Source organism: Gordonia sp. GONU, from assembly GCF_024733855.1.
Lineage (GTDB): Bacteria > Actinomycetota > Actinomycetes > Mycobacteriales > Mycobacteriaceae > Gordonia > Gordonia amicalis.
In genome coordinates, this window is the sequence record NZ_JANRHB010000026.1 from 1 (window position 1) to 55967 (window position 55967).

Consider the following 55967-nt stretch of genomic DNA (forward strand, 5'->3'; position numbering starts at 1 on the left):
GTCATCGCCTGGGCCCTCAGTTCCGGGTCGACACGACGAACACAGGGTGGGGACTTTTATCTGGCCACCAGCGGGGACCTCGACCTGGCCACCAGTGGGGACTTTCTCATGGCCATGGACAACCGGTCCCGATGGCGAAACCGATACTGACGATGATGCCGGCGACAAGGGCTGCAAGGGTGCGTGTGACGCGCATGGTGTTCCTTTCGTGGGCCGATCGTCTCCGTCGAGTCCCGATGGGCTGTCTGAAGAGTGTTCGGACCGCACACGGTCACGGATGGGTCATGGGCACCCGGCCGGCCGTGTCGGCCGGCATCATCAATGGTGGAACGAAAGATCACATGTTGTAAACGTTGTTCGGGTTCCAGGTGGAGACCGCCCAGATGACGATGAGGTCGAGGACGATGATCAGGATCGCCCAGGCCGGGTAGTAGGGCAGCCACAGGAACTGCGCGATGATCGACAGTGACGCGATGACGATGGCCGCGATGCGCGCCCAGTCCGCACCGACCGCGAGTCCGCCGGCGACGAGGATGCCGACGATGCCGAGGATCAGGTGAATCCAGCCCCACGCGGTGAGGTCGAATTCGAAGACGTAGTCGCGGCCGACGACGAAGAGTTCGTCGTTGGCGATCGCCGAGATGCCCTGGAAGACCGAGACCAAACCTGCGACGAAGAGCAGGGCGGCGGCGACGATCGAGATCCCGAAGGCGAAGCCCTGTTTGGCGGACGAGTTCGCCTGCTGGTCGGGGGTGGCGCTCATGGTGGCGTCCTTTCATGGTGGGGAACGCCGGCGTCCAGAGATCCTGGGGCGACGGCGCGGTGGCGTTGTTGCGGGTGGACCTTGACCAAGGATGGGACGTCCGACCCGTGTCCCACAGCGTTTCGCTCAGTTCCGGCACATCTTTGACCAGGCGATTTAGTACTCGGCGGGGGTCGGGTATAAGCTATCGCAGGCTACACACGGGGTGTGGCGCAGCTTGGTAGCGCGCTTCGTTCGGGACGAAGAGGTCGTGGGTTCGAATCCCGCCACCCCGACAGAGATCGGCCACGGTCGATCACAGAGATGTGTTGGTTGAGACACAGCAGTGAAACCCCGGTCAGCAGAGATGCGGCCGGGGTTTCCTCGTCTTCGCAGGTGACCTCGCAGTGGAGAGCGCGGGGCTCAGATCTTCTGCTCGGAAGAGACACGATCGCCGAGGTGAGCGAGGATCTCGGGGTCGGCGCTGACGAACCGGTCGACCTCTTCGCCGCCGTCGCAGCGCAACAGACTCACGGTGACACCCTCTGGGCCGCGGCGGACGACCCGCCAGCCCGCCCCGGAGTCCTCCCAGCGCCGCAGATCGTCGAGGGTCATGACGCAACGGGCTCCTTCGCTCAGCAACCCAGCTGCCGGGCCAGGTCGAGCAGATCGGTGGCGTGGAAATCGTTGTGCGGCGAACCGGAGTCGTCCTTGGGTTCGCCACCCCATTCGGCCGGTCGCTCGATGAACGCGGTACGCAGGCCGAAGGAGCGGGCGGCGTCGAGGTCCGACTGATGCGTCGCGACCATCATCACCTCGTCCGGCCGGACCTCGAGGAGTTCGGCGAGGCCGCAGTACGTCTCGCGCGCGGGTTTGTAGTGACGCCAGAGGTCGGAACCCCCGATGACGTCCCACCCGAAGCCGTTGTGTCGTGCCATGTCGGTCAGCAACGCCACGGTCCCGTTGCTGAGAGCGCACACGATGCGGTCCCGCTTGAGGCGCCGGATGCCTTCGGCGGCGTCGGGCCAGCCGGGGATGGTCCGCCACGCGCGCACCAGCGCGCGGCTCTGTTCGGCGTCGAGAGTCACGCCGAAGGACCCTGCGACCTCCCGGAGGGTCTCGGTCTGCAGGTCGTCGAGACGACGCCAGGGGAGCTCTCCGGCCTCGACACGCGCGAGGATCGGCGAGTAGCGGCGACGCCACTCACGTGCGAAGTCGGCGGAGTCGACCTCGGGGACGATCAGCGCCACGGCACCGGAGATCCCGGTGTACCAATCGGTGACCGTACCGAAGGTGTCGAACGCCAGGACCTTCACGCCGAGCGCGTTCACGAGTCGATCGACCCCCGATGTGTTCGGGGGACGCTCACAGGGACTCGCGTGCCAGCTGCGGCAGCGACTGGTCGGCGTCGTAATCGGCGTCGCCGTGCGAGACCGGCGTCAGGGTGATCAGGCTGGCCTCCGGGCGGCAGCAGAAGCGGGCGGGCGCGTACGGGGATGTGCCGAGGCCGGCGCTCACGTGCAGCTTCATCGACGACCCCCAGTTCGACGGTCCCTTCACCCGGGAACGGTCGATGTGGCAGTTGGTGACGAGCGCCCCGAAGAACGGCAGGCACAGTTGCCCGCCGTGGGTGTGGCCGGCCATCACGAGGTCGTAGCCGTCGGCGGCGAAGCGGTCGAGGACCCGCGGCTCGGGCGAATGCGTGAGGCCGAGGCGCAGGTGCGCCAGCGGGTTGGGGCGCCCGGCAATGGTCTCGTAACGGTCCCGCTCGATGTGCGGATCGTCGACACCGGCCGCGACCACCCGCACCCCGCTGACCTCGAGCTCACGCACGGTGTGTGTGGCGTCGAGCCAGCCGCGTTCGGTGAACGCCGCCCGCAGGTCCTGCCACGGAAGCGGTTCACCATACGTGCGCTGGTGATCCTTCTTGAAGTACTTGAACGGGTTCTTCGCCTTGGGGCCGAAGTAGTCGTTGGAACCGAAGACGAACAGACCCGGACGCGACAGGAGGCCGCCGAGGGACTGGATCACCGCGGGCACCGCCTGCGGGTGCGCGAGATTGTCGCCGGTGTTGACCACCAGATCTGGTTCCAGCGCCTCGAGCTCGGAGATCCACGCCTGCTTGAGCCGCTGGTTGGGCATCATGTGCAGGTCGCTGATGTGCAAGACCCGCAGGGGAGAGGCGCCGGGCTCGAGGACCGACAGCGTCGTGTGCCGCAGGGCGAAGGCGTTGCGCTCGATGACGGTCGAGTAGACGAGGCCGGCCGCTGCGAGTCCCGCTGCACCTACGAGCGCGCGCGAACCGACCCCGGAACCGGGTGAACCGAGGCGTGAACGGCCGAGGCGTGCGAAGTCGAGTTCGGAGTGTTGCATCTGTTCAGAATACGCATCACCGAGCGCATGCCCACCCGTTCCCGGCCCCGGGCTCAGCCGGGTAGCTGGATCACGACCGGGCCGACACCGGGAACCACCACGGTGGTCTCAGTGGGACCGTTGCCGCTGTCACCGCCGCCGGCGCGACGACCGTTGCTGACGTAGATGGTGACCGTGCTGCCTGGCATCGCGGAATCCGAGGGCGCGGTGAACACGACCGTGCCCTTGGGGCGGCCGCTGTCGACCTCGAGCTCGTTGACCTTGAACCCGGCCCGTTGCAGGCGTGAGGTCGCCTCACTGGCGGTCAGTCCGCTGACCTGCGGGATTCGTCCGCGGTCACTGCCGTTCCAGTATTCGCGGTCGATCGGAGGGAGCCGGACCGGACCGTACTTGGTCGCGACCGGCTTCATGGCCTGGAACCAGGTGCGTGCCGGTTCCATACCGCCGTACAGATCCCCGTCGTAGCAGGACCGGAGCGGGCTGCTGCAGACACCCTGGGGGTTCGGGCCATCGCTGTAGACGTATGCGGCACCGGCGATCTGGTTGGTGAAACCGACGAACGCAGAGCTGCGGTGCGCCTCGGTGGTACCGGTCTTGCCCGACATCGGGAGGGTCCAACCGGCCGAACCGGCCGCGCCGGCAGCGGTGCCGCCGCCCTGATCGTCCTTGCTCAACGCGTTCGCCAAGGTGTCGGCGAGGCCCTTGTCGACGACCTGTTCACACCCCGGTGCATTGAACGGCACCGAGGTGAGGGCGCGCTGTCCGTCCGGTCCGATCACCGGGTTGCCGTACTGATCGCGCTTGACCCGGCTGATCGCCTTGATCGGGTTCGGCGGGCACCACACGCCACCGGACGCGAGCGTCGCGGCGACGTTGGCGAGTTCGAGTCCGTTGAGCGGCAGCGGGCCGAGGGTGAACGAGCCGAAGTTCCCGTCCTTCACGTACTGGGCCATGCTCTTCTCGCCGTAACCCGACGAGCCGGGCACCGTGTACGAACGGAGACCGAGGCGAACGGCCATGTCGACGGCCGGTTTCACGCCGACCTGCTGCAGCAGCTTGACGAAAGCGGTGTTGGGGGACTGTGCGAGGGCATTGGTCACCGACAGCGATGCCGGGTAATTGCCGTCGTTCTTGACGCAGTACGAGTTCACCGGGCAGCCGTTGGCACCGGCGCTGTTGCCCATGCCCTCCACTGCGACGAAACCGGGAACCGGGATGTTCGAACCCGCGCCCAGCCCCTTCTCCAGCGCCGCCGCCACCGTGAAGATCTTGAACACCGAGCCCGCGCCGTCACCGACCATCGAGAACGGCTGCGGCTGCATGGTCTCGCCCGCGGCCAGGTTCAGGCCGTAGTTGCGACTCGACGCCATCGACAGCACGTCGTGGGACTTGTCGCCGGGGCGGATCGTGCTCATGACGTCGGCCACGCCGTCAGCGGTGGGACTCGCCTGCGCCTTGACCGCGCGATCCGTCGACCGCTGGACGTCGGGATCGAGGGTGGTCTGGATGATGTACCCGCCGCGGAGCACCGAGTTGCGCGACATTCCGTTCTCGGCGAGGAACTGGAGCGCGTAGTCGCAGAAGAATCCCTCGGTGTCGGCGGCGATGCAGCCCTGGGTGGGTGTCCGCGGACGCGGGAGAACGCCCAGCGGCTTCTCCTTGGCCGCCATCAGCTCGGCGCGTCGTTCGGGGAAGTTGTCGATCATCGTGTCGAGTACGAGGTTCCGTCGGGTGAGCGTGCCCTCGGCATTGCTGTAGGGATTGAGCGCCGAACTCGACTGCACCATGCCCGCGAGCATGGCCGCCTGCTCTACCCGCAGGTCCTTGGCCGGGATCCCGAAGTAGGTCTGCGCGGCCGCCTCGATGCCGTAGGCGTTGTTGCCGAACGGGACGACGTTCAGATAGCGGGTGACGATCTGCTTCTTCGCCTCCTGCTTGGCGGCGGCGTCGTCGAGACCCTTGTCGCGCTTGGCCTGGTCGATCAGGGTCTGCTCGAGCGTGAGGGCCATGCGCACCTCGCGCAGCTTGCGCGCCGGGGTCGTCTCGACCGCGGCCTGGCGGTCGGCCTCGGTGCGGGCGAGCACCAGCAGTTGATAGTTCTTGATGTACTGCTGATCGAGCGTCGACGCACCCTGCTGGACCTCGCCCGACGACGAGTTCTTCAGCGCGGCGCGGATGGTGCCCTTCCAGTCGACGCCGTCGTGCTCGAGGAAGCGCCGGTCCTCGACGGAGATGATCGCGCGGATCATGTCGGGCGAGATGTCGTTGTATCCGACCTGGTAGCGGTACTGGTCGAACAGCACCGCGATCGGCTTTCCGTTGACGTCGGTCATCGTGGTGACCTCCGGCAAGGTGCCGTTCAGGAGTTCGGAGGAGACGTTCTCGACTGCCGCGGCCGCCCGGTTGGAGACGACGCCGACCCCACTGGCCACCGGATACATGAGGCCCGCGACGAGAACCCCGGCCAGCAGGCTCGCCCAGGCCAGTGACCACAGTTTCTTCGACATCACCCCGACAGGATACGTGCGATCGGTCCGAACATCGCCCAGCCTCGCCCCCGGGATCCGACGGGACCGTTGTGCCTGGACACGATCCCGGCGTGCTCGAAGAACGGCTCGACCGCGCGTCTGCGCACCCCCGACAGCACGTCAGTGCAACCCTCCGATCGGATGAGTTTGCACGGTGGTCCCACTTTGTTGCGCTCCAGGGGTTGCGCACCCATGCACAGATCCCTAGATTGAGTGCAGAATGTGACTCACTTAACAGTTTGCTGTAAATGTGGTCTGAGCAGGAGTTGAGCCCCGGCTTCGGGGACATGCGGAACACGATGAGTAGGGGTGGCGGATGGCGACAGCGGCAGTTTCTACCGGAGAAGATCGCTTGGCCTGGGTGGCCAGAGCACGATGCCGAGGCGGAGACCCGGACGATCTGTTCGTGAGAGGAGCAGCCCAGCGCAAGGCCGCCACGATCTGCCGGCACTGCCCGGTACAGCTCGAATGCGGTGCCGATGCCCTCGACAATCGCGTCGAGTTCGGTGTGTGGGGTGGCCTGACCGAGCGTCAGCGTCGCGCACTCCTCCGCCAGCATCCCGAGGTCACCTCGTGGTCGGCGTTCTTCGAAGCCCAGCGCCGGCGTCAGCGCGCCGACGCGGTCTGACCCACCAAGACTCATCAGCAAACGCAATTCGGCTCGACCGACGGAAGCCGGCCGAGCCGATTGTCATCAGTCGGTGGTGTAAGCGCTCAGCCCCGTCCGGTGATCTGCTCCGCGACTGCGCGCAGTGCGGTCACGTCGGCGACCTCGAACGGCAACGCCGGGACCCCGACGATCGGGACCCGCGGATGGGCCGCCGTGAATCTCTGCAGCAGATGGAGTTCGCGCTTCGCGGTGGCGGCCCGGTCGGCGTGGATCTGTAGCACCCCGCGAGTCAGGTCGTCGGTGACCGACTCGAGTGCCACCAGCGCCGCCTCCTCGTGGATCGAGGTCAGGTTCGGGTGGGTCCGGTTGAGGATCAGACCCGCGAGCGGCATCGTCTCCTCCGACAACCGGTCGACGAAAAAGGCGGCCTCACGCAGCGCGTCGGCCTCGGCCGCGGCGACCACCGCGAACTGGGTGCCCGGCTGCTTCAGCAGTTCATAGGTCTTGAGCGCGCGGTCCTGGAAACCGCCGAACATCGAGTCCAGGGACTGCACGAACGTCGCGACGTCGCGCAGCATGTCGCCGCCGATGATGGTGGAGACACCCCGCATCGCCAGGCTCATCGCCCCGGTCACCATTCGGCCGACACCGCGTCCGCCGCCGACCAGCACCTTCATCAGCCGACCCGACAGGAACGAGCCGAGACGCTGCGGCGCGTCGAGGAAGTCGAGGGCGTTCCGGGACGGTGGCGTGTCCACGACGATGAGGTCCCAGTGCTCCTGCTCGAGCAGCTTGCCGAGCTTCTCCATCGCCATGTACTCCTGCGTGCCGGAGAACGACGACGCGACCGTCTGATAGAAGGCGTTCTCCATGATCGCCTCGGCGCGTTCGGGACTGGAGTACTCGAGCACCATCTCGTCGAAGGTGCGCCGCATGTCGAGCATCATCGCGTCGAGCGTGCCCTTGCCATCGATGGGAACCGGCTGCGGCTCGTTGGTGAGCTGCGACATCCCGAGTGACTGCGCGAGCCGCTTGGCCGGGTCGATGGTGAGGACCGCGACGGTGCGGCCCTGCTCGGCCGCGTACATCGCCATGGCGGCCGCGGTGGTGGTCTTGCCGACGCCGCCGGCACCACAACAGATGACGACGCGGGTCGCGGGGTCGGTCAGCACCGCCCCCATCTTGAGGTCGAGTGGCATCACGCACCCGCTTTCTGGAGAAGGTTGGCCAGCTCGTAGATGGAACCGAGGTCGATGCCGTCGCCGAGGGACGGCAGTTCGAGAGTCGGCAGTTCCACCTCGTCGAGCTGAGCCTTCGCGATCTGCTGTGCCTGCAGGCGGGTCGCATGTTCGATGGTCTCGGTGAGCAGGCCGGACAGATCACCGTCGGCGAGCTTCACGCCGGCGGCGCTCAGGTTCTCCTCGATGCGCGAGGCATCGATCTGTCCCTCGGCGATCTCGTCGATCGTGTCGGCGGGCAGGTGCGGTGCACTGACCCGGTTGATGATCAGGCTGCCGAGGTTGAGGTGCTTGCTGCGCAGCTCGTCGATCGCCTCGATGGTCTCCTGGATCGGCATCGCCTCGAGCAGTGTCACGAGGTGGACGACGGTCTCCTCGGAATGCAGCAGGCGGACGACGCCCTCGCTCTGATTCCGGATCGGACCGGTCTTGGCGAGGTCGGCCATCGCCTGGGTGACGTCGAGGAAGTTGCCGATCCGGCCGGTCGGCGGTGCATCGACGACCACCGCGTCGTAGACGCGTTCGCCCTGCTTGTCGGTGTGGATGATGCGTTCTTTGATCTTGCCGGTGAGCAGCACGTCGCGCAGACCCGGTGCCACCGTGGTCACGAAGTCGATGGCGCCGATGCGCTTCATCGCCCGGCCGGCGAAGCCGAGGTTGTAGAACATGTCGAGGTATTCGAGCAGTGCGTGCTCGATGTCGACGGCGAGCGCCGACACCTCGCCCCCGCCTTCGGCGGTCGCGATCCTGGTGTCGGTCGGCGGCAGCGGCGGGATGTCGAAGAGCTGCGCAATGCCCTGCCGGCCCTCGGTCTCCACCAGGAGAACCTTTTTGCCGTCGGCGGCGAGCGCGAGTGCGAGTGCCGCCGCGATGGTCGTCTTACCGGTCCCGCCCTTGCCCGAGACGAAGTGCAACCGGGCGCGCGATGCCGCGTCCGGCCACTCGTTCGCGCCCACAACGGAAGAGTTGTCTGTCACGCCGGAATCGAGACCTTCCCCCGCCCCGGAACGTGAGCCCTGTTCATTGGCCACCGCAACACCTTATCCATTGATCGTCGGCAGATAGGGTGAGTCCATGACTGAAGTGACCGCGTGGGAATACGTGACGGTGCCGCTGCTGACGCACGCAACCAAACAGATCCTCGATCAGTGGGGCGCCGACGGCTGGGAACTGGTGTCGGTGCTGCCCGGCCCGACCGGTGAGCAGCACGTGGCCTACATGAAGCGACCGAAGGGCTGAGCATGGCTGCAACCTGGACAGATCGACTCGCCGAGCTCGGCATCGCGCTGCCCGACGTGGTGCCTCCGGTGGCCAGCTACACCCCGGCCGTGCGGACCGGCAACCTGGTCTACACCTCCGGACAGCTCCCGATCATCAACGGCGAACTCTCGGTGCACGGCAAGGTGCACGACGGTGCCGAGGGCGTCGTGCGTCCGGATGAGGCCACCGATGCGGCGCGCGTCTGCGCGCTGAACGCGCTCGCCGCGGTGCACGCACTGGTCGGTATCGACTCGGTGGTGCGCATCGTCAAGGTGGTCGGTTTCGTCGCGTCGGCCCCTGGCTTCACCGGTCAGCCGAAGGTCATCAACGGTGCGTCGGATCTGCTGGGCGAGATATTCGGCGACGCGGGAGTTCACGCTCGTTCGGCCGTCGGTGTCGCCGAACTGCCACTCGGTGCACCCGTCGAGGTGGAACTGATCGTCGAAGTGGCCTGACGTCTCTTTGGACGTCGCGCTGCTGGTCGTCGCGGCCGCAGCCGCCGGGTGGGTCGACGCCGTGGTCGGCGGTGGGGGATTGGTGTTGATCCCCGCGATGCTGATCGCGCAGCCCGGCCTGCCGACGGCGACGGCACTCGGCACCAACAAACTCGCCGCGGTCTTCGGCACCGCATCGGCAGCCTGGCGCTATGTGCGGCACGTGCGCGTCGATCTACGACGGCTCGTCCCGGTGTTCCTCGCCGCGCTCGTGTTCTCGGCTCTCGGTGCGCTGGTGGCGATCTCGTTGCCGACGGAGATCTTCACGCCGATCGTGCTGGTGATGCTCGTCGGCGTGGGACTCTTCGTCGCGCTGAATCCCGGGTTCGGCGGCGACACGTCGTCGGGCCCGCGGTCTCGCCTGTCGACGATCGCCGGCCTGGTGATCGCCGGTGTCGTCGTCGCGTTCTACGACGGGGTGATGGGGCCCGGAACCGGGACCTTCCTCATCATCAGCCTCACCGCTCTCGTCGGGACGACGTTCCTGGAGAGTTCGGCGATGGCAAAGGTCATCAACACCGGTACCAACCTCGGGGCGCTGACCGTGTTCGGGCTCCAGGGGAATGTGTTGTGGCTCTTGGGTCTCGGACTCGCAGTCGCCAATATCGTCGGCGCCCAGATCGGCTCGCACATGGCCATCGGGCGCGGCAGCTCGTTCGTGCGGTGGGTGCTGCTGGCTGTCGTCGTGGTGATGGTCGGGAAGCTGGGATACGACCTCATCACGGACTGATCCGGGACCTATGCGCGAACGCCGGGCCGGGCAAGGCCGGTGCGGCGTACCTGAAGGTCACTGACGGGTCAGCTTCTTGAGCAGATCTTCACGAAATCAACGGTGGAGACGTCACCGACGCGGCGCACCGTGAAAGGCGGATCGTCACTCCGGCACGGTGTCACGTCGAGGCTCCAGATACCTGGCTTGCATAGAGTGGCGCCACGTCCGGTGAGGGGAGATGTTATCGATGATGATGTGGTACGGCGACGGCATGACCGGTTGGGGTTATGTGCTGATGACGATCGGCATGGTGGCGTTCTGGGCGCTGATCATCGTCGGTATCGTCCTGCTCGTGCGCGCTGCGAATCGGCCGGCGAATCCGCCGACGGTGCACCCGCCATCTGCTTCCGGGCCGACAGCGGAGGAAATCGTCGCGATGCGGTTTGCTCGAGGAGAGATCGACGAGGACGAGTACCGGCAACGCATCAGAGCGCTGAAATCGCATCAACCCGGATCGGACGCCTGAGACATTCGAGGGGCCGGACCTCAGGGCCGAGTAGGGGTCAGACGAGTCGCCTTATGCGCCTCGGGGGGAGACGGCAATTGCAACCGTCTGAGCATCAGCGCATTCACCGCGACGATCAGGCTGGATCCCGACATCGACAACGCGGCGATCTCCGGGCGTAACACAAACCCGAAGGCAGGCTCGAACACGCCGGCGGCGATCGGCAGGGCGATGGTGTTGTAGCCGACGGCCCACCCGAGGTTCTGCCGCATCTTCCGAAGTGTGCCCCGGCCGATGCGCAGCGCGATCGGCACGTCGAGAGGATCTGAGCGCATCAACACCACGTCGGCGGTTTCGATCGCGACGTCGGTGCCGGCGCCGATGGCGATGCCCAGCTCTGCCTGTGCCAGCGCGGGAGCATCGTTGACGCCGTCACCGACCATCGCGACCTGCTTGCCCGCACGCTGCAGTTCGGCGATCTTGTCGGCTTTGTCGCCGGGCAAGACCTCGGCGATGACCGTGTCGATGCCCAACTGTCCGGCGATGCGGCGCGCGGTGGCCTCGTTGTCGCCGGAGAGCATGACGACCTCGACGCCGAGTTCGTGCAGCGAGCTCACCGCGTCCGCGGAGGTCTCGCGCGCGGCGTCGGCCAGGGCGATGACTCCGACCCCGCGGCCGTCGACCGAGACCAGCACCGCGGTGCGCCCACTCGAGGCGAATTCCGTGCGCCGAGCCATCAAGGCACCGAACTCGACGTTCTCGGCGGCCATCAGCTTCCGATTGCCCACCGCCACACGGTGCCCGCCTACCTCGGCGACCGCGCCGTGCCCGGGGACGTTGCGGAAGTTCTCCAGCGGCACCTGCGGGACGCCACGAGCGGCGGCATGACGGACGATCGCGGCGGCGAGAGGATGCTCGGATTCACTCTCGACCGCCGCCACGAGGGCCAGCATCTCGTCCTCTCCGAGGCCGTCGGCCACGACATCGGTCACTTCGGGTTCACCCTTGGTCAGAGTGCCGGTCTTGTCCATCACGACGGTGTCGATCCTGGCGGAGGTCTCGAGCGCGCTGGCGTTCTTGAACAGCACCCCCCGTTTGGCGCCCAGTCCGGTGCCGACCATGATCGCCGTCGGGGTGGCCAGACCGAGCGCGTCCGGGCAGGTGATGACCACCACGGTGATCGCGAACAGCAAGGCCCGCTGCACATCGCCGTCGACCGTCCACCAGACGAGGAAGGTGCCCAGCCCGCCGAGCAGGGCGACGAGCACCAGCCAGAACGCGGCCCTGTCCGCCAGCCGCTGGCCGGGGGCCTTGGAGTTCTGGGCCTCCTGCACCAGGGCGACGATCTGCGCCAATGCGGTGTCGGAACCGACCCTCGACGCGCGCACCCGCAGCGTGCCGGTGGTGTTGATCGATGCCCCGATCACCTCCGAGCCCTCGGTCTTGGCCACGGGCAGGCTCTCCCCGGTGACCATCGATTCGTCGACCTCGGAGTTGCCGTCCTCGACGATCCCGTCGACCGGAATTTTGGCTCCGGGCCGGATCAGCAACAGATCTCCGACCACCACGTCTGCGGTGGGGATCTCCACCGGTTGACCGTCTCGCATCACCACCGCTTTCGGAGGGGCGAGTTCGAGGAGCGTGCGGATGGCGTCGTTGGCGCCGCCGCGGGCCCGCATCTCGAACCAGTGCCCGAGCAGCACGAACGTCGCGAGCATCGTCGCGGCTTCGTAGAAGACATCGCCGCCGCCGGTCAGGGTCACGCCGACGCTGTAGAGCCAGCCGGTGCCGATCGCGACGGCCACGAGCACCATCATGTCCAAGGTCCGGGCCCGAAGTGCCCGGTAGGCGCCAGCGAAGAAGATCCACGACGAGTAGAAGATCACCGGCAGACTCAGCAGGAGCGAGAACACGTCGTCACGAAGCCCGAACGGCGCGGACACCGTGAACCCGATCATCTCGCGCCCCATCGGCGACCACAGCATGATCGGGATCGACAGCACCAGAGCGACGAGGAAGCGCTCGCGCATGTCACGGACCATCGCGTCCATCGACATCTCCCCGTGGTCCCCGTGGCTCATCATCTCCTGCGGGGCGTGCTCGGCACGTGCCTCGGGAACGGGGCTGACGACGGCCGCGTGGTGTTCTGCGTGCCCCTGGGGTGCGAGATGACCGGCCGGGCGCGGTTCGGTCATCGGGTCGCACACATGGTCGGGTACCGAACGGCCCGCGCAGTGATAGCCGCAGTCCCGTACCCATTCCGCGAGTTGCGACACCGAGGTGCGGTCGGGGTCGTAAGTGACGGTAGCGGTCTGATTCATCGGGTTCGCGATCACCGAGAGCACCCCCGGGCGCCGGCCCAGCACCGATTCGATCGTGGACGCAGAGGTTGCCCAGTGCAGTCCCCCCACCTCGACCACGACGGTGTTGCCCATGTGTGCTCTCCCTCCTCATCAGCGCGGAGAAGCTTTGTCTCTCCGTGGTATTCGAAGTCAGCCGGTGCCCCGGTCGTGCTCGGCCTAATGGGTGTGGCGTGGCAACACCATCATCGCCAGCATGGCTACGCAGGGCACGATCAAGAGCAGGGCTCCGGTGGACACAGGAGCGCTCAGCACGAGCGCGGCGGCGACGAGCAGCACCGGTAGACAGCAGGCGATCATGACCTGCCGATGTCTTCTGCGGCTTGTGGTCTCGAGGCCGGTCCTCTCGTTGTCGCGACGATGCGAGCCGTTCTCACTGTTCATCTGGGCCACCGTCACTGTGGCGGTGCCGGAGCACCTGCCGGCGGGCCCGGTATTCCTCGGCGTCGATCTCGCCGAAGGCCAGGCGGTCCTCGAGAATCTGCAGCGGGTCATCCGACCTGTCCGCACCGGAATCTTCTCGGTGGCGACCGGTGCGAAACAGTGCAGCGATCCCGAATATCACCACCGCCCAGAAGATGACCATGACGACCGGCAGCATTACCCAGCCGCCCCCGGCCATGAGGCCTGATCCCCACGCCATGGCCACTCCTCTCCCCGAGATTCTGTGTTCAACACTGGAGGTGGGACCCGATGCCGGGATAGGCGTTCGATGAAGGTTCACTGAAGAATGTCGCCACGAGCCGCGTCGGTCGCCACGATGGAGGCATGGCATCCGATCCCGATCAGTTCTTCCCCGCTCCGGGTCCGGTTTCGGTGAACCCGCCCACCGGGTTGCGGGCCATGGTGGTCGAAGATGAGATACCGCTGGCGACGGTGGTGGGTACGTACCTCGAGCGAGGCGGGTTCGACGTCACGATCGTGCACGACGGAATCGATGCCATCGATGGCGCGCGACAGGTCGATCCTGACGTCGTGGTGTTGGATCTGGGCCTGCCCCGGCTGGACGGGGTGGAGGTGTGTCGCCGGTTGCGTACCTTCTCCGACGCCTACATAGTCATGCTCACCGCCCGCGCCGAGGAAGTCGACACCCTGGTCGGTCTGTCCGTCGGCGCCGACGACTACATGACCAAACCGTTCAGCCCACGCGAACTCATCGCCCGAATCCAAGCGATGCTGCGCCGTCCCCGGGCCGCGGTCGGGGTCGCCGCGCCGACGGACATGACCACGCCGCCGGAGCGTCGCAGGTTCGGGACGCTGACAATCGATCAAGGCGCCCGCGAAGTGGAGGTGGGTGAGACCCCGATCGCTTTGACTCGCACCGAATTCGACATCCTCGTCGCATTGTCCGAACGCCCGAACATGGTGTTCACCCGGGCTCAGTTGATCGCCTCGGTGTGGGGGCCGAGCTGGGTTGGCGACGAACACCTGGTCGACGTGCACATCGGACATCTGCGTCGCAAGCTCGGTGACGACGCCACCCGCGGAATGTTCGTACGCACAGTGCGCGGCGTCGGATATCGCATGGGGACAGGGCAATGACCGCCAGGTCCCGCGCGACGGCAGCGACACGCCGTGGATCGGGATTCGGCACCCGATTGCTGGCCGCGCAGGCAATGGTCATCGTGGGTGGCGCGGTCAGCGCCTGGCTGGTCGCCGCCGCTGTCGCTCCGCGGCTGTTCCACAATCACCTGCAGCAGGCCGGTTTCGAGCACCCCTCGACCGAGGCAACCCACGTGGAGGCTGCGTTCACGTCAGCGATGATCATCTCATTGGCGATTGCACTGGTCGTCTCTGCGTTGATGGCCCTGGCCGTGAGCTGGTACTTCACCCGCCGTGTGCAGCTGTCGATCATTGCGGTCGCCGCGTCGGCCACCGAGATCGCCGGCGGCCACTACGCAGTGAGACTCACCGGACCCGGGCTCGGCAGCGAATTCGACCAGCTTGCAGTGACATTCAACCAGCTCGCCGAACGGTTGGACTCGGTGGAGACCACGCGCCGCCGAATGCTGTCCGACCTCGCCCACGAATTGCGCACACCCCTGGCGACTCTCGACGCGCACCTCGAAGCGCTCGAGGACGGAATTCGGCTCCCCGACGCGGAGACACTCGGGATTCTGCGTGCGAGTACTGCACGCCTCGGTCGACTCGCCGAGGACATCACGGCCGTCTCCCGCGCAGAGGAAGGCCAGCTGGCGATAAACCCGGTGCGCACCGACACGCGCGCCCTGGTCGAAGCGGCGATCCGTGTCTGTGCCGCCCGATACGCCGCCGATGGCGTCGCACTGATTGGCGACATGGCCGAGACGGTCACCGTCACAGTCGATCCGGTGCGAATCGGACAGGTCCTCGGGAACCTGCTCGACAACGCTCTCCGACACACCCCTACCGGGGGTGCCGTCACTGTTGCCTCCACCGCTACGTCCGACGGGTGGGCTGAGATCACCGTCACCGACTCCGGCGAGGGCATACCCTCCGAGCACCTGGCGCATCTGTTCGATCGCTTCTATCGCGCGGATACCGCCCGCGGCCGCGTGGAAGGCGGCAGCGGGATCGGCCTGACCATCGCCCGCGCGCTCGTCGAAGCCCATGGCGGCACCGTCACCGCCCACAGCACTGGCCCAGGCGCAGGATCCCGCTTCAGAGTGAAACTTCCCGCCGACACCTGCGCCCGGTGAAGCGACACCGAACCATTCAGGAGATGTTCCATGACAACCTTCGGTAATACCGGTCGTCATTTCAGCCGGCGCGCATTCCTCGGTGCGGCAGCGGTAGGGCTCGGCGGCCTCGCGCTGACCGCCTGCGGTGCCGATACGACCTCGACAAGCACAACCACGTCACCCGGTGTTGATCGGAGCGCGGTCTCCGCAGCCGAGGCCAGACAGCCGCATACTGGGCGAACGGTGACTGCCGAAGTGACACCGCAGCTCGTCGACATCGACCTCGGCGGCCGGGACGTCCGTTCGTTCGCCTACGGGAACACCGTGCCGAGCCCGATCATCCGGGCGAGCATCGGCGATGAACTGGCCGTGACCGTGCACAACAAGATGCCCCATTCGACATCGCTGCACTGGCACGGGATCGCCCTGCGCAACGACATGGACGGCGCCGCCCCGGCAAGCAGGGATATCGGTGCCGGCGAGGTATACACGTACCAGTTCTCGGTCCCCCATGCCGGTACGTATTGGGCACATCCGCACACGGGAATGCAGACCGACTACGGACTCTACTTCCCCGTCATCGTCGATGACCCGAACGAGCCGCTGTCCTACGACGCCGAGTGGATTGTCGTACTCGACGACTGGACTGACGGTGTAGACCGCACCCCACAGCAGATCCTCGAGGACCTTCGACGCGGGGGCGTGGGGTCGATGGGACAATCCGGGATGAACATGCACGGCATGGGCGGGATGGGGCACTCCAGCACCTCGGGCGGTTCGCAATCCGGCAGCGATGGGATGTCCGGACGGGTCGGTACGAGCGCGCTGCTCGGTGGCGACTCGGGCGATGTCGCGTACCCCTACTACCTCATCAACGGGAGAATCCCCTCAGCGCCGGCATTGTTCGACGCCCGCCCCGGCCAGAGGGTTCGGATCCGGATCATCAACGCCGGCGCCGACACCGCGTTCCGTGTCGCTCTCGGGGGCCACCGAATGACCGTGACCCATACCGACGGCTTCCCGGTTGAGCGCACTACCGCCGACGCTCTGCTGGTGGGGATGGGGGAACGGTACGACGTCGTGGTTATTGCGGAAACGGGGGTTTTCCCGCTCGTCGCAGTCGCGGAAGGGAAGAATGCTCAGGCGTTCGCCGTGTTCCGCACGGGTATCGGGTCTGCGCCGGATCCGACCGCGCGTCCCCGCGAGTTGGACGGGCAGGTCGGAACCGTCGACAGCTTCGTCGCCACCCGCGAGGTGATGGTCCCGCAGGGGCCTCCGGACGTGGGTCTTGCGGTGGACCTCGCCGGCGACATGATGAGCTATCGGTGGACGATCAACGGCCGCACCTACGACCAGGCGGAGCCGCTGGCCATCGAGCAGGGCCAGCGTGCACGACTGACCTTCACGAACACGTCGATGATGTGGCATCCGATGCACCTGCACGGGCACACATTCCAGGTCGTCAGAGTCGACGGCACACCTGGCCCCCGGAAGGACACCGTGATCGTGCGGCCGATGGAACGTGTGGCCGTCGATCTTGTGGCTGACAATCCCGGCAGTTGGATGCTCCACTGCCATAACGGGTACCACCAAGAATCCGGAATGATGACCCGACTCGACTATCGACGTTGACGGACCCTAGGGGCGCCGTCCTGCAGGCGCGGTGTTGACGAAAACTTCACCCAATGCTCGGGTGGTCACCAGGTCGGACCGGCAAGCTCGGACGCAGACGAGCCGGCCGGCGGGAAGATGCGTTCGGAGGGCTCGGGTCGTTCGCCGCGTGGCGGACGAAGGAAGGAAGGTACTGGTGAGAAAGAAGTCCCTGGCCGCCGGGGTCGTGGCGGTCGCCGCGGCACTCACTCTGGCAGCTTGCAGCGATTCCGGCAGCGATCAGTCGACTCATACAGCTACGTCGCCGAAGGTGAGCACTGCTACTTCCGCCGTGGCCGCCGCCGACCACAATCAGGCTGATGTGAACTTCGCGGAGCAGATGATTCCGCACCACTCACAGGCCATCGAGATGAGCGACATCATCCTGGCCAAGCAGGGCATCGATCCTCGGGTGTCTGAGCTGGCGAAGCAGATCAAGGCTGCGCAGGGGCCTGAGATCGAACAGCTGCGGAGCTGGTTGGTACTTTGGGGCCGGACCACGGGTTCCACGACAACCAGCCCGAACATGCCGATGCCGTCACCCGGGATGGAAATGCCCGGGCACGGCATGCCGGGTTCCGCTTCGATGCCGGGTTCCGCCTCGATGCCCGGGCCCGCCTCGATGCCGGGGTCCGCCTCGATGCCGGGCGGTGGCGGTATGAGCGGGATGATGTCTGCCGAGGACATGACCGCATTGCGGAACGCTCAAGGCGTCGACGCCTCCCGCTTGTTCTTGACACACATGATCAGACATCACCGCGGCGCGATCGATATGGCGCGCACCGAGATCGACACCGGACAGAATCCCGAGGCTGTCGCCATGGCTCGCGGCATCGCTGATACCCAGCAGCGCGAGATCACCACTATGGAGAACATCGTCTCCTCCTTGTGACACCCGGCATCGACGCGCAACCCGTCCGGGTTTCGGCATCCAGTCGTGCCGGACCCGGACGGCTCGGGTATCACCGGCGGGTACCACGCCGATATTCGCACCCGCCGGTGTGCGGCTGGTCGAGCGGTGTGACCGGGGCCGTCGTCAGTCGATAGGCTCGGACACCATGAGCACCCCGAACGATGACGCCGCCGTCCACCCCGCCTACGGGGTGCTCCGAGAGATAACCCCCTTCGCGTCGGTCCTGTTGTGCGACAACTCCGGGATGATGGAGCTCGACGGGACCAACACCTACGTGTTGCGCGCACCGGGCAGTGACGAGTGCGTCGTCGTCGATCCCGGTCCACCGAAATACAAGCACCACGCCCGACGCCTTGCGGAGCTCCCCGTCGCGCTCACCCTGATCACGCACCGGCATTTCGACCACACCGGCGGTGTGGCCCGTCTGCACAAGCGCACGGGTGCACCCGTGCGCGCCCGTCTGGAGAAGTTCTGCCGGAATGCCGAGCCCCTGCGCGACCGCGAGGTCATCGAGGTCGCCGGCCTGCGGATCACGGTGCTGCACACGCCCGGACACACCGGGGACTCGGTGAGTTTCCTCGTCGAGCACGAGGACCGGCGTGCGGTGCTCACCGGCGACACCATCCTGGGCAGCGGCACGACCGTGCTCGACCCGAGCGACGGCGGGCTGCGGGACTATCTGAACTCGCTGAACCGGCTCATCGTCGAAGGTGAAGGCGCGGCGCTGCTCCCGGCACACGGCCCCGACCATCCGGATCTCGTGCCGGTCGCCCGCTTCTACAAGACCCATCGCGAGGAGCGGATCGATCAGATCGTCGCCGCACTCGACGCGATGGGCGTCTCTCCACACGAGGCGAAGCCGATGAAGGTCGTGCGCCGGGTGTACTCCGACGTCGACAAGAAGCTGTGGCCGGCGGCGCGGATGTCGGTGAAGGCGCAGCTGGAGTACCTGCGCGAGGCCTGAGGCCGAAAGCAAGAGCCGCTCGCTCCCGGAGGAACGAGCGGCTCTTGTGGTTCGTCAGCGTGCGCGACGCGCCAGGCGCTCCGAGTCGGCGATCAGGACGCTCTTGCCCTCCAGGCGCAGCCACCCGCGCTGGGCGAAGTCGGCGAGTGCCTTGTTCACGGTCTCGCGCGAGGCACCGACCAGCTGGGCGATCTCTTCCTGGGTCAGGTCATGGGTGACGCGCAGGGCGCCGCCCTCCTGGGTGCCGAATCGCTGCGCGAGCTGCAGGAGCTGCTTCGCGACGCGACCGGGCACGTCGGTGAAGATCAGGTCGGCGAGGTTGTTGTTGGTGCGGCGCAGACGGCGGGCCAGCACGCGGAGCAGCTGCTCGGCGATCTCGGGACGATCCTTGATCCACGCGCGCAGGGCGTCACGGTCCATCGACACCGCGCGGACCTCGGTCACCGTCGTCGCCGACGAGGTGCGGGGGCCCGGGTCGAAGATGGAGAGCTCGCCGAACATGTCCGACGGTCCCATGATCGTCAGCAGGTTCTCGCGGCCGTCGGGTGAACGTCGGCCGACCTTCACCTTGCCGGACATGATGATGTAGAGCCGGTCACCGGGCTCGCCTTCATGGAAGATCACGTGTCCACGAGGGAAATCCACGGGCTGAAGCTGCTTGGTCAGCGCCGCGACGGCAGAGGGCTCGACGCCCTGAAATATGCCTGCCCGCGCCAGTACTTCTTCCACCTAGGGAACCTTTCTCGAAATCTTTGCTACAGCCACGTGTGAGATCGCGCCCTTGGATACGCTACCCCGCGCACCAGCATATGTGTTGAATGGGTCACTGACGGTGCAATGAGTGTGTGTCTGACCGACGAGATGCCCGGGTTCGGCGATCAGCGGCCGCGATCGGCCGGAGAACACCGCAAAAGACGCGTCCGGGCGGACCGGACGGTGAGCAGGGAACCGGTGGATCAGCTGGCCCGCTGCGGCGAGGCGGCGTGATCGGCGGTCGCCGGTTCGTGGCCGGGGAAGCGGTGGGGCCGAAGTTCGTGGAGTGCGGCGGGTGCGGGATCGCGAGGCGGCTTACCGGCGTTCTGGGACCCCGTGCGGTCGATGAATTCGTCGACGTCGTCGTTGGAGACGGACACGCGGTCGATCCGGGCCTGCACCTTGTCCATGCCCATGGCGAAGAGCATGAGTACCGCCGGGAACAGCAGTGCTGCGAGACCATGCATGGGGACAAGTAAACACAATCGGCCGCGCAGAATCCTCATCGGACGGGACGACGTCACTGACTTGTTACCTGACCGTAGGTTGTGTCCCTCATCTCGGCCCGTCGAGCCACGTAGCTCACACCGCCGTCGTGATGAGGTCCTTGACCTGGGGTGATGCCGCCGACCCCACGGTTCGGCGCGACCGTCGTGGGCCGTGATGAGCGGAGTTCGCCCAGCACATCGCTAACCTGAATCACGTGAGCGCACGGAAGGCTGCGTCGGTGGGTCAGGCCCCGGCACGCAAGCAGGAGACCCCCCTCGGGTTGGTCCGACGCGCGCGACGGATGAACCGCACCCTCAAGATCGCGTTTCCGCACGTCTACTGCGAACTCGACTTCACCAACCCACTCGAGCTGTCGGTGGCCACGATCCTGTCGGCGCAGTGCACCGACGTGCGGGTCAACCAGACCACCCCGGCGCTGTTCGCGAAGTACCGCACCGCCCGCGACTACGCCGAGGCCGACCGCACCGAACTCGAGGAGATGATCCGCTCCACCGGCTTCTACCGGAACAAAGCGAACTCGATCATCGGACTGGGCCAGGCCCTCGTCGAGCGCTACGACGGCGAGGTCCCGAACAACCTGAAGGACCTGGTGTCGCTACCCGGCTTCGGCCGCAAGACGGCCAACGTCGTCCTGGGCAATGCCTTCGGGATCCCCGGCATCACCGTCGACACGCACTTCGGACGACTCGTCCGGCGCTGGCAGTGGACCGAGGAAGAGGACCCGGTGAAGGTCGAGCACGCCGTCGGCGAGCTGATCGAGCGCAAGGAGTGGACCGACCTGTCACACCGCGTGATCTTCCACGGCCGGCGTGTGTGCCATGCCCGCAAACCGGCCTGTGGCGTGTGCATCCTCGCCAAGGACTGCCCCGCGGTGGGCACGGGTCCGATGGACAAGGCCGAGGCCGCCGCACTGGTCAAGGGCCCGGAGACCGACCACCTGCTCCGACTGGCGGGACTCGCCGCGCCGTGAACGACACCACCAGCGAACCGGCGACTCCGCAGCCCGCCGATTCCCCCCGACCTCCCGCGCCCCCGGCCTCCCGCTTCCCGGCCGCTGCGCGCTGGACCCTCGTCTTCGTCATCGTGATGGTCGCGCTCATCGTCGCGATCTGGCCGCGTGGCGACGCCCCATCGCCGACCACGGGCGCACCGCCGTCGGCCAGCGGTCTCCGGCCCTTGGACGCGCCGGTCGACGAGGCGCGCGTGGCGAAGGCACGCACCGACGCGGCGCTCGCCGACTGCCCGGTCACCGGACTGCCGGAGAGCCCGGGTTCGGTCCTGGCCGGGATCGTCGAACCGTGTCTGGGGACCGGCGCGCCGTACGACATCGGCGCAGCCACCGCGGGCAAGCCGCTCGTCATCAACGTGTGGGCGCAATGGTGCGGACCCTGCAAGACCGAGTTGCCCTACTTCGAGGAATTCGCGGCTCGCGCCGGCGACCGCGTCACGGTGCTGGCACTCCATGCCAAGGAGGGCGGGACCAACCCGTTCTTCCCGCTGACACTGCTCACCGAGATCGGAGTTCGCTTGCCGTCCGTGCTCGATCCCGACGGCCGGGTGGCCGCCGCCATCACCGCGCCGCGCGTCTTCCCGTCGACCGTCTTCCTGCGTCCCGACGGCTCGATCGCCAAGGTGTATCCCGGGGTGTTCGACAGTCCGCAGGAGATCGCCGACGCGGTCGAGGAGTACCTGGACGTGACGGTATGAACGATCACCCGCACGTCGGTCCGCTCGTACATCACGACGAGATCCCGCCGTGGCTGCATCTGCTGACCAGCGACGTCGCCGCCGTTTCCGAGAGCGTCAACAATCGTGGGGGAGACCGCACGCGATGGGCACAGATGTTTCTGCGCGACCGTCGCGCGGCTGCGGTCCTCGTGCTGTTCTCCGGTTCCTGGGAGGCCGCCGACGATCATCCCGGCGGCGTTCCGGCCGATGCCGAGGTGCTGCTGACCGAACGTGCGTCGACGCTTCGTCAGCACAGCGGGCAGGTCGCATTCCCCGGTGGTGCCGCTGATCCGGGTGACGACTTCCCGGTCGGCACCGCACTGCGCGAGGCCCGGGAGGAGACGGGACTCGATGCATCGGGCGTGCACATCCTGGCCAGCCTGCCGACCTTTCCGGTCCCGCCGTCGGGCTTCGACGTGGTGCCGGTCATCGGCTGGTGGCACGAGCCGAGTGAGGTCCGCGTCGTCGACCCGGGCGAGACCGCCCGCGTCGACCGCATCAACCTGCGTGAGCTCCTCGCGCCCGAGAACCGCTTCCAGGTGCGTCGCTCGGTGATGGGTGGTCGCCTCTATCAGGGGCCGGCCTTCTTCGTCGACGGTCTGCTGGTCTGGGGTTTCACCGGCGGACTCATCGCGGCCATCAGCGAGGCATCCGGCTGGGACAGGCCCTGGGACAAGAACGACATCCGGCCGCTCGACGAGATGATCGAACGCGCCGGCAACCGTCAGGAATCGGGATTCAGCGCCGTCCATCCGCGCGGGATGGTCGACCCGGACACCCATGGCGAACCGGGTGCGGGCTGATGACGGGCTCCACCTGGGTCGATGTCATCGTCATCGGCATCGCGCTCCTCGCGGCGATCAGCGGTTACCGATCCGGTGCCGTCGCCTCAGCGCTGGCGTTCATCGGCGTTGCGCTGGGTGCGGTGGCCGGGTTGTTGCTGGCGCCACATCTGATCGAGCGGTTCGACGACCTACAGGTTCGTGTACTCGTCGGGATCCTCGTCCTCGTCGTGCTGGTGGTCATCGGTGAGGTGGCCGGCATGGTGCTGGGTCGCGCCGCACGTGGCGGCATCCGGTCGCCGGGGCTGCGGGCCATCGACAGCGGCGTCGGTTCGATACTCCAGGTGGTGGCCGTTCTCCTGGCGGCGGGATTGCTCGCGATCCCCTTGCGCGGTTCCGCCGACCCGGCGATCGCCGGCGCGGTGCGGGACTCCAAGATCCTGACCGGCGTCGAGGTGCTGTCGCCGCAGTGGGTCAACGATCTGCCCGGCGATTTCAAGGCCCTCCTCGACAGTTCGGGGCTTCCCAAGTTCCCGTTCGTGAGCTCGCCGTCGACCAACGTCGACCCTCCGGACCCGGCACTGGCCGGCCTGCCCGTGGTCCGCCAGGCAAGGCCGAGCGTCGTCAAGATCGAAGGTGTCGCACCCAGTTGCCGTCAGGCCCTCGAGGGCAGCGGCTTCGTCGTCTCACCCGAGCGTGTGATGACCAATGCCCACGTCGTGGCCGGGACCGAGCGTCTGGAGGTGGAGACCTCGACCGGGGCACGGTTGCCCGCGAAGGTCGTCCTCTTCGACAGCGACAACGACATCGCCGTCCTCGATGTCCCGGGCTTGCGGGCCCCCGCCCTGAAGTTCGCGTCACGGCCCGCATCGACCGGCGACGACGCCATCGCGCTCGGCTTCCCGGAGGCCGGTCCGTTCTACATCAGTCCGCTGCGGGTGCGGTCGACGTTCATGCACACCGGTGACGACATCTACCGGACCGGCCAGGTCACGCGTGAGGTCTATGCGGTCCGCGGTTCGATCCGGCAGGGCAATTCCGGTGGGCCGTTGCTGAACTCAGAAGGCGAGGTGCTCGGCGTCGTGTTCGGTGCGGCGGAGAACGCGGCCGACGAGACCGGCTTCGTGCTCACCGCCCGTCAGGTGCGTGCCGACTTCGACGAATCCGAGCGGCGAAGCGATCGCGTGAGTACCAAGAGGTGCGTGTTGGCCTGATCCGCCGGGCTTTCTTCGCGGCGACGTCGTTGGTCGCTTCCGGTTTCGTACGGAGGAAGTCGAGGATCGCCTCGGTCACCACCGCGGGCTGTTCCTGGTGCACGAAGTGTCCGCTGCCCTCGATCTGCCGGTAGGTCTGGTGCGCCGCCCACCGGTGGCCGTCGGCCATGGCGTCGTTCAGGATGTACGGGTCGTCGCGGCCGCGTAGCGCGAGTACCGGCAGATGCAGCCGTTGGTCCATGAGCTCCATGAAACGCATTCCGTCGGGCCGGAACTGGGAGCGGAATGCCCAGCGCCGGTACTCCAGACTGCAATGCGCGACATACGGGATCAGCATCGCCGACCGGTTCAGTTCGACCGTCTGCGCGTAGTCGGGTTCGGCGCGCCAGGCCGGCGACGAGCGCTGTGCGAAGTAGTCGGCGATGAACGCCGCGTCGTCCCGCGTGACCTGCCGCTCTCCGAGGCGCGGGATCTGGTTGCGCAGGAAGGGCTTCAGGAATTGTGATCGCTGTGCCCGGTCACGTAGCGCGCGCCGGCGCAGTGCCCGCGGGTGAGGCGAGGCGAGGACGACGATCCGGTCGACGACGCGGGGATGCAGGGTCGCTGTCGCCCAGCAGACCAGGCCGCCGTCGGAGTGCCCGATGAGTGTCGCACTGGTGTGTCCGAGAGCTCGGACGAGACCGTTGGTGTCGCCGGCCAGGGTCCAGCCGTCGTAGCCGCGCGGTGGCTTGTCGGTGTCGCCATAGCCGCGCAGGTCGACTGCGACGGCCCGGAAGCCGGCCGCGCTGAGTGCTCTCAGCTGATGTCGCCAGCTCCACCAGAACTCGCCGAAGCCGTGCAGCAGCAGTATGAGCGGCCGGTCGCCGGTGGGGAGCCCCGCCGGCTCGACTGCGTGGAACCGGACACCGTTGGCGCGGACGTCGAGGTGCTCCCAGTCGCCGGGAAGACGAACGCTCGAGGGGTCAGGTGCCTCGCTCAATGCTCAGCCCTCGCGGGCGGGAGGAATCCTCGGATGCGCCGGGGCCTGCGAATGGTCGGAGCCGCGGTTGGGCAGCACGGAGGACAGCTCGTTGACGGACTCCATCGTCTTCTTCGGGCCACGGACCTTCTTGAAGAAGATGTACCCGACGAGGGCTGCGACGCAGGTGACCACGACCAGGATCAGGAAGACGATGAGGAACGCCAGCCAGCGCCACACGAACTCGTCGAGCAGTTCGGCCAGGAAGAAAAAGAAGAAGAAGCTGGAGTACAGCGCCATCACGCCGGCGACGATCAGCAGACCCGTTCCCGCGCCCGCCTTCTTGGCCTCACCGACGAGTTCGGCCTTGGCCAGGGCAACTTCGGACCGGAACAGCGTCGAGACACTCGCGGTGGCGTCCTTGACCAGGCTCCCGATACTCGGCTCACCGTTCGGGCCGGCGTTCGCGTCGGACAGTGGGATCGAGGGGACGGAGTCCCGGGGGATCGAGGGGACGGAGTCCCGGGGGATCGATGGGACGGAGTCCCGGCCCGCTTCGGGCAGGCCGTGCTCGTTGGGGCTCACAGAATCCTCCGTTGTTCGGCTGATGCCATATGTTGCCATGCGCGGGCTCGCGAGGTGGCGGCCCACCCGGCGAGGCGTCGATGAAGTGGCCCGGAACGCGCGATGCGCCACCGGTGAGGCGTTCACCGGTGGCGCACGACGCTGTCCGTTCCCTCGTGGAGTGAGCGTCTCGAAGGATCAGGCCTTCTTCGCCCGGATCGCCTCGAAGACCGCAGGATCGACGAGCGTCGAGGTGTCGCCGAGCTCGCGGCCCTCGGCGACATCCTTGAGCAGGCGCCGCATGATCTTGCCCGATCGCGTCTTGGGCAGCTCCGGCACGACGTTGATCTCGCGCGGCTTGGCGATCGGGGAGATCTCCACCGACACCTGCTGGCGCAGCTCGGCGATCAGCTCGTCGCCGGTGTTCTCGACGCCCTCCCGGAGGATGACGAAGGCGACGATGCCCTGACCGGTGGTCTCGTCGGCGGCGCCGATGACCGCGGCCTCGGCCACGCCGGAGTGGCCGACGAGGGCCGACTCGACCTCTGCGGTCGAGATGCGGTGGCCGGACACGTTCATCACGTCGTCCACGCGGCCGAGGACCCAGAGGGCGTGGTCCTCGTCGTAGCGGGCACCGTCACCGGCGAAGTACCAGCCCTGGTCGGCGAATCGGGACCAGTAGGTCTCGCGGAAACGCTCCTCGTCACCCCAGATGCCGCGCAGCATCGCCGGCCACGGCTGATCGAGGACGAGGTAGCCCTGCTCGCCTGCGCTGACGGGCTTGCCCGCGTCGTCGACGATGTTCGCGCTGATGCCGGGCAGCGGTTTCATCGCCGAGCCGGGCTTGGTCTCGGTCACACCGGGCAGCGGCGAGATCATGATCGCGCCGGTCTCGGTCTGCCACCAGGTGTCGACGATCGGTGCCTTGCCGCCCCCGATGACCTGGCGGAACCACTTCCACGCCTCGGGATTGATCGGCTCGCCGACGCTGCCGAGGAGGCGGATCGACGACAGATCGTGGGCTTCGGGGATCTGCTGGCCCCACTTCATGAACGTGCGGATCAGGGTCGGGGCGATGTAGTAGATGGTGACGCCGTACTTCTCGATGATCTCGAAGTGGCGGTGCTCGTTGGGCGAGTTGGGGGTGCCCTCGTAGACGACCTCGGTGGCGCCGTTGGAGAGCGGGCCGTAGACGAGGTACGAGTGGCCGGTCACCCAGCCGATGTCGGCGCCACACCAGAAGACGTCCCGGCTTTCCTTGTGGTCGAAGACGTAGTGGAAGGTGTAGCTCACCTGGGTCAGGTAGCCGCCGGAGGAGTGGACGATGCCCTTGGGCTTGCCGGTGGTGCCCGAGGTGTAGAGCAGGAACAGCGGATGCTCGGAGTCGAACGCCTCCGGCTCGTGGACGTCGGACTGCTGGTCGACGGTGTCCTCCCACCACACGTCGCGCCCCTCGACCCAGTTCAGGTCGGGGTCGTGGTCGGTGCGACGGACGACGAGGACCTTCTCGACCGACTTCGCGGCGTCGACGCCGGTGCCCAGCGCCTCGTCGACGTGGGTCTTGAGGGGAGCGGGCTCACCGCGGCGGTACTGGCCGTCGGTGGTGATGACGAGCTTCGCCTCGGCGTCGTCGACGCGGGAGCGCAACGCGCCCGACGAGAAGCCGGCGAACACCACCGAGTGGGTGAGTCCGAGACGCGCACACGCGAGCATCGAGATCAGGGCCTCGGGAACCATCGGCATGTAGATGGCGACGCGGTCGCCGGCCTCCAGGCCGATCGAGGCGAAGTAGTTCGCGGCCTTGCTGACCTCGGCCAGCAGCTGGCTGTAGGTGAGGTCGCGGGTGTCGCCGGGTTCGCCGACCCAGTGGATGGCGACACGATCACCCTTGCCTGCGGCGACGTGCCGGTCCACGCAGTTGACCGAGACATTGAGCTTGCCGCCGACGAACCACTTGGCGAACGGGGCGTCCGACCAGTCGAGGGTGTCGGTGAAGTCGGTGGCCCAATCGAGACGGCGTGCCTGTTCCGCCCAGAATTCGAGTCGGTCGGCGTCTGCACGGGCGTAGATCTCGGCGGAGGCATTGGCCTGCGCGGCGAACTCCTCGGACGGCGGGTACGCCTGGACGGTGGTGGAAGACATCGGTGACATGAGCCTTTCGCTTCTCGACGGCGGGTCAACCCACAGTAAAAGGTGACCCGGCGGGATGACGGATCGCTGATGTGAGCGTAGTCACGTCAGGTTGCAACCGGGTACCGGTGCTCCGCCGAGCGTGATCGATTCGCGATGAGCGGCGGCTCCGCCGCGATGAGCGGTCGCCCGTGATTGTGCAGAAAGCGTCGGTGTGGCCCGTGAGGACCCCACGGGAATGGGTTAGGACAAATGTCCGAAACCGTCACTAACAATAAGCGCGCTGATGGTTCGGCGCAGCCACTCGATGTGGTTTCGGTTTTGTCGGTCGGTTGAACCACTTCCGTCGCGAGCCGATCGTCATGGCCTCGGGGCTCCGGAATCGGGTCCCGAGAACACGCGATGTGTTCGCGCAACTATCGTCGGGGCGTGACCAACGATCCTCTGGCTCCGCTACTGGACCTTCCGGGCGTGGCCGATGCGGCGGACCGGGCGCGTGACGCGTTGTCCGCGGTGCACCGGCACCCCGCAAACCTGCGCGGATGGGACAAGACGGCCACCGAGGCATCGTGGCGTGCCGGTCGTTCGTCGGCCGCGATCGACGGGGGAAGTGTCGAACTCCGACGCGACGGGGACTTCGACGATCCGATTCTCGCCGGCGCGATGCGTGTGTCCCAGGCGCTCGACGGGGAATCCCTCGAGATCCTGACCGGCGTGGTCCGACGCGCCCCTGCTCAGGCGCTTGCGCGGCTACACACTCTGGCGGCGGCTGACCTGGTCGAGGATCCCGATCAGCTCGGCCGACCGCGCGCTGAGACGGATGTTGCAGAACGTCTCGACCTGTTGGGGCAGTTGATAACCGGTGCGACATCTGTGCCGGCGCCGGTGCTCACCGCGGTGGTGCACGGGGAGCTTCTCGGGCTCGAGCCGTTCCCCACGGCCAACGGCGTGGTCGCACGTGCCGCGTCGAGGCTGGTCGGTGCGGCGACCGGACTCGACCCCCACTGTCTGGGCGTCCCGGAGGTCACCTGGTTCAAGCGGGTGGCGGAGTATCGGTCGCTGTCCGCGGCGTTCGCCTCGGGCAGTCCGGACGGACTGCGGGACTGGCTCGTGTTCTGCTGCGAGGCGCTCGAAGCCGGTGCAGCGGAGGCGAAGTCGATTGCAGATGCGGCCCGGGCGGGGTAGTACGTTCCGGCCCCGGACAGCACTGCGGGCGGCCTCCCTGTCGTTACCGACGAGGTTGCCGCCCGCGTAGCACGGACTCAAGTTACCAAGCGTGCTTGGTGGGTTGTGGTCACCGCCTCGGCGAGGGAACGCGAGTCAGGCCGCCCGAACCGTCCACGTGCTGCCATCTCAGGGCCGTTCTCCCCGGGCTGTCTACCGTCGGGGGAAGGCTGTGGCGCATCAAGTGTGGCGATCGTTTCTCCTGGTCGCGATTTCGCAGGCGCACAACGCTTTTGCCTCTATGCGGCGTGCTCCGCGTGGGTACTTGCCGCCCGTGCTGGGAAGTGCTCGGCGTGGGGGCTCGGTCCTTCTCTTCCGGATCGGGCTTGGCCTTCCGAACTTCCGTACCACTGTTGTACACCGTGATCGCGGTCACATCAAGTGATCGGTGTCCAAATGTTGATCGACTTCTCCGAATCGGCGGGAAGTGCTGCAGGGCAGCGCATTCGGAACTCCGAAGGCCGGCACTCGACGCTCTGTGCGTGTGCGGGTAGCGCGTCGTGCGGGAGCCCTCGAGCTGCCGGCCGGGTGCTGGTTCGTCATGACGATCAGGGCGGCGGAGGCCGCTCGCGACGCCAGTCGGCGTCGTGGTGCGTCCGGAATTCACCGACTGCAATCTTCCTTGAGGAAATGCGATCGGTGCCGTGGCCGGTATTGCCGTCGTGGGGTCCGGCAGAGCAGAACGGACATTTGCGAAATGGGATTGTTGTACTTGCAAAGAATCCGAATCCGTGTGTATAGTCGTCGGTACCCGGTTCTGATACCGGCGCCTTTCAGCCCGACCCCCCGGGGCTGAAACGCGACAACCCCGGCCTCCTCCCCCCCTGGCCGGGGTTGTCTTCTATCTAGGGGTCGGCAGCCTGAGATCAGTTGTACCCCACCCGTCCGAGACGCTGTGGATTCGATCCACAGCATGCTCGGTTGTCTCCACAGGTGCAGCCAACGCCGTCTGATGGTGCCTTCTCCGCGTCAACATCGACGCATGCCCGATGACTTGCTCGTTCTCGTCGACCCGGACCTGCACGACGACGTCGCGCGCTGCGCGGCGGCCGCCGGTTACCGAACAGTGTTCGGTCGAGCCGACGACTGTCGCCGGGAGTGGCTCACCGCCCGGGCGGTGGTTGCCGATCCGGCCGCGATCGCGGTCCTCTCCCTCATTCATCCGCCGCGTCGTGACGGACTGATCCTGGTCAGCGCCGACGAACCACAGACCGACACCTGGCGGTTGGCGATGGACCTCGGCGCGACCGACGCGGCCGCGTTGCCGTCCGGCGAGAGTCGCCTGGTCAGGGCGTTGACGGAAGTGCGCGTGCCACGACGCCGGCCTGCCGGGGTCGTGGCGGTCATCGGCGCGCACGGCGGTGCAGGTGCGTCGACGCTGGCCGCCGCGGTGGCTCTCACCAGCGTCGGGCGGGGAGCCCCCACCCTGCTGCTCGATCTCGACGAGGTCGCGCCGGGCGCGGACCTCCTGCTCGGGATCGAGCAGCGTCCGGGACTGCGCTGGCAGGACCTCACCCTCGACGGCGGGGTCGTCGGTGGAACGGCACTGCACCACGCCCTCCCACGTGCGGAGAGCGGTCTCGCGGTGTTGACCTCCGAGCGTCTCCCGACCCACGGACCGGAAGCGGATGCGGTTGCCGCGGTCATCGACGCAGGTCAGACCCATGGAGATCTGGTAGTGCTCGATCTTCCTCGCGCCGATACCCCCGTCGTCCGCACGGCGATCGCGTCGGCGGATCTCGTCGTGCTGGTCTCGGCGCCCTCGGTCGGTGGTTGCGCCGCGGCGCGGCGTGTCGTCGGCCGTCTCATCGGTGACGAGGTCTCCGTCGAACTGGTGATCCGAGGTCCGTCGCCGGGCGGGTTACGCCCCGCCCAGGTCGCCGACGCGATCGGTCTGCCGCTGATCGCTGCATTCCGGCCGGACCCGCGTCTCCCGGTCCGGCTCGAGGGCGGCCCGCTGCGTGTTCGACCCCGCAGCCCACTCGGTCGTGCCGCCCGCGCCGTCCACACGAGGGTCGCCGGGCAGGGGACGGCGGCGTGACACCGGGACGCACCGACGACGACCTGCTCGAACGCGTCCGGTCTCGCCTGGCCGCGGACGCCGCCGACCCGAGTCCCGCGGTCATCGCCGAGGCGATTCGCGCCGAAGCCGGCGGCGTACTCGGCGACACCGACCTGCTCGCGGCACTCCGCTTCCTCCAGACCGAACTCACCGGCGCAGGCAAACTCGAGGCCCTCCTCGCTGAACCCGACATCGCGGACATCCTCGTCGCCGGACCCGACGACGTGTGGGTCGACCGTGGACGCGGACTCGAGACGACGACGATCCGTTTTCCCGACGAGGCATCGGTCCGCCGTCTGGCGGGGCGTCTCGCGTTGAGCGCCGGGCGTCGCCTCGACGACGCCCAACCGTGGGTCGACGGGCAGTTGTCGAATGTCGGCCGCCGCGGATACACGGTCCGTCTACACGCGATCATCCCGCCGCTCGCCGCCGACGGGACCTGTATCTCGCTGAGGGTGTTGCGGTCGGCATCGAAGGACCTGCCGAGTCTGATCGACAGCGGCACGATCCCGGCGGAGGTGGTCGGGATGATCGGGGAGATCTTGCGTCACCGCTTCTCGTTTCTGGTCATCGGCGGTACGGGATCCGGTAAGACGACGCTGCTCAACGCCTTGATCGGTGCGATGGATCCCCGTGAGCGCGTCGTGTGTGTCGAAGACGCCCTCGAACTCGCGCCTCGGCACCCTCAAGTGGTGCGGCTGGTGGCGCGCGCGGCGAATGTCGAGGGGGTGGGTGAGGTTCCGGTGCGGGCACTCGTCCGGCAGGCGCTCCGGATGCGACCCGACCGGATCGTCGTGGGGGAGGTGCGCGGCGGCGAGGTCATCGACCTGCTCACCGCACTCAACACCGGACACGACGGCAGCGCCGGTACGGTGCACGCGAACTCGACTTCTGAGGTACCCGCGCGGATGGAAGCCCTTGCCGCACTGGGTGGGATGGGCCGGGACGCGCTGCACAGCCAGTTGGGGGCAGCCCTGCAGATGGTGCTCGGCGTCTCGCGCAGGGCCGACGGGTCGCGCGGGCTGGTCGAGATCGGCGTCGTACGGCGAGCCCCTGACGGACGGATCGATATTGTTCCGATCTGGTTGCGCGACAGCGGTTTCACCGATCATCGGTACCTCTTCGACGCGATGCTCGCGAGTCATCGCCGACTCGACGACGACAACAACCACGAGCTCGGGGACGAGTGTGCGCCGCGGCGGCTGTCGGCATGATGTCGATTCCACCGCTGACCCCGCTGCTGGCCGCCCTCGGGTTCGGTGTCCTGCTGTGGTCACCACCGCCCGCTGGTCGGCGCCTGCGGGTGGTCGTCGGGCGATCCCGCACCGCCCGGTCGTCGAACCCGGCGGTGCTGCTCGCCGTAGGTGCACCGGCCGCGGTCGTGGTGGTCGGTGGGTTACCGGCCGCGGTCGCGGCTGCGATCGTGGTGGCCGTCGTGGTGTGGATTCGACGACGCCGGGAGGCGGAGAAGAAGTTCGATCGTCAGCTCGACGATCTGCTGCTGGCGCTGTCTCTGATGATCGCGGAGCTCTCCGTCGGAGCACCCCCGGTCCACGCCTGCGAGGTCGCCGCCGCCGAACTGCGCCGCCGCACGGTCGGCGACCCGCGTGGATGTTCGGAGATCGCCGACGGGCTCGAGGCGATGGCGTCTCGCGCGTCGCTCGGCGGGTCGGCGATCGAGGGAGGGGAGCCGGGGCCGGAAACGACGCCGGGTTCGGATGTCGGTTCGGGGGCTGCGTCGTGGCGTCGGATCGGAGTCGCCTGGCAGACCGCGGAACAGTACGGCCTGCCGATGGTCGACATGCTGGCCGCGTTGCGAGCCGACCTCCGGTCACGCCGGGGATTCGCCGACCGCACACGTGCGGGTTTGTCGGGACCCCGCGCGACCGCCATGGTGCTGGCCGGGCTGCCCCTGCTCGGGATCGCATTGGGTCAGGCGACCGGCGCGGGTCCGATCCAGGTGTTCCTCGGCGGTGGTCTCGGCGGCATCCTGCTGGTGGCCGGGACGGTCTTGGCCGCGGCCGGAGTCGCCTGGTCCGAACGGATCACCGGAAAGGTGCTGGCTCGGTGACCGCAGTGGCAGTCGCAGTGGCGTCGCTGGCTGCAGGGCTGATGATCTGGCCCGGACCACGCTGGAGGCTGTACCGCGTCATCGACCCACCGCCGGGCCCCGACCGCTCCCCGCGATGGCTGGGTGCCGGTCCGCCGCGCGAGGACCCCTTCGCCGTGGCATCCGCCCTCGACCTCTTCGCCGTGTGCCTGCGCGCCGGACTGCCGGTGGGAGTCGCGGCCGCCGTCGTCGCCGGTCGTGCCCCGCCGTCGCTCGCCCGGCCACTCGCGCGCGTCGCCGACCTCCTGCAGCTCGGCGCCGATCCGGACGCGGCATGGTCGGCGTTGCTCGACGCCGATCCCGCCCCGAAGGCCTCGGGCGACGACCATCTCGAAGCCCTCGCCGCCCTGGCCAGGCGATCGGCTCGGGCCGGTTCGTCGCTGGCGGGCGGACTCGCGGAACTGGCCGACGACGTTCGACGCCGCGCGCACGACGATGCTCTGGCCGCGGCGGAACGAGCGGGCGTCGCCATCAGTGGCCCGCTCGGATTGTGCTTCCTGCCGGCGTTCATCTGTCTCGGGATCGTGCCGGTGGTGGTGGGTCTGGCGTCGACGGTCCTGGGCGCGTTCTGACGTCGTCGAGCAAACCCACCATTTTTCGGCAGATCCTCTACCTCCGATGGGGGTGGATATTCCATCCGTGGTGGGTTTGCGCGCAGAGCGCTCACATCTGTCGGTGCCCGCGAGCACACTGGGGTCATGGCGGACAACGGACATCGACATCACGCGATCGACTACGTCGAGCTGACGGTCACCGACATGACGGCGGCGCGCAGGTTCTACGGCGATGCATTCGGCTGGGACTTCAACGATTACGGCCCCGGCTACGCGGGAATCGTCGGACCGGGCGGGGCCGGTTCGCCTGAGGCAGGTGGTCTCGCGCTCGGTGATTCGGCGCCCGCCCGAGGCGGCCCGCTGGTTCTTCTGTATTCCGAGGACCTCGACGCCACGGTGGAGAAGGTGCGTGCGGCGGGTGGCGAAATCGTCAACGGTCCGTACGACTTTCCGGGCGGCCGCCGTTTCCACTTCACCGACCCGAGCGGCAACGAGCTGGGTGTCTGGTCGTCGGCCTGATCGTCCGTCCGGGCGAGATGCGTTCCGCCGTCGAGTAAACCCACCATTTTTCGGCAGATCCACCACCCCCAGGGGTCGTGAGTAGCTCCATTCGTGGCGAGTTTGCGGGAGCCGGAAATCGGTGGATCCGATTGGACGCCTGATGCGTCCAAGTAGGTGCAGGGCCGGATGGCCGACTGACTCGACAGGAGAACTCATGAACCACAACCTTTCTCGAATCTTCGACCGTGCCGGTGCGCACGCCACGCGCCTCATCGCCGACGAGGACGGCATGTCCACGGCGGAATACGCCATCGGAACGATCGCTGCAGCGGCGTTCGGAGCGATCCTTTACACGGTGATCACCGGCGACAACATCGTCAGTGCGTTGACCGGCATCATCGGGAAGGCGCTCAACACCTCGGTGGGCTGATGCGCCTGCGTGAGTTGAGGATTCGTCTGGCTCGGATCGGTCGGGACGAGTCCGGGATGGCGACCGTCGAGGCGGCGTACGCGATCGCCGCGCTCGTGGTCGCGGTGCTGCTGGCCGTCGGTGCGATCGGTGGCGTGACGGCTCAGATCCGCTGCACCGACGCCGCGCGCGAGGCAGCACGGTTGACTGCGGCAGGCGACGATTCGGCGGGTGAGGTCGCGAAGCGCATGGCGGGGGAGGGGGCGGTGGTGACAGTCTCGGTCCAAGGTGAGCGGGTCGTCGCTCGGGTGCGCACCTCTGTGGCGTTGCTGCCCGGGCTGGCGGTGTCGGCGCAGGCCGTCGCCGCGAAGGAACCGCGGGGGGAGGATCACGTGGTCTTCGCACCGGGCGTCGAACCATGAGAGCCGTCGGCGGGGTGGCGTCCGACGACCAGGGCAATGCGACGGTGCTGGGCGCGTTCGCGATCGCCGCACTCGCAGCGGTTCTGATCATGGTGATCTACGTCGGTGCCGCCGTGCTCGCCCGTCACCGTGCCCAGGCGGCCGCTGACCTGTCCGCTCTGGCGGCGGCCGCTGATCACGTCGCGGGGGAGTCCGACCCGTGCGCGGCCGCCCGCACACTGGCTGCAACGCAACGTCCGTCCGCCGAGGTGGTCTCGTGCCGCATCGACGGCGAGGACGTGCTGGTGTCGGTCCGTGTCCCGGTCGATCTGGGCAGGTTCGGGATGCGATCGGCCGGTGCTTCCGCGCGGGCCGGGCCGGTCGGGTAGCAGCCTGGGGCTAGCTCCGACTGTCCTCGTCGACGACAATCCGCTTCGGATAGACCCGCACCGATTGCATGGGGGCGAACCACAATTGGTGGAAGTGCACATCGGTGTCGCCGCGGTAGGCGAGCTCGAAGGCATCGGTCCCGGTGTTCACGGGGATCCACGGCCGCACCGCCCGGACGAACGACGACCAGTGGATCAGTTCGCCCTCGGTCAAGAACCCGCCCGCGGACGCCCAGGTTTCACCGGACTGTGCGTCGGAGGAGGCGAGATACACCTCACCGAGCGAGGGCGTGATCCGCGGGCCGATCATCGCGGTCTGCAGATACCACTGGGCGGTGGTCACCACAGGGGTGAAGCCGCCGGAGCGGGCCGCGCACCACCCGTAGTGAAGGTCGAGGGCGTCGAGTGCCGCCTCCTCGGAGAAGAACACATCGCTTTCACCGATCGAGGACGGCAGGTTGTCGGTGTTCTGGGTTGGACGCGCCAGCAGGAAGAAGGCGCGCGACGGCCGGGTCACCAGCCGCCTCATTCCGATCCCCCCGTCGGATGCCTCGTCATGCATGAGCCAAGTATTGCCGAGACAACAGGTCGAGGACGGCTACTGCGCCATCTTTGTCCAGCGGATCATTACCGTTGCCACACTTGGGGCTCTGCACACACGACGGGCATCCGCTCTCGCATCCGCAGCTCGCGACCGCGTCCCGGGTGGCGTTGATCCAGGTGAGGAAGGCGGAGTGCCCCCGCTCAGCAAAGCCCGCCCCACCCATGTACCCGTCGTAGACGAAGACCGTCGGCAATCCGGTGTCGGGATGGAGGTCGGTGGACACGCCGCCGATGTCCCAGCGGTCGCACGTCGCCACGAGTGGGAGCAGGCCGATGGCGGCGTGCTCGGCCGCATGCAGCGAGCCGGGGAGTCGTGTCTCGTCGATCCCGGCCTCGGCCAGCACCTCCGGCGTGAGTGTGTACATGACCGCCCGGGTGTGCAGGGTCTGCTCGGGCATGTCGAGCTCGACGGCGTCGATCACCTCACCGGTCCGCAGCGTACGGAGGTACCCGACCACCTGATGCGTGACGTCGACCTCCACGAAGGCAACGGTCAAGGGGCCGAACCGTCGGCTCTCCAGGGTCGAGGTGATCGAGATGTCGGTGGTCTCGCGCGCCGACGTGGTCCAGTCGGGGTCCTCCGGATGGGCCAGGGCCAGACCGTCATCGAGGTCGAGTTCGTCGACGAGGTACGTCTCGCCCTGATGGATGTGCACCGCCCCGGGATGCACCGTCGACATCGCGCGCCCGGTGTCGACGGTGCCCAGGACCTGCGAGGTCGTGGTGTCGACGATCAAGACCTGTCCGCCGATGCCGCCCCGGATGTCGACCTCGGCGTGTGGTTCGACGCCGGCGGCGACGTACCAGCCCGACTTCCGTTTGCGCAGTAACCCTTCCGCCGCCAGATCCTCGGCCACCGGCCGCGCCTCCCAGGCGTCGACCTCCGCTTCCGACAGCGGCTTCTCCGCAGCGGCACACAACAGGTGCGGGCCGAGGATGTACGGGTTCGCCGGGTCGGTGACGGTGGCCTCGACCGGCTTGCCGAGCAGCGAGTCGGGATGGTGCACGAGGTAGGTGTCGAGCGGATCGTCGCGGGCGACCAGCACCACGAGGGAATCACCGGACTCACGCTGCCGTCCGGCCCGGCCCGCCTGCTGCCAGAACGACGCGACCGTGCCGGGATAGCCGCTGACGATCACCGCGTCCAACCCGCTGATGTCGACGCCCAATTCGAGTGCGTTGGTGGTCGCGACCCCGAGGAGTTCGCCATCGGTGATCGCTTTCTCGAGCTTGCGGCGGTCATCGGCGAGATAACCGGCCCGGTACGACCCGACCCTCGACTCGAGTTCGGGCGCACTCTGCGACAAGAGGTTCCGCGCGGACAACGCAGTCAGTTCGACCCCGCGGCGACTCCGTGCGAAGCACAGTGTCCGCGCTCCCTCGATGACGAAATCGGCCAGCAGGCGCGCGGATTCGGCTCCCGCGGAGCGCCTGACCGGTGCGCCGTTCTCACCGGTCACCACCGGCAGGAAGTCCGGTTCCCACAAGGCGACGGTACGTTCACCGCGCGGCGAGCCGTCCTCGGTCACCGCGACCGCGGGCTCACCGATCAAGCGGCCCAGGGCCTCCGCGGGTCGCGCGACCGTCGCGCTGGCACCGATCACCGTCGGATTGGCCCCGGCCGCGCGGGCGATGCGGAGGAGCCTGCGCATCACGAGGGCGGTGTGTGAGCCGAAGACGCCCCGGTAGTGGTGGCATTCGTCGACGACGATGAAGCGGAGATTGCGGAAGAACTGACGCCACCGGGCGTGATGGGAGAGGATGCCGATGTGCAGCATGTCGGGGTTGGTGAAGATCCAGCGTGAGTGCACGCGCGCCCACTGCCGGATCTCGGGGTCGGTGTCCCCGTCGTAGGCGCAGGGCTGCAGGTGCCCGAACTCGGGCCGTCCGGCGATGACCGACGACACCGCCCGGATCTGGTCCGCGCCCAGTGCTTTCGTCGGAGCCAGATATAGCGCTGTCGAATTCCTGTCATTCAGCAGAGTCGAAAGAATCGGCATTTGGTAAGACAGCGACTTACCCGATGCGGTGCCGGTGCAAATGGCAACGTGATTTCCACGAAATGCTTCGTCGGCGGCTCGGGCCTGATGAGTCCAGACACGTTCGATGCCGTTCTCCGCGTAGGCGTCGAGCAGAGCTTTCGGTACCCACTCCGGCCAGTCGGCGAAAGCCGCAGGGCGCGACGGGATTACCGACAGGTGGGTGAGTGGGGACTGGTCGGGGTCGGCGCCCGCGAGGGACCTCGCGAGGAGGTCTGTCCCGAATGTGGAGTACTGCATTTTATGGAGGAAACTCTTCGAATTGGTGTCGCCGCGGGAGGTCTGGGGAGGTCGGGATGTTACCGACGGATGTCGTAGTGCTGAAGTTTGGCGAGGTTTTTGCTCATCTTGGTTGATGCGACTATCGCAACTGGGCCGGACATGATTGACTGGGTGCGGCCGCAGCTTTCGCAACCCGTCGAGGCGGGCGACAAGCGTGTTGCAGCCGTGGTACTGAGGTTAGTTTGGCGGATCGAAGCAGATCTTCGCGGGGCTCTTTGAGGTATGGCGGTCAACCGGCCACGACGTGATGACCCATCGCGTCGCGACAGTTGATATGTAAAGGATTGCAAGACATGGCACAGGGAACTGTGAAGTGGTTCAACGCGGAAAAGGGCTTCGGCTTCATCGCGCCTGACGAAGGCTCCGACGACGTGTTCGTCCACTACTCCGAGATCCAGGGATCCGGTTTCCGCACCCTCGAGGAGAACCAGCGGGTGGAGTTCGAGGTCGGCCAGGGCACCAAGGGCCCGCAGGCCACCGGCGTTCGCGCGGTCTGAGACCACCTGCGCAGCTGCACACGCAGCTTGCCGACAACCGCTCCCGTCTCGATCATCGAGCCGGGGGCGGTTTGCTGTCCGGGGGTATGTGGGCCCCGACGCAAACCGCCGCCGCCGGAAAGGCCGGTTTCCGGGCCCCCGACCACCTAACCTCGATCTGTGGGCCAGTTGTCGTTTTTCTCCGCGGAGACCGAGGAGCCCGCGTACTCCGATCTCGCGGGTCTGCTCGCGACGCACGGACAGGCTGTCCGATCGGATTCCGGTACGCGGGTATCGATCGTCGTCCGTGATCGCTGGCGTGCGGAGCAGATCGTCGAAGAGATGCAGGCGTCAGGTCTGCATGCGGAGGTCACCACGTCCGATGAGGGCACCCCGCTGGCTCGCACCGCGTCGTGCAACGAGCTCGACGCCCTCCACGGCGCCTGGTCGGCCGGTGCGGTCAAGGCGATGCCGGCCGGCTGGATCCCGTCGTACCGGGCGCTGCGACTCTGGGTGATCGCCTCCGGCCACTCCGACGCGGGGCGCTACCAGCTGGGTCTGGACCCACACGCCCCCGATACCCACGCGGCACTGGCGACCGCCCTGATGCGAGTCGGAATCGCGCCCACGCTCGTCGGGACGCGGGGCCACTCACCTGCACTTCGCATCGCCGGGCACCGGCGGCTCGTCCGTCTGCACGAGTATGTCGGTCCTCCGCCCAATGCCGCCGCTGTGCCGGATTGGCCACCTGCGGACGAACATTAGCGATCTCATCGATATCTTTCTGACCTGGGAAAACCGTCCGTGGAAGCGCGGAATCGGTCACATTTGGCGTTGCGGCACGGAATTCAGATGTGCAAACGGCGCTATACATAAGGTACAAACCCATCGAACACACCTGTTCGACAAGCAGGCAGTAGTTCTCCACCCAGTCAAACGAAGGACGCCCCGGTGGCCGAGACCAGCACCGCATCCCGCTCTAGTGGGGGAATCCGACGACTCGTGATCGTCGAGTCCCCTACCAAGGCGCGCAAGATCGCCGGTTACCTCGGCTCCAACTACGTCGTGGAGTCGTCCCGGGGCCACATCCGCGACCTGCCGCGCGGTGCAGCCGACGTACCCGCCAAGTACAAGGGCCAGCCCTGGGCCCGCCTCGGTGTGAACGTCGACGACAACTTCGAACCCCTCTACGTCGTCTCGCCGGACAAGAAGACCACCGTCAGCGAATTGAAGTCGCTGATGAAGGACGTCGACGAGCTCTACCTCGCCACGGACGGTGACCGCGAGGGGGAGGCCATCGCGTGGCACCTCCTCGAGACGCTCAAGCCGAAGATCCCGGTCAAGCGGATGGTGTTCCACGAGATCACCGAACCCGCCATCCGGGCGGCCGCCGAAAACCCCCGTGACCTCGACATCGACCTGGTCGACGCCCAGGAAACCCGCCGCATCCTCGACCGCCTCTACGGCTACGAGGTGTCGCCGGTGCTGTGGAAGAAGGTCATGCCGAAGCTGTCGGCCGGCCGCGTGCAGTCCGTCGCGACACGCATCATCGTCGAACGTGAACGTGAGCGCATGGCGTTCGTGTCCGCCGAGTACTGGGACATCTCCGCGACGATGGACGCGGGCGCCGATGCCAGCCCCTCGACGTTCAAGGCGCGACTGGTCAACGTCGACGAGGCGCGCGTCGCCACCGGCCGTGACTTCGAGGCGACCGGTGAGCTGAGGAAGTCCGACGGCGTCGTCGTCCTCGATGCCGACCGCGCCGAGAGCCTGGCAGCAGGCCTGCGCGGCGCCGCCATGACGGTGACGTCGGTCGAGGAGAAGCCCTACACGCGTCGCCCGTATGCGCCGTTCATGACGTCGACGCTGCAGCAGGAGGCCGGCCGCAAGCTGCGGTTCACCTCGGACCGCACCATGCGCATCGCGCAGCGGCTGTACGAGAACGGCTTCATCACCTACATGCGTACCGACTCGACGAGCCTGAGCGAGTCGGCGATCAACGCCGCCCGTGCCCAGGCCCGCGAGCTGTACGGCGACAATTTCGTCCACCCGACGCCGCGTCAGTACACCCGTAAGGTCAAGAACGCGCAGGAGGCCCACGAGGCGATCCGTCCCGCGGGCGAGACCTTCCGTACCCCCGGACAGGTCGCCGGACAGCTCGAGGCCGACGAGTTCCGTCTCTACGAGCTCATCTGGCAGCGCACCGTCGCCTCGCAGATGGCCGACGCCAAGGGCACCACGCTGAGCCTGCGGATCGCGGGTACGGCGTCCTCCGGAGAGCGTGCGACCTTCGCCGCGTCGGGCCGCACCATCACGTTCCCCGGCTTCCTGTCGGCCTACGTCGAGACCGTCGACGAGCAGACCGGCGGCCAGGCCGACGACGCCGAGAACCGGCTGCCGCAGCTGACCGAGGGACAGTCGCTCACCGCGATCGAGCTCACCGCCGACGGCCACTCGACCAACCCGCCCGCCCGGTTCACCGAGGCGTCGCTGGTCAAGGTGCTCGAAGAGCTGGGCATCGGCCGTCCGTCGACCTATGCCTCGATCATCGGCACCATCCAGGACCGCGGCTACGTCGTGAAGAAGGGCAACGCCCTCGTCCCGTCGTGGATCGCCTTCGCGGTGGTCGGGTTGCTCGAGGCGTACTTCGAGAGCCTCGTCGACTACGACTTCACCGCGACCCTCGAGGACGACCTCGACCAGATCGCCACCGGCAACGAGAACCGCACGAAATGGCTGTCGGAGTTCTACTTCGGAGACGAGCGGTCCGGTGACGCCGAAGCACGCTCCGCGCACTCGGCCATCGCCCAGTACGGCGGACTCAAGAAGCTCGTCGGCGTCAATCTCGAGGAGATCGACGCACGACAGGTCAACTCGATCCGGCTCTTCGACGACGAGGAGGGCCGTCCGATCTACGTGCGCGTCGGCCGCTTCGGTCCGTATCTCGAGCGCGACGTCAACGCGAACAAGAAGACCGACGCCGACGCGGAACCCGATCTGCAGCGCGCCAACCTGCCCGCCGACATCACCCCCGACGAGCTGACCCTGGCCGTCGCGGAGAAGCTGTTCGCGACGCCCCAGGAGGGTCGCACACTGGGCGTCGACCCGGTGACCGGCCACGAGATCGTCGCCAAGGAGGGGCGCTTCGGCCCCTACGTGACCGAGATCCTGCCGTCCGACGAGGATGACGACGACGGCGAGGCCCCGATCACCATCCCCGCGGGCCCGACACCGCGCGACGGCGGGTCCCCCGGAGCAGGCGGCAGCGATGCCGGCGACGCCGATGTCGTCCCGCTGGACTCCCCGGGCGGCGGCACCACCACGAAGACCAAACCGGCAGCGAAGAAGGTCGCCAAGAAGGCGGCGAAGAAGGCCGGTCCCAAGCCGCGCACCGGTTCGCTGTTCAAGTCGATGGACATCTCGACGGTCACCCTCGACGAGGCGCTGAAGCTGTTGTCGCTGCCGCGGGTCGTCGGCGTCGACCCGGAGTCCGGTGACGAGATCACCGCACAGAACGGTCGCTATGGGCCGTACCTCAAGAAGGGGTCCGATTCGCGGTCTCTCGGAAGCGAGGAACAACTCTTCGAGATCACCCTCGACGAGGCGCTCAAAATCTACTCCGAGCCCAAGCGTCGTGGACGGCAGGCCGCCGCGCCGCCGCTGCGCGAGCTGGGCAAGGACGACGAGGTCAGCGGCAAGCCGATGGTCATCAAGGACGGTCGCTTCGGCCCGTACGTGACCGACGGCGAGACCAACGCCAGCCTGCGCAAGGGCGACGAGGTCGACTCGATCACGCCTGAACGTGCGATGGAGCTCCTCGCCGATCGGCGTGCCCGTGGCCCGGCCAAGAAGGCGGCGAAGAAGGCTGCCAAGAAGGCACCGGCCAAGAAGGCTGCGAAGAAGACAGCCGCCAAGAAGACCACCGCCAAGAAGACCACCGCGAAGAAGGCTGCCGCGAAGAAGACGACAGCCAAGAAGACCGCTGCCAAGAAAGCCGAGCCGTCGGAGGACTGAAGCCGGCCCCCTTGTGACATCCCTCCGTAAGCTCCGAGGCGTCTCAGGGAGCGCGGGGCGGGCTACCCGAGGACGGTGTCGAGGTCAGTCCCTGCGGTAGGGCGCCATGTGTGGTCGTGCGAGGAGGGTCTCGATCCCTCGTCCGCGCAGCTCGACGCCCTCACCGATCTCCCAGTGTTCGGCTTCCTCGTGCGAGGCGAGGAACACCGCGCGGGCCGAACCGAGGACGCGGGTCGGTTCGTCTTTGGCGAGTTCGGTCAGCCGGGCGGCCTCGTTCACCGGGTCGCCGATGACGGTGTATTCGAGGCGCTGTTCGGCGCCGATGTGACCGGCAATCGCTTTACCCGCGGAGACGCCGATTCCGATGTCGGTGTCGCCGAGGGTCTCGTAGAGCTCGGCGCGCAACTCACGTGCGGAGGCCAATGCGCGCCCGGCGAAGTCGTCGAGGTCGAGCGGAGCGCCGAAGATGGCGAGGGCCGCATCACCCTGGAACTTGTTGACGAAGCCGCCGTGACGTCCGACGACAGCGACGACCACTCGGAAGAACTCGTTGAGCAGTTCGACGATCTCGCGCGGCGGACGGTTCACGGCCAGGCGCGTCGAGCCGACGATGTCGACGAACAGGACGCCGACGTAGCGTTCCTCGCCGCCGAGTTCGGTGCCGGTCTCGATGGCGCGTCGTGCGACGTCCTCGCCGACGTAGCGGCCGAACAGGTTGCGTAGTTCCTGGCGTTCGCGCAGGTCGGCGACCATGTCGTTGAAGCCTGCCTGCAGTAGACCGAGGTCGCTGCCGTCGTAGATCTTCACCGCGACGTTCAGGTCGCCGTCGCTGACCTTCGACTGCGCCCGACGCAGCTGTTTGATCGGGTCGTTGATCGCGGCGACCACTCGCACGATCGCGATGACGCTGAACGCGAGCGCCGACACCGCCATCCACAGGATCGGACGTTCCAGCCCGGTGGAGTCGGCTTCGATGATCCCGAGGCGGTGCAGCACGATCATCCCGATGATCACGACCATCGGCGCCACCACGCTGATCACCCAGAACGCCGTGATCCGGGTGGTCACGCTCGGGGCGATCGCGTGGTCGGGGTTGTTGGCCATCGCCGCGACGGTGATCGGCCGCAGCACCTTCTCGGCCTGCATGTAGCTCAGCGCGCACGTGACCATGGCGCCGATGGCGCTCGCGATCGCGACGATGAAGGCGTTCTTGGACGACACCGTCAGATTGACCAGGGTGAACAGCGTGCCACCCACCACCCACAGCGCGGCGTTGACGACCGTCAGCAGGGTGGGCAGGGCGAGAGCGCGGCGTCGGGCGGCCTCGTTGTCGAGCCGCGTGCGTCTGCGATGCCACACGAGGACCGGCAGCGACAGCTGGATACTCGCGTAACCTCCGATGACCATCGCGATCAACAGGTAGCCCGCAAAGATCGCCTGATTCAGCGCGGTGATCTCGTCCAGACTGATCGAGTCCTGGAGTGGCATCCCGAAGCGGAGGAATGCGAAGGTGAACAGCGCGCCGACGAGGTTGGCACGGAGCATGTCGAGCGCGAGAATCGGCCACGGCGTATGAACCAGCCATCGGCCAAGGTGCAGGACCTTGGACCATCGCGACCGCTGTTCCACCACGGAGACTACGGTAGCTGGCTGCTTGCAATCGTTAAACACGGTTCCGCACCGTTGGCGTGTCCGAACTGCGGTTTAGGGTGTCGTTGTGACCAATGTCTTTGATCGGCTGACCGGCCAAGAGGCGATCGCGGCCGATCTGCGTGCCGCCGCCCGGGCCGCGCGGGTCCTCGCACAGGGGCTCGACGCGGGCAGCACCGAAGGTCTGTTCCTCCCCGACGACGAGATCCCGGGTGTCGATGCGGGATGGTCACGCGCGTCGATGACGCATTCCTGGCTCTTCACCGGACCGCCGGGGAGCGGCCGTTCGGTGGCCGCGACCTGTTTCGCGGCCGCACTGCAGTGCCAGACCCCCGACTCCGCGAACGTCGGCTGCGGCGAATGCCGCGCCTGCGTGACGGTCATGGCCAAGACCCACGCCGACGTCCGACACGTCGTGCCCGAAGGCCTGAGTCTCGCGGTCGGCGCGATGCGCGACATCGTGCAGGCCGCCGCACGACGCCCCGGAACCGGTCGCTGGCAGATCGTCATCGTCGAGGACGCCGACCGTCTCACCGAGCAGGCAGCGAATGCGCTCCTGAAGGTCGTCGAGGAGCCGCCACCGCGCACGGTGTTCCTGTTGTGTGCGCCGTCGGTGGACCCCGAGGACATCTCGGTGACCCTGCGGTCGCGATGCCGGCACGTCGCGCTGGTGACGCCGACGACCGCCGACATCGAACGCGTCCTCGTCGAACGCGACGGACTCGACCCGGAGCAGGCCCACTGGGCGGCGTCGGTCTGCGGCGGTCACATCGGTCGCGCCCGACGCCTCGCCACCGATCCCGACGCTCGTTCCCAGCGCGAGAAGGCGCTGGCGCTGGCACGGGCGGCGTCCCGGGATTCCACCGCCTACGCCGCGGCAGAGGAGTTGGTGCGGTCGGCGGAGGCCGCTGCCAAGGCGATCAGTGCCGAACTCGACGAGGCCGAGACCGAGCAGATGAAGACTGCGCTCGGCGCCGGCGGAACCGGCAAGGGAACCGCCCGGATGCCTCGCGGCAGCGCCGGCGCGCTGAAGGAACTGGAGAAGCGTCAGAAGTCGCGGGCCACGCGCGTCGGACGCGATGTCCTCGACCGTGCCCTCGTCGACCTCGCCGCGCTGTTTCGTGACGCGCTCGTCGTCGGGGTCGGGGCAAAGGTGACCGCGATGCATCCCGACAAGTCCGACGACATCTCGATACCCTTGGCCGGCTATGCCCGGCCCGAGCAGTTGCTGTCGTGCGTCGAGGCCGTTCTCGACTGCCGGGAGGCGCTGGACATGAACGTGAAGCCCAAGTTCGCGGTCGACGACATGGTCGCCAGGATCGGGTTGGCGCTCAAACGCAGGGTTGACGCCTGACGCGGTTCGGCGAGCGCCACCTCGACGTCTTGTCTGCTCGTCTCGGCGATGCCGTACGTGACCAGCAGCGTGGTGACCCATCAAGGAGATCGATGAGGAGAACCCCGTTCTGAAGAAGTGGCCGGCCCTATCATGGGTGGACGGTCGCGGGCCGTGCAGTCGATGAGCAAGGGAGCAGGCGATGTCCGACTTCATCCGCAAGATCAAGGAAGAGGCCAAAGCCGTCTCGGCCGCCATCGACCAGGAACTGACGGTCCTCGAAGGGGTTCCGGGGTACGACCCGCTGGCGGATGAGAAGGACGTGGAAGCCGCCGCCGACGAGCCCACCGCCGCCGACGAGGCCGAGGGCGAGCCGAGCAGGTAGACATGACGCACCGGCCGCCGGGTGGGGTCTCCCGCCCGGCGGCCGTCGTGCGTCATGGGCCCGGCTTCACTTCTGGACGAACCGCAGCAGGGCCTCGTTGACCTCGACGGCGTGCGTGCACAGCAGTCCGTGGGGAGCATCCTCGATCTCGACGTACTCAGCCGCCGGCACGGCTTCGTGGAAGGGCCGGCCGGTGGCGTCGATCGGCAGGATGTTGTCCGCGGTGCCGTGCACATGGGTGCACGCGGTCGGGATGGACAAGGTGCGCGACGCGCCGGAAAGGCTACGGGCCGCCGAGACTTGCCGCGCAACTGTCGATCCTGGCGGAGGGGGCCCAGACGACCGCGGCGATCGCCGGCGCCGCACAGGCTGCCGACGACGCGCGGAGTGCCGCCGAAATCCTGATCGATCAGGCTCTCAATAAATTGTCACTTGTTCGGAGGAATGGTCCGCCAAGCAATTAGTGGGTCATTTGAACCAATTGTGGAGGCATTCTGGTCGATTGATCTATCCGGAACGAATTTGGGCCATGATCGGTGATTGTTGAAACGGTATCCCGCCGAATCTCTAATTCGGTCTGCTAATGTTCCCGAGTAATCAATCCGTTGGAGAGTGCCTTCGGCACATGTTGACGCGCAACGGATCAGGGGCTGGGAAAGGTATGTGGATGCGATTCACGAAGGTGGCGACAGTAGGAATCGGGGTGGCGGCTGCGGCTGCGATGGGGTTCTCCGGATCGGGAGAGGCATCGGCAGCGCTGCTTCTGTCGTCGTCGTACCCTCACACACAATCCCTCAGTAATGGCACGGTGGCCGTGAAGGTGACCAACAAGACGTCGAAGACGGCGACGTGCTGGCTGTCCGTCCACAAGGCGAGCGACGAGACCGAACTCAAGATGCGCGCCACCGCCGTCAACGCGATCATCGCCACCGGCATCGAGTCCGGGGTGCTCGACAGCGCTCGCGAGGACGCAGCCGAAGGTGCGCTCAAGGTCGTGTGGAACGGCAAGAGCATCGCCGAGGACGGCTCGTCGACCGGACAGTGGGCCTCGGGTCGGACCGACACGTCGTATGCGATCTACCAGGAGTGCACGACCCCCGATCCGATCCTCGGCTTGACGATCAACGGCCTCGCGCAGGTCTACACCGTGACCGGAACCGGCAAGTCTCCTGACTCGCCTGACGATTCGGGCAGCGGCAGCCTCGGAGGTCTGTTCGGCGGACTCCTCGGATAGTTCCTCGGACGGTGGGAGATCGGCGGGCCGAGATCCCTTGACCCCCCGGCGTCAATGTCACATCGCTGCTTTGGGTACGTCGTTGTGCCCGCACGAAATCAGACACTCAATTCCCCGACGTTGTCGATCTTGTCGGGGCGCGCCTACGACACGTGTTGTAGGGCAATCAATCACGTGTACGAAAAGGGAGCAGATGCGGTTTTCGCGGATGGCGCTGGCCGGGATCGGAGTGGCGGCGGGAGCCGCGGTGGCATTCACCGGGAGCGGAGAGGCTTCGGCGGCGCTGCTCCTGCCGTCGTGCAGGTCTACAAGGTGACCGGAACCGGTAAGGCTCCCGATAACCCGGGTGGTGGCGACAGCGGTGGTGGCGGCACTGGTGGTGGTGACACCGGTGGTGGCGACTCGGGCAACGGAAGCCTGGGAAATCTGTTCGGGTCGAGCTGATCCACTGGCCGGTTGGGGATCAGGCGGCCTCGCGGCCCGTCGAATCCCCACCGGCCGAGCTTGTTTCGGCGGAGTCCGACTTCTCCCGGTCCATCCCGGCGCTCGATGAGTCGTCACCGCCGGTCGGCGAACCGGAGTCCCCGGCTCCGCTGTCTCCGGAGTCCGGTTTCTCCGAACCCGAGCCCGAACCCGAACCCGAACCCGAATCCTCAGAGTCCGGCGCTTCGGTGCCGCCGGGGCGGTCGTCGGCATCTCCGCTGCCGGGCTCGCCCTCGCCGCGGTTATCTGCGGGCGTCCGATCGTCGGTGGGGACGTCCTCGGCCGGCGGCGGAACGATCTCCCCCGGCACGAACCCGCCGGATCTCGGCGGGTCACCCGGCTTCTCCGCGCCCGTCGCCACCTCGGACGGAACGGTGACGGTGTAACCATCGCCCGGTCGGTCCTGCTTGACCGAGTCCACTGCCGTCACCGGCACCGCTGCGGTGTCGGGGTTAGGTGCCTGGGTCGGGTAGTAGGCCTCGGCGAGTTCGTCCCAACGAGCGAGGTCGTCCTTGTCGTAGGTGATCCCGAGCTGGTCGTGGACGGCAGCCACCAACAGCGCCAGGGGATGCGCGGCGTCGTAGACCAGGTATGTCGTGTTGCCGCTCTTGTACTCCTTCGGGTCGCCCAGTCGCTCGACGTCGCCGTACGTGTGCGGTCCGGTGCCCGAGTGGATGGTGAGGAAGCCGGCCGCATTGACGATGAGCGACGCGACGGGCCGGTACGACACCCACTGGAAGTTGCTGACCGGGTCGCCGACGATGATCACCGACACGACCTCGACCTTGCCGGTGGCCTCCGGGTCGCGTGCGCCGTTCGCCTCGATCCCGGCCGCCTCGACGATCGGCTTGAGCCACGGCATGGCGTCGAGCCAGGCCTTGATGCCCCAGGGGCTCCGCGGGTCGGAGACCAGGACGACCATGTCCTTGCCCGGGACGAAGAAGTCGTCGTCGTAGGCCCGTGGGTTCTCGGCGGCATCGCCGAGTACGTCGGCGCCCTGCGAATAGCCGGTGTAGACGACGAACGGGCGGTCCTCGCCCATCTCGGCGAACGCGGCCATCACGGCCAGGTTCTGGTTCATCGCATGCTCTTTGGACTCGTCGTAGCCGGGCGAGAACGGAGCGATGGTGTTCGAGCGGCCGGCGATGACGGGTCCAAAGGACTCGGTGTAGTTGACGATGAGGGCCTGGCGGTTGCCGGCGTACGGGAGATTGCGCGGCATCAGCATGGTGTCGTCGGTCCCGGGTGTGACGACCATGATGGTGTCGTCGGGCAGGTGGGCGAAGATGTCGCTGGTGTTGTCGTGTTGGGTGGCTTCGCGGACGACGTCGCGGTCGATGAGGGATTCGACCACGGCGGTGACGTTCGTCGAGGCGACGGCGATCGGCACGACGGTGGCGAGAGACAATGCGCTGATCGTCAGCGAGGTGGCTGTCGCTCGCGACGGTTTACGAGGTGTTATGGCAGTCCGCGCCGGTTGAGACCGGTGCTTTCGTCCGCGACGTGCCCCCAATTGACCTCCTACAGTCGCATGGAGTGTACGGAGCAGTGGGCTCGGAGTCTGTCATCCGAACGGATTAACGGGGCATACCTGGCACCGAATTATCTTTGCATCGCTAAGGGTTTAGCGGGCGGAAGATTCACTTGAAGGGCGGAAGAGGCTTCGGGTGTGCCTTCGGTAGTGGCGTGAGGCAGTGAATCTGTCGATGCGGGGAAGCGTCGTACGAGGGTCGAATCGTACGATCCTGGTGGAGCCGCCCAGGGGAATCGAACCCCTGACCTATTCATTACGAGTGAATTGCTCTACCGACTGAGCTAGGGCGGCGTGCTACGCGAGGCAGCGCAGACGAGTCTAGCGAGTCGATCGCCCGCAACAAAAACCGGCCCAGCTGTGCCGCCCCGCGCGTCGCCGCGCAGAATCGGCACCTGCGCGAAGAAGCGCCGGTCACAGTTGACGAACGCGCGTTGACCTGGAGATTCTGTGGCGGGTCGGGGGTCAGAACGGGTAGTCGGAGCCGCACACCACCGGCACACGGTGGTCGGGGTCGAGCGCATTGCGGACGAGTGCGGCGACGGTCGGGGAGTAGGCCATGCCGACGTGACCGATCTTCGACGCCGGGCACACGTCCTGGACCAGTGTGTTGACGACGTTCGGACCAGGTGTCATCAGCGTGACCTGGTACGGCGTCGAGATCTCGTCGTACCTGGTTGCGAAGTTGACGTAGTCGATCGACGGGTGCCGCGGGCCCCAGTAGCTCTGGCCGGGCGCCCGCGCCGGGAGTCGGTCGGTGATCGAGCCGACGCGGGAGAACCCCTGGTGTGATGCCGACAACGCGACGATGGTGTCCACCTGTGCGGCGCGGCCGGGGAGTTGGGTCACGAGCTGGGCGATCGCTCCGCCCTGGCTGTGGCCGATGAGGTCGACCTTGGTGGCGCCGGTGGCGGCGAGGACCTTGTCGATGAACGGCGCGACCTGACGCGCGGATCGTTCCTTGTTGCCGAGGCCGCCGGTGGTGCCACTCCACGACGCCTGACCGTAGGTCGTGCTGAAGACGCAGTACCCGGCGTTGGCGAGGGTCGGGGCGAGGTAGGCCCAGTTCGCGCTCTGGTTCATCGCGGTGGCATGCAGCAGGACGATCGGGTCGCGCCCTTCTCGATCCCGGCAGCCGAACCGGTTGCTGCCGGCCGGCGACTCGGTTGCCGGACCCAGGTAGTGCGCGGCGATCGCCTCGTCGGGATTCGTGGTGACCGGGAAGGGCGCGGCCTGCGCGGCGCCCGGGACGAGCAGCACGCAGGCCGCGGCAAGCGCGGTCGCGGCGGCGGCGAGGCCTGATCGGAGACGGCTCATGGGAGCATTGTCGCCCACGACCGTCGGCGCGACAGGCACTCTCGGACCTACGCGAGAATTTCGGCCATCTGCGTCAGGCGGATGCTGTTGCCCGACGGGTCCCGGAAGCCCGCGTCGATCCCGTATGGCCGCTCTTCGGGCTTCTCGGTGAATTCGACGCCGCGGGCGGACAATGCCTCGTAGTCGGCCCGGCAGTCGTCGGTGGTGAGGAAGACGGTCCCCGCGAAACCCTTGGACATCAGGCTGTGGATCTCACCGGAAATCTCGGCCTCGAAGGCAGGCGGACCGGGGATGTCCATCAGCACGATCGAGACGTCGTCCTGTCCGGGCGGGCCGACGGTGAGCCAGCGGAACCCGCCCATTTCCGGGAGCGAGACGTCCGAGCGCACCTCCATCCCGACCTTCGTCGTCCAGAATTCCAGGGCCTCGTCCTGGTCATGGACCCACAGCTGAGCGCTGGCGATACGAATCATGGTGTGCACCTTTCGGATTGGTTCGTGTTCGGGCGTGTTCTCCCGGTGGTGGAACCAAAGTTACGGCCGCGCGGGTGCGGCGGTCTTCTTCCCGTGTGCTGTCTTCGGAAGCTGCTCGGCCGGCGCTGCGGACGGTTCCGGACGTTCGACGCGACTCGACGGTCCGGGCCGCGAGTAGACCCGCAACACACACGCGGGTACGTGAGCATAGGTGGCCGCGGGTGGGAACGAATCACGGTACGCGGTCGGCGTCTTGCCGAATGCGCGCGTGAAGCTCGTGGTGAACGATCCGACGCTCGACAGTCCCACCGACATGCAGATGTCGGCCACTGTGCGATCCGTCGACCGCAACATCGCTGCGGCCCGCTCGAGTCGCCGGGTCTGCAGGTAGGAATGCGGGGATTGGCCGAATGCGGCGGTGAACGCGCGCGAGAAGTGTGCGCGGGACAGCTTTGCCGCGGCGGCCATGTCGTCGACGGTCAGCGGTTCGGCGAACCGGACGTCGGCGAGATCCTTGGCGCGCAGCAGGTGGCGCGCCGGATGTGCGCTGGACATGGATTGATTATGCCGATCCCGCGAGGACCCCGCGCACTGTTCGACCGTCGGCTAGGTGACATCGCGACGGAGGAATTCGACGCCGCGCGGGGACAGTTCGTAGCCCACCTCGAGGCTCTCGGTCAGCCCGAGTTTCTTCAGCTTGGTGACGTCATTCTTGAAACCTGCTCGGTCCCTGCCGAGTTCGACCGCGAGTTCGGTGGACACGACGCCGGGCCGGCGGGCGATGATCGCGAGGGTGTCCCGTGTCCAGGGTCCGTGTTCGGAGCGAGTGTCCATTCGATCGAGCCGCGAACGGATCTCCGCGACAGCGTCGTCGGAGAGATCGTCGTCGGCGCGCAGTGCGATCCGGGGATCCTCCCCGATGCAACGCAGTCCGATCCGGTAGGTCGGATTATCGGTGTTGACGCACAGCGTCGCCCGTATCGCATCGGCGTTCTCGTAGCCTGCCCGGCGGGCGTCCTCCGTGCTGATCTGCGCGGGATCGACTCGCTCGAGGGACGTCACCTCGATGACGTGTGTCAGGGCGATGAAGCTCGATCCGGGACGGATGCGGGGACGCCCCCAGCGACGGAAGGCGAGGTCGACGGAACCGTCGGCGACCCCGCGGGCCACTGCAGCTGTGAGAAGCACGTCTCCGACCGTAGCGAGCGCGTTGGGGTCGCGCTGAGAGTCGGGATGAGTGTCTGTCGTGCCTGTGGATGACACCTGAGATGTTGCTGAGAGCTGTTGTAGGGTGACCCGAGATCAGCGACGGCAGTGCCGGCGCCACGGGGGGATCTTCCTTTGGTGTCGTGTCGTCGCGTGCACAACTGACAACGACGATCACCAGCCGGGGGGAGGGGGTCTCATGGTGCTGCAGCGTCCGCAGTCTTTGTGGTTCCCCGACGTTGCCGCCTGGCCGTCCTCCGGTGCCACGCCGGCGGTCGATCTGGCCGCTCACCTGGCTCGATTCCGATCCGTCGACGCAGTTCAGAGCGATGCCGGCGGCACGGCCGTGGCGGTGCTCGGCGCTTTGGCCACTCCTGTCGGGCGATCGGTGACGAGGGGTGAAACCCCCGTGGCCGCGGTTCCCGAGAAGCCCTCTTCCGATCTCGACTCCTTCCTCGCCGAGGCCGAGAGATCGGTCCGCGCGAAGCGAAAGGCCGTGTCCGGCATCGCTCCCGGGTGGAGCCGATTACTGGGTTCGGGACCGCGGATCGCGGGTGCGGCAGCGGCAGTTCTTGTGATTCTGACCACAGGCGTTGTCGCAATCTCGATGACTGGTGCCGACTCCGGACGCTCCGCCGTGGCTGTGGAAACCTCCGAATCCGCCTCGCCGACCGAGGGGCCGACGACGTCGGCGGTCGCCCGCAACCCGGCGTGTGCGCAGCGTCCCGTCGGGTCGGGGACGACGGTGTCGAACGACGACGAGAAGGGCGACCAGGAGTCCGGTCCGGGCGCGATCCGCGCGTTCAATCACGGCTACTACGTGCTGCGCTCGGCGAAAGCCGCTCGCGCGGTTGCCGCCCCGGGTGCCGTCGCCTCCGAGTACGTCATGCAGCAGTACATCGATCAACGCCCGATCGGCACGCGGCACTGTCTGAAGATCACCGAACGGGCTCCCGGTGAGTACTCCGTCGTGCTCACCGAGTTGCAGCCCGACGCGGCGCCCATCACCTATCGCCAGGTCATCCGCACGTCGACGACCGGCGGCAAGACGTTCATCCAGTCCATCAGGTCCGTCGAATGAGTTCACGCGCAGCGTCATCGGGAGTCGCGCAGAAAGGTTGTACCGAGATGTCTCAGAGTCGTGGTCGGCATCGTAGGCGTCGGAGGCCGAGCGGTCCGGTTCTGTCGGTGACGTCTGCTGTTGTGGCGGTGTCGATCACGGCTGGTGCGGGTGCGGCGTTTGCTGTTCCGGAGCAGGGTGGTACCGATCCGTCGGATTCGGCGCCGGGTCAGGGTGGTACGAGTCCGTCTGATGTTGCGCCGGGTGCTCCGGCTCCGGGTGACACGGTGGTGCAGCCTGTGGTGGTGCCGGGTCCGGGTTCGGTTCCGGGTCCGCCGGTGGAGGCTCCGTATCGTTCGTACGACGATGCGAGTTCGTGGAGTTATGAGCGGCCGTATTCGCCGGTGATCACCAATCCTGTTGTGCCGCGGGTTGCTCCGCCGGTGCGTCCGATTGCGCCGCCGCCGGACAAGATTCGTGTGGGCAACTTCGTGACAGATATTCCTGAGGGTCTGTCGGACAAGGATGTGAACTCGATCAATGCGTGGTCGGCGTATGGCGAGGCGAAGATTGCTCAGGGTTTGATCTCGGTGGGTGTGCCGGAGGACGAGGCGAGTCGTCGGGCTGCTGCGACGATCATCGGTGTGATGGCCGGTGGTACGGCAGGTGCTGTCGCGCTGGGTATTCCGTCGGCGGTGGTTGGTGCTGTTGGTGGAGCTGGGGTCGGAGCGATCGCCGGCGCCGTCGTTGGTTGCGTCTTCACATATTGCGCTACCTCAGGGATCGATTCGCTCGCCGGTGCCGGGATCGGAGCAGCCGTTGGTGGTTTCGGGGTGGGGGCAGCGGGTGCCGCGCTCGGTGCGGCGGTTGGTGGTACCGCGGGCGGTTTGTTGGCGTACTCGCTCGGTGCTGGTGATCCGGGTGCGAACCCAGATGAGCCGTGGCGCCAGAACGGGCCGCGGCATGCGGCGCCTGAGCCTGATGGAGTGAATCAGTTCGAGTTCCATTTGTCGTCCGAACAAGCGCGCCGGTCGGGTCTGCCTGCGGTTGATTATGTGGTCAATCATCGCGGCGACGTGGACGTCAAGGTTGGGGCATCGGCGGTGAAATGGTCTGCTGCGCAGGCCAGGTCGCCCTATTCGGTCTTTGGCGAGGGCGCAGAGAAGTCCGTCCGGGACTGGACCAGGGCGCAATCGGACGGCTTGAAGAACGCCATCCCCGGCAGTGAAGTCCTCTGGCCGACGGAGAATGAATAGTCCTATGACGAGCGCTAGAGAGAAGAGCATGCGACGGACAAGTGGAGGATTGAGATGAGAAGACTGTTCATCGGATTGATTGCTGGAGTTAGCGTGATCGTGTCCACCGGCATAGGGGCGGGTGGTGCGGCCGCTGCGCCCATCCCGAACATCGCGCTCTACGGCCATAATCTCGCGACAATGGGAGACCATTCCCTGTGCCGTGGCACTGTCAACCTCGCGATTCACACTCCACAGAACAAGCGCGGCGTGGTTCGTGTGACTGCACGGTCACTCGGATTCGGTGGTGACGGCGCCAGCTGGAAACGAAATCCAAAGTGCCGAGTACTATTCCAGACGACTTACACCAGTCTTCGGGGCTATGCACTGCACAAATGGGTGCCAGCAACGTTCGGTCCCCGTCCCGGTGAGAAGACAGAATGGGATGTCCCGACCGGATCGGGTCCGGCGACCATCGGTATCACGACGTACGCGGTGAACAATCCGGTCAGGACACCCACAGGTGGTCTCGTGGGTTTCCACATGCTTGTCCCGTAGAAGTACTCGTGTGTCAGATGACGAGCCTGCATGAACTCGCTTGACCACGGCAACCAGCCGCGAACTCCGTACCCTGATCGACGATGACTGGCCTGATACAGCCGCGCGACGGCGACCCGCAATCTTGGGATGAGCGGGCCGTCGTCGTTTGTGGAACCGCGGGCGGGGTCGGCACGTCTGTCGTGTCGGCCCTCCTCGCCGAACATCGCGCCGCGTCGACCCTCGGCCTGCTGTCGTGGTGGGTCGACGCGTCCGGCAACGACTGCGACATCGAGCTCCGACTCCGCGGAACCGGCAACGTAGAGTTGCTGCGCACCGCGTCGGGCACTGGTCTCTGGCTGCCTCCCGAGGAGGCGGCAGTCACCGACGCTGTGGTGGAGGTATGGCGGCAGGGCGCGGTGCCGGTCGTCGACGCCGGGGCGCACCCGCTCACGCTGCTGCCCGAACTCGCCGAAGACGACCTCCCGAACCTCACGCCGGTGCTCGTGATCAGCCCACGACCCGACCTGCTCAACCGGGCACGGGTCATCTTCACCGAATGGGACCGCGCGGGGGTGCTCGAGCGCACCGTCGTCGTGATCGGGTCCCAGCTTCCGGTGCCACAGCAGAAAGGCCTCGCGGACATGCTGGTCGGGGTCGTCTCCGGGGCGGTCGGCACGGTCATCGGCCTCGACTACGACCCGGTCATCGGCGCCGGGACCGCGCTGGACCAGGACGCTCGACGCGGGTTTCTGCCTGCGACGGCCGAGGCGATCGCGAAACTGGCCGCAGCGACGTCGAACCAGCGCTG

55 protein-coding genes, 2 tRNA genes and 1 pseudogene (1 of these 58 running past the window's edge) are annotated in these 55967 nt (G+C 67.1%); 33 read left to right on the forward strand and 25 right to left on the reverse strand.

The genetic code is table 11. The annotated features are described in order from the left end of the window. Window positions 1-337 precede the first annotated feature (337 nt). Window positions 338-763: a hypothetical protein gene (locus tag NWF34_RS18850; protein ID WP_006435109.1), complete on the reverse strand. Its 426-nt coding sequence runs from the start codon at window positions 761-763 to the stop codon at window positions 338-340. 201 nt (window positions 764-964) lie between these two features. Between NWF34_RS18850 and NWF34_RS18855 the strand changes: the two genes are divergently transcribed. Next, window positions 965-1038: transfer RNA gene (locus tag NWF34_RS18855), tRNA-Pro, on the forward strand. 127 nt (window positions 1039-1165) lie between these two features. Here NWF34_RS18855 and NWF34_RS18860 read toward each other — a convergent pair. From NWF34_RS18860 to NWF34_RS18875, 4 genes are read right to left on the reverse strand one after another with little or no spacing between them, the layout of a single operon-like run. Beyond that, window positions 1166-1357, reverse strand: coding sequence for a hypothetical protein (locus NWF34_RS18860; RefSeq protein ID WP_258325788.1), 192 nt, complete (start codon window positions 1355-1357; stop codon window positions 1166-1168). 20 nt (window positions 1358-1377) lie between these two features. Next, entirely contained in the window at window positions 1378-2073 is a 696-nt protein-coding gene (locus NWF34_RS18865; RefSeq protein WP_258325789.1) for a haloacid dehalogenase type II, read from the reverse strand. 34 nt (window positions 2074-2107) lie between these two features. Then, window positions 2108-3115 carry a metallophosphoesterase gene (locus NWF34_RS18870; RefSeq protein ID WP_258325790.1) on the reverse strand — a complete coding sequence of 336 codons (1008 nt, stop codon included), beginning with the start codon at window positions 3113-3115 and terminating at the stop codon, window positions 2108-2110. Window positions 3116-3168: 53 nt separating this feature from the next. Beyond that, the gene (locus NWF34_RS18875; RefSeq protein WP_258325791.1) at window positions 3169-5622 is read right to left on the reverse strand and encodes a penicillin-binding protein; all 2454 of its coding nucleotides are present in this window, start codon (window positions 5620-5622) and stop codon (window positions 3169-3171) included. 337 nt (window positions 5623-5959) lie between these two features. Here NWF34_RS18875 and NWF34_RS18880 point away from each other — a divergent pair, with 337 nt between their 5' ends. Next, window positions 5960-6271, forward strand: coding sequence for a WhiB family transcriptional regulator (locus tag NWF34_RS18880; RefSeq protein ID WP_024499565.1), 312 nt, complete (start codon window positions 5960-5962; stop codon window positions 6269-6271). Window positions 6272-6357: 86 nt separating this feature from the next. Here the strand turns inward: NWF34_RS18880 and NWF34_RS18885 are convergent, their stop codons facing one another. Both NWF34_RS18885 and NWF34_RS18890 read right to left on the reverse strand, forming a co-directional pair. Next, complete coding sequence (locus NWF34_RS18885; protein ID WP_024499564.1) at window positions 6358-7452, reverse strand: ArsA family ATPase; 1095 nt, start codon at window positions 7450-7452, stop codon at window positions 6358-6360. Further along, entirely contained in the window at window positions 7452-8522 is a 1071-nt protein-coding gene (locus NWF34_RS18890) for an ArsA-related P-loop ATPase (RefSeq protein WP_024499563.1), read from the reverse strand. The genes NWF34_RS18885 and NWF34_RS18890 overlap by 1 nt, the downstream gene beginning before the upstream one ends. Before the next feature lie 43 nt (window positions 8523-8565). On the opposite strand from NWF34_RS18890, the gene NWF34_RS18895 reads away from it, so the two are divergent. From NWF34_RS18895 to NWF34_RS18910, 4 genes are all read left to right on the forward strand, one after another. After that, window positions 8566-8730: a DUF4177 domain-containing protein gene (locus NWF34_RS18895; protein ID WP_006435101.1), complete on the forward strand. Its 165-nt coding sequence runs from the start codon at window positions 8566-8568 to the stop codon at window positions 8728-8730. Window positions 8731-8732: 2 nt separating this feature from the next. Next, the gene (locus tag NWF34_RS18900) at window positions 8733-9206 is read left to right on the forward strand and encodes a RidA family protein (protein ID WP_024499562.1); all 474 of its coding nucleotides are present in this window, start codon (window positions 8733-8735) and stop codon (window positions 9204-9206) included. Window positions 9207-9213: 7 nt separating this feature from the next. Then, window positions 9214-9975 (forward strand): TSUP family transporter, encoded by a 762-nt coding sequence (locus tag NWF34_RS18905; protein ID WP_006435099.1) that lies wholly within the window; start codon window positions 9214-9216, stop codon window positions 9973-9975. A gap of 229 nt (window positions 9976-10204) precedes the next feature. After that, window positions 10205-10483 (forward strand): SHOCT domain-containing protein, encoded by a 279-nt coding sequence (locus tag NWF34_RS18910; RefSeq protein WP_024499561.1) that lies wholly within the window; start codon window positions 10205-10207, stop codon window positions 10481-10483. Between the two features lie 20 nt (window positions 10484-10503). Here the strand turns inward: NWF34_RS18910 and NWF34_RS18915 are convergent, their stop codons facing one another. The 3 genes from NWF34_RS18915 to NWF34_RS18925 form a co-directional block, all read right to left on the reverse strand. Further along, on the reverse strand, window positions 10504-12897 hold the full coding sequence (locus tag NWF34_RS18915; RefSeq protein WP_258325792.1) for a cation-translocating P-type ATPase: 2394 nt from the start codon (window positions 12895-12897) through the stop codon (window positions 10504-10506). An 84-nt stretch (window positions 12898-12981) separates the two neighbouring features. Then, window positions 12982-13206, reverse strand: coding sequence for a hypothetical protein (locus NWF34_RS18920; protein WP_152528550.1), 225 nt, complete (start codon window positions 13204-13206; stop codon window positions 12982-12984). Continuing rightward, the gene (locus tag NWF34_RS18925; RefSeq protein WP_238555671.1) at window positions 13196-13444 is read right to left on the reverse strand and encodes an SHOCT domain-containing protein; all 249 of its coding nucleotides are present in this window, start codon (window positions 13442-13444) and stop codon (window positions 13196-13198) included. The genes NWF34_RS18920 and NWF34_RS18925 overlap by 11 nt, the downstream gene beginning before the upstream one ends. Window positions 13445-13665: 221 nt before the next feature. Here NWF34_RS18925 and NWF34_RS18930 point away from each other — a divergent pair, with 221 nt between their 5' ends. From NWF34_RS18930 to NWF34_RS18950, 5 genes are all read left to right on the forward strand, one after another. Next, the gene (locus NWF34_RS18930) at window positions 13666-14364 is read left to right on the forward strand and encodes a response regulator transcription factor (RefSeq protein WP_024499558.1); all 699 of its coding nucleotides are present in this window, start codon (window positions 13666-13668) and stop codon (window positions 14362-14364) included. Then, entirely contained in the window at window positions 14361-15500 is a 1140-nt protein-coding gene (locus tag NWF34_RS18935) for a cell wall metabolism sensor histidine kinase WalK (protein WP_024499557.1), read from the forward strand. The genes NWF34_RS18930 and NWF34_RS18935 overlap by 4 nt, the downstream gene beginning before the upstream one ends. Window positions 15501-15530: 30 nt before the next feature. After that, window positions 15531-17114 (forward strand): multicopper oxidase family protein, encoded by a 1584-nt coding sequence (locus NWF34_RS18940; RefSeq protein ID WP_024499556.1) that lies wholly within the window; start codon window positions 15531-15533, stop codon window positions 17112-17114. A gap of 175 nt (window positions 17115-17289) precedes the next feature. After that, window positions 17290-18024 (forward strand): DUF305 domain-containing protein, encoded by a 735-nt coding sequence (locus NWF34_RS18945; RefSeq protein WP_024499555.1) that lies wholly within the window; start codon window positions 17290-17292, stop codon window positions 18022-18024. 166 nt (window positions 18025-18190) lie between these two features. After that, complete coding sequence (locus NWF34_RS18950; protein ID WP_024499554.1) at window positions 18191-19009, forward strand: MBL fold metallo-hydrolase; 819 nt, start codon at window positions 18191-18193, stop codon at window positions 19007-19009. Between the two features lie 54 nt (window positions 19010-19063). On the opposite strand, the gene NWF34_RS18955 is transcribed toward NWF34_RS18950, so the two are convergent. Beyond that, entirely contained in the window at window positions 19064-19738 is a 675-nt protein-coding gene (locus NWF34_RS18955) for a Crp/Fnr family transcriptional regulator (RefSeq protein ID WP_005194565.1), read from the reverse strand. Window positions 19739-19965: 227 nt separating this feature from the next. Next, window positions 19966-20229, reverse strand: a complete 264-nt coding sequence (locus tag NWF34_RS18960; RefSeq protein ID WP_024499553.1) for a hypothetical protein — start codon at window positions 20227-20229, stop codon at window positions 19966-19968. Window positions 20230-20465: 236 nt separating this feature from the next. Between NWF34_RS18960 and nth the strand changes: the two genes are divergently transcribed. Genes nth through NWF34_RS18980 form a run of 4 tightly spaced genes read left to right on the forward strand, consistent with a single transcriptional unit; the run spans window position 20466 to window position 23996 of the window. Beyond that, window positions 20466-21242: an endonuclease III gene (gene nth, locus NWF34_RS18965; RefSeq protein WP_258325793.1), complete on the forward strand. Its 777-nt coding sequence runs from the start codon at window positions 20466-20468 to the stop codon at window positions 21240-21242. Beyond that, window positions 21239-21979 carry a TlpA disulfide reductase family protein gene (locus NWF34_RS18970; protein ID WP_258325794.1) on the forward strand — a complete coding sequence of 247 codons (741 nt, stop codon included), beginning with the start codon at window positions 21239-21241 and terminating at the stop codon, window positions 21977-21979. The genes nth and NWF34_RS18970 overlap by 4 nt, the downstream gene beginning before the upstream one ends. Further along, a complete protein-coding gene (locus tag NWF34_RS18975; protein ID WP_258325795.1) occupies window positions 21976-22803 on the forward strand; it encodes a CoA pyrophosphatase in 828 nt (275 codons plus the stop codon). The genes NWF34_RS18970 and NWF34_RS18975 overlap by 4 nt, the downstream gene beginning before the upstream one ends. After that, window positions 22803-23996 carry a MarP family serine protease gene (locus NWF34_RS18980; protein ID WP_024499549.1) on the forward strand — a complete coding sequence of 398 codons (1194 nt, stop codon included), beginning with the start codon at window positions 22803-22805 and terminating at the stop codon, window positions 23994-23996. Before NWF34_RS18975 ends, NWF34_RS18980 begins: the two co-directional genes overlap by 1 nt. Here NWF34_RS18980 and NWF34_RS18985 read toward each other — a convergent pair. The 3 genes from NWF34_RS18985 to acs form a co-directional block, all read right to left on the reverse strand. Further along, the gene (locus NWF34_RS18985; RefSeq protein ID WP_024499548.1) at window positions 23911-24975 is read right to left on the reverse strand and encodes an alpha/beta fold hydrolase; all 1065 of its coding nucleotides are present in this window, start codon (window positions 24973-24975) and stop codon (window positions 23911-23913) included. The two genes, NWF34_RS18980 and NWF34_RS18985, sit on opposite strands and share 86 nt — an antisense overlap. A 3-nt stretch (window positions 24976-24978) precedes the next feature. Then, complete coding sequence (locus NWF34_RS18990; RefSeq protein WP_269551551.1) at window positions 24979-25539, reverse strand: phage holin family protein; 561 nt, start codon at window positions 25537-25539, stop codon at window positions 24979-24981. Window positions 25540-25716: 177 nt separating this feature from the next. Next, window positions 25717-27660, reverse strand: coding sequence for an acetate--CoA ligase (gene acs / locus NWF34_RS18995; RefSeq protein ID WP_024499546.1), 1944 nt, complete (start codon window positions 27658-27660; stop codon window positions 25717-25719). 417 nt (window positions 27661-28077) lie between these two features. On the opposite strand from acs, the gene NWF34_RS19000 reads away from it, so the two are divergent. From NWF34_RS19000 to NWF34_RS19040, 9 genes are all read left to right on the forward strand, one after another. Further along, window positions 28078-28833: a hypothetical protein gene (locus NWF34_RS19000; protein ID WP_006435085.1), complete on the forward strand. Its 756-nt coding sequence runs from the start codon at window positions 28078-28080 to the stop codon at window positions 28831-28833. A gap of 1021 nt (window positions 28834-29854) precedes the next feature. Further along, window positions 29855-30913, forward strand: coding sequence for a septum site-determining protein Ssd (ssd, locus tag NWF34_RS19005; RefSeq protein ID WP_258325796.1), 1059 nt, complete (start codon window positions 29855-29857; stop codon window positions 30911-30913). Beyond that, window positions 30910-32148, forward strand: coding sequence for a TadA family conjugal transfer-associated ATPase (locus tag NWF34_RS19010; RefSeq protein WP_258325797.1), 1239 nt, complete (start codon window positions 30910-30912; stop codon window positions 32146-32148). The genes ssd and NWF34_RS19010 overlap by 4 nt, the downstream gene beginning before the upstream one ends. Next, window positions 32148-33005 carry a type II secretion system F family protein gene (locus NWF34_RS19015; RefSeq protein WP_375295692.1) on the forward strand — a complete coding sequence of 286 codons (858 nt, stop codon included), beginning with the start codon at window positions 32148-32150 and terminating at the stop codon, window positions 33003-33005. The genes NWF34_RS19010 and NWF34_RS19015 overlap by 1 nt, the downstream gene beginning before the upstream one ends. After that, entirely contained in the window at window positions 33002-33616 is a 615-nt protein-coding gene (locus tag NWF34_RS19020; RefSeq protein ID WP_258325799.1) for a type II secretion system F family protein, read from the forward strand. Before NWF34_RS19015 ends, NWF34_RS19020 begins: the two co-directional genes overlap by 4 nt. 126 nt (window positions 33617-33742) lie before the next feature. Next, window positions 33743-34117, forward strand: coding sequence for a VOC family protein (locus NWF34_RS19025; RefSeq protein WP_024499540.1), 375 nt, complete (start codon window positions 33743-33745; stop codon window positions 34115-34117). A 196-nt stretch (window positions 34118-34313) separates the two neighbouring features. Further along, complete coding sequence (locus tag NWF34_RS19030; RefSeq protein ID WP_258325800.1) at window positions 34314-34529, forward strand: DUF4244 domain-containing protein; 216 nt, start codon at window positions 34314-34316, stop codon at window positions 34527-34529. Continuing rightward, window positions 34529-34930 carry a TadE family type IV pilus minor pilin gene (locus NWF34_RS19035; protein WP_024499539.1) on the forward strand — a complete coding sequence of 134 codons (402 nt, stop codon included), beginning with the start codon at window positions 34529-34531 and terminating at the stop codon, window positions 34928-34930. The genes NWF34_RS19030 and NWF34_RS19035 overlap by 1 nt, the downstream gene beginning before the upstream one ends. Next, window positions 34927-35298, forward strand: a complete 372-nt coding sequence (locus tag NWF34_RS19040; protein WP_024499538.1) for an Rv3654c family TadE-like protein — start codon at window positions 34927-34929, stop codon at window positions 35296-35298. The genes NWF34_RS19035 and NWF34_RS19040 overlap by 4 nt, the downstream gene beginning before the upstream one ends. A 10-nt stretch (window positions 35299-35308) precedes the next feature. Here the strand turns inward: NWF34_RS19040 and NWF34_RS19045 are convergent, their stop codons facing one another. Both NWF34_RS19045 and NWF34_RS19050 read right to left on the reverse strand, forming a co-directional pair. Next, a complete protein-coding gene (locus NWF34_RS19045; protein ID WP_024499537.1) occupies window positions 35309-35860 on the reverse strand; it encodes a hypothetical protein in 552 nt (183 codons plus the stop codon). Beyond that, window positions 35853-38180: a DEAD/DEAH box helicase gene (locus NWF34_RS19050; RefSeq protein WP_258325801.1), complete on the reverse strand. Its 2328-nt coding sequence runs from the start codon at window positions 38178-38180 to the stop codon at window positions 35853-35855. Before NWF34_RS19050 ends, NWF34_RS19045 begins: the two co-directional genes overlap by 8 nt. A gap of 335 nt (window positions 38181-38515) precedes the next feature. On the opposite strand from NWF34_RS19050, the gene NWF34_RS19055 reads away from it, so the two are divergent. The 3 genes from NWF34_RS19055 to topA all read left to right on the forward strand — a co-directional run bounded on the left by NWF34_RS19055 (window position 38516) and on the right by topA (window position 42712). Further along, window positions 38516-38719 (forward strand): cold-shock protein, encoded by a 204-nt coding sequence (locus NWF34_RS19055; protein ID WP_004022110.1) that lies wholly within the window; start codon window positions 38516-38518, stop codon window positions 38717-38719. A gap of 159 nt (window positions 38720-38878) precedes the next feature. Further along, the gene (locus tag NWF34_RS19060) at window positions 38879-39463 is read left to right on the forward strand and encodes a hypothetical protein (protein WP_024499535.1); all 585 of its coding nucleotides are present in this window, start codon (window positions 38879-38881) and stop codon (window positions 39461-39463) included. Window positions 39464-39649: 186 nt separating this feature from the next. After that, window positions 39650-42712 (forward strand): type I DNA topoisomerase, encoded by a 3063-nt coding sequence (gene topA / locus NWF34_RS19065; RefSeq protein WP_258325802.1) that lies wholly within the window; start codon window positions 39650-39652, stop codon window positions 42710-42712. A gap of 84 nt (window positions 42713-42796) precedes the next feature. On the opposite strand, the gene NWF34_RS19070 is transcribed toward topA, so the two are convergent. Further along, complete coding sequence (locus NWF34_RS19070) at window positions 42797-44257, reverse strand: adenylate/guanylate cyclase domain-containing protein (protein WP_081712464.1); 1461 nt, start codon at window positions 44255-44257, stop codon at window positions 42797-42799. 172 nt (window positions 44258-44429) lie between these two features. Between NWF34_RS19070 and NWF34_RS19075 the strand changes: the two genes are divergently transcribed. Both NWF34_RS19075 and NWF34_RS19080 read left to right on the forward strand, forming a co-directional pair. Further along, window positions 44430-45716, forward strand: coding sequence for a DNA polymerase III subunit delta' (locus NWF34_RS19075; protein WP_258325803.1), 1287 nt, complete (start codon window positions 44430-44432; stop codon window positions 45714-45716). A gap of 181 nt (window positions 45717-45897) precedes the next feature. Then, window positions 45898-46080 carry a hypothetical protein gene (locus tag NWF34_RS19080; RefSeq protein ID WP_024499531.1) on the forward strand — a complete coding sequence of 61 codons (183 nt, stop codon included), beginning with the start codon at window positions 45898-45900 and terminating at the stop codon, window positions 46078-46080. Between the two features lie 66 nt (window positions 46081-46146). Here the strand turns inward: NWF34_RS19080 and NWF34_RS19085 are convergent. Beyond that, window positions 46147-46314 (reverse strand): annotated as a pseudogene (locus tag NWF34_RS19085) (alpha/beta fold hydrolase); the annotation flags it as partial. Between the two features lie 433 nt (window positions 46315-46747). On the opposite strand from NWF34_RS19085, the gene NWF34_RS19095 reads away from it, so the two are divergent. After that, on the forward strand, window positions 46748-47314 hold the full coding sequence (locus NWF34_RS19095) for a hypothetical protein (protein ID WP_258325804.1): 567 nt from the start codon (window positions 46748-46750) through the stop codon (window positions 47312-47314). 463 nt (window positions 47315-47777) lie between these two features. Here NWF34_RS19095 and NWF34_RS19100 read toward each other — a convergent pair whose 3' ends face one another. The 6 genes from NWF34_RS19100 to NWF34_RS19125 all read right to left on the reverse strand — a co-directional run bounded on the left by NWF34_RS19100 (window position 47778) and on the right by NWF34_RS19125 (window position 52306). Then, window positions 47778-49205, reverse strand: coding sequence for a PE-PPE domain-containing protein (locus NWF34_RS19100; protein WP_258325805.1), 1428 nt, complete (start codon window positions 49203-49205; stop codon window positions 47778-47780). A 341-nt stretch (window positions 49206-49546) separates the two neighbouring features. After that, window positions 49547-49622, reverse strand: a tRNA-Thr gene (locus tag NWF34_RS19105). Window positions 49623-49793: 171 nt separating this feature from the next. Next, complete coding sequence (locus NWF34_RS19110) at window positions 49794-50645, reverse strand: triacylglycerol lipase (protein WP_258325806.1); 852 nt, start codon at window positions 50643-50645, stop codon at window positions 49794-49796. A gap of 47 nt (window positions 50646-50692) precedes the next feature. Next, window positions 50693-51118: a VOC family protein gene (locus tag NWF34_RS19115; protein WP_006435059.1), complete on the reverse strand. Its 426-nt coding sequence runs from the start codon at window positions 51116-51118 to the stop codon at window positions 50693-50695. A 60-nt stretch (window positions 51119-51178) separates the two neighbouring features. Beyond that, window positions 51179-51673, reverse strand: a complete 495-nt coding sequence (locus tag NWF34_RS19120) for a helix-turn-helix domain-containing protein (RefSeq protein WP_024499526.1) — start codon at window positions 51671-51673, stop codon at window positions 51179-51181. 51 nt (window positions 51674-51724) lie between these two features. Continuing rightward, window positions 51725-52306, reverse strand: coding sequence for a hypothetical protein (locus NWF34_RS19125; RefSeq protein WP_258325807.1), 582 nt, complete (start codon window positions 52304-52306; stop codon window positions 51725-51727). Window positions 52307-52523: 217 nt separating this feature from the next. Here NWF34_RS19125 and NWF34_RS25480 point away from each other — a divergent pair, with 217 nt between their 5' ends. The 3 genes from NWF34_RS25480 to NWF34_RS19145 all read left to right on the forward strand — a co-directional run. Next, window positions 52524-53405 carry a hypothetical protein gene (locus NWF34_RS25480; protein ID WP_375295691.1) on the forward strand — a complete coding sequence of 294 codons (882 nt, stop codon included), beginning with the start codon at window positions 52524-52526 and terminating at the stop codon, window positions 53403-53405. Window positions 53406-53452: 47 nt separating this feature from the next. Next, complete coding sequence (locus tag NWF34_RS19135) at window positions 53453-54640, forward strand: hypothetical protein (protein WP_258325817.1); 1188 nt, start codon at window positions 53453-53455, stop codon at window positions 54638-54640. 620 nt (window positions 54641-55260) lie between these two features. Next, a protein-coding gene (locus NWF34_RS19145; protein ID WP_258325809.1) for a hypothetical protein crosses the window boundary here: on the forward strand, window positions 55261-55967 show its 5' portion. The gene runs 1 nt beyond the window's last position; only the first 707 of its 708 coding nucleotides appear in the window; it begins with the start codon at window positions 55261-55263; only part of the stop codon is in view: it crosses the right edge, with 2 bases visible at window positions 55966-55967.

Bases quoted from the DNA above. Each gene is read 5' to 3' on its own strand.
- NWF34_RS18850 (WP_006435109.1), bottom strand. From the start codon at position 763: ATGAGCGCCACCCCCGACCAGCAGGCGAACTCGTCCGCCAAACAGGGC.
- NWF34_RS18860 (WP_258325788.1), bottom strand. From the start codon at position 1,357: ATGACCCTCGACGATCTGCGGCGCTGGGAGGACTCCGGGGCGGGCTGG.
- NWF34_RS18870 (WP_258325790.1), bottom strand. From the start codon at position 3,115: ATGCAACACTCCGAACTCGACTTCGCACGCCTCGGCCGTTCACGCCTC.
- NWF34_RS18875 (WP_258325791.1), bottom strand. From the start codon at position 5,622: ATGTCGAAGAAACTGTGGTCACTGGCCTGGGCGAGCCTGCTGGCCGGG.
- NWF34_RS18880 (WP_024499565.1), top strand. From the start codon at position 5,960: ATGGCGACAGCGGCAGTTTCTACCGGAGAAGATCGCTTGGCCTGGGTG.
- NWF34_RS18885 (WP_024499564.1), bottom strand. From the start codon at position 7,452: ATGCCACTCGACCTCAAGATGGGGGCGGTGCTGACCGACCCCGCGACC.
- NWF34_RS18895 (WP_006435101.1), top strand. From the start codon at position 8,566: ATGACTGAAGTGACCGCGTGGGAATACGTGACGGTGCCGCTGCTGACG.
- NWF34_RS18900 (WP_024499562.1), top strand. From the start codon at position 8,733: ATGGCTGCAACCTGGACAGATCGACTCGCCGAGCTCGGCATCGCGCTG.
- NWF34_RS18910 (WP_024499561.1), top strand. From the start codon at position 10,205: ATGATGATGTGGTACGGCGACGGCATGACCGGTTGGGGTTATGTGCTG.
- NWF34_RS18915 (WP_258325792.1), bottom strand. From the start codon at position 12,897: ATGGGCAACACCGTCGTGGTCGAGGTGGGGGGACTGCACTGGGCAACC.
- NWF34_RS18920 (WP_152528550.1), bottom strand. From the start codon at position 13,206: ATGAACAGTGAGAACGGCTCGCATCGTCGCGACAACGAGAGGACCGGC.
- NWF34_RS18925 (WP_238555671.1), bottom strand. From the start codon at position 13,444: ATGGCCGGGGGCGGCTGGGTAATGCTGCCGGTCGTCATGGTCATCTTC.
- NWF34_RS18930 (WP_024499558.1), top strand. From the start codon at position 13,666: ATGGTGGTCGAAGATGAGATACCGCTGGCGACGGTGGTGGGTACGTAC.
- NWF34_RS18935 (WP_024499557.1), top strand. From the start codon at position 14,361: ATGACCGCCAGGTCCCGCGCGACGGCAGCGACACGCCGTGGATCGGGA.
- NWF34_RS18940 (WP_024499556.1), top strand. From the start codon at position 15,531: ATGACAACCTTCGGTAATACCGGTCGTCATTTCAGCCGGCGCGCATTC.
- NWF34_RS18950 (WP_024499554.1), top strand. From the start codon at position 18,191: ATGAGCACCCCGAACGATGACGCCGCCGTCCACCCCGCCTACGGGGTG.
- NWF34_RS18960 (WP_024499553.1), bottom strand. From the start codon at position 20,229: ATGCATGGTCTCGCAGCACTGCTGTTCCCGGCGGTACTCATGCTCTTC.
- NWF34_RS18975 (WP_258325795.1), top strand. From the start codon at position 21,976: ATGAACGATCACCCGCACGTCGGTCCGCTCGTACATCACGACGAGATC.
- NWF34_RS18980 (WP_024499549.1), top strand. From the start codon at position 22,803: ATGACGGGCTCCACCTGGGTCGATGTCATCGTCATCGGCATCGCGCTC.
- acs (WP_024499546.1), bottom strand. From the start codon at position 27,660: ATGTCTTCCACCACCGTCCAGGCGTACCCGCCGTCCGAGGAGTTCGCC.
- ssd (WP_258325796.1), top strand. From the start codon at position 29,855: ATGCCCGATGACTTGCTCGTTCTCGTCGACCCGGACCTGCACGACGAC.
- NWF34_RS19015 (WP_375295692.1), top strand. From the start codon at position 32,148: ATGTCGATTCCACCGCTGACCCCGCTGCTGGCCGCCCTCGGGTTCGGT.
- NWF34_RS19025 (WP_024499540.1), top strand. From the start codon at position 33,743: ATGGCGGACAACGGACATCGACATCACGCGATCGACTACGTCGAGCTG.
- NWF34_RS19030 (WP_258325800.1), top strand. From the start codon at position 34,314: ATGAACCACAACCTTTCTCGAATCTTCGACCGTGCCGGTGCGCACGCC.
- NWF34_RS19035 (WP_024499539.1), top strand. From the start codon at position 34,529: ATGCGCCTGCGTGAGTTGAGGATTCGTCTGGCTCGGATCGGTCGGGAC.
- NWF34_RS19040 (WP_024499538.1), top strand. From the start codon at position 34,927: ATGAGAGCCGTCGGCGGGGTGGCGTCCGACGACCAGGGCAATGCGACG.
- NWF34_RS19045 (WP_024499537.1), bottom strand. From the start codon at position 35,860: ATGCATGACGAGGCATCCGACGGGGGGATCGGAATGAGGCGGCTGGTG.
- NWF34_RS19050 (WP_258325801.1), bottom strand. From the start codon at position 38,180: ATGCAGTACTCCACATTCGGGACAGACCTCCTCGCGAGGTCCCTCGCG.
- NWF34_RS19055 (WP_004022110.1), top strand. From the start codon at position 38,516: ATGGCACAGGGAACTGTGAAGTGGTTCAACGCGGAAAAGGGCTTCGGC.
- NWF34_RS19070 (WP_081712464.1), bottom strand. From the start codon at position 44,257: ATGCTCCGTGCCAACCTCGTCGGCGCGCTGTTCACCTTCGCATTCCTC.
- NWF34_RS19080 (WP_024499531.1), top strand. From the start codon at position 45,898: ATGTCCGACTTCATCCGCAAGATCAAGGAAGAGGCCAAAGCCGTCTCG.
- NWF34_RS19095 (WP_258325804.1), top strand. From the start codon at position 46,748: ATGCGATTCACGAAGGTGGCGACAGTAGGAATCGGGGTGGCGGCTGCG.
- NWF34_RS19110 (WP_258325806.1), bottom strand. From the start codon at position 50,645: ATGAGCCGTCTCCGATCAGGCCTCGCCGCCGCCGCGACCGCGCTTGCC.
- NWF34_RS19115 (WP_006435059.1), bottom strand. From the start codon at position 51,118: ATGATTCGTATCGCCAGCGCTCAGCTGTGGGTCCATGACCAGGACGAG.
- NWF34_RS19120 (WP_024499526.1), bottom strand. From the start codon at position 51,673: ATGTCCAGCGCACATCCGGCGCGCCACCTGCTGCGCGCCAAGGATCTC.
- NWF34_RS25480 (WP_375295691.1), top strand. From the start codon at position 52,524: ATGGTGCTGCAGCGTCCGCAGTCTTTGTGGTTCCCCGACGTTGCCGCC.
- NWF34_RS19135 (WP_258325817.1), top strand. From the start codon at position 53,453: ATGTCTCAGAGTCGTGGTCGGCATCGTAGGCGTCGGAGGCCGAGCGGT.